Raw genomic sequence first — 53,842 nt, 5'->3', positions numbered from 1 at the left:
GCGCGCGGCATGAGCGACAACCTCATCCTCGACGAGTTCGCCCACCACAAGGACAACCGCGCGCTGTGGCGGGCGCTGGTGCCGGTGGTCTCCAAGCCCGGCTTGAAGATTCGCGTCATCTCCACCCCGAACGGGGTGGGCGACATGTTCCACGAGATCGTGACCGCCGAGGACGGGCCCCCACGCTTGGGTGCGGAGCACCCTGCGCTGCCCCCCAAGGGGGCCGCGCCAGAGCTTGGGGCGGCCCGGCGCTCTGGCGACGGCCTGTGGAGCCGCCACGTGGTCACGATCCACGACGCGGTGATGGATGGCCTGCCGCGCGACATCGCCGAGTTGCGACGCGCCGCGCGCGACCCGGACACCTGGGCGCAGGAGTTCGAGTGCGTGTTTCTCGACCGCGCCGGGCGGGAGTGGCTGAGTTACGAGGAGATCCTTGCCGCGCTGGAAGCCCCGCCGCTGCCGCCCTACGACGGGCGGCCGGTCTATGTTGGGATGGACATTGCTGCGCGCGGCGACCTCTCGGTGATCGCCGTGCTCGAGGACGTGGGCGCGGGCGTGCTGGCGCTACGCGAGATGCAGGTGATGCGCGGGGAGAGCTTCGCCGCGCAGCTGGCCCGGCTGGATGCGGTGTTCCGCAGCTATCGCGTGGCCCGCTGCGCCATCGACCAGACCGGCATGGGCGAGATGCCGGTGCAGGAAGCGCAGCGGCGGCATGGGCAATACCGGGTGTCGGGCGTGCTGTTCAACGCCTCGAACAAGCTGGAGATGGCCGTGGCGCTCAAGGATCGGTTGCAGGCGCGGCGGCTGCTCATGCATCACGTGCATGGCGATGCGCGTGATGCATTGATCGACGACCTGCGCGCCGTGCGCATGGAGCCGGGCGCGGGCGGCGTGCCGAAGCTCCTGGCCGACCGCGACGGCGCGGGCCACGCCGACCGCTTCTGGGCGCTGGCGCTGGCCTGCGCCGCCGCCGGCGAGGGTGTGCCGGTGTATGGATACGAGTCTGTCGCGCGCCGCGGCTTCGCGCCGCGCCGGGACGACATTGACGGGCGCGGGCGCGCCCAGGAGTGGGCAGGATGGTGACGCCGAAGAAGCAAGACCTTACGACCGAAATCGCGCGCCCCGCGCAGACGGGGCTGCGCAGCGTCTGGCAGTGGCGGCCGCTGGCCTCGATGACCCCGGCGATGGTGGCCGACGTGCTGCGCCGGGCCGCCATGGGCGACGCGCACGACTTCCTGCTCGCGGCGGACGACATCGCCGAAAAAGACCTGCACTACCGCGCGGTGCTGCAAACGCGCACGCTGGCGGTAGCCGGGCTGCCCATCGACATCCAGCCCTGGGACGACTCGCCCGCGGCGCAAAAGGCCGCCGAGCTGGTGACGGACGCCGTGCGCGAAAGCGACCTGTCCGTGCTCATCACGCATCTCATGGACGCGGTGGCCAAGGGGTATGCCGTGGCCGAGATCGTGTGGGAGACATCCGGCGATGTGTGGTACCCGAAGCAGATCCTCCGTCGCGAGGCGCACTGGTTCACGTGGGATCGCGACACCGGGCGGCTGCTGCGGCTGGTCGATGGCAGCATGGAGGGCGCGGAGATTCCCGCGTATCGCATGATCGTGCACGCCCCGCCGGTGGCATCCGGCATTCCGCTGCTGGGCGGGGTGGCGCGAAGCGCGCTGTGGGCCTGGGTGTTCAAGAGCTACGCCATGCGCGACTGGGCGCGGTTTGCCGAGCTGTTCGGCCAGCCCATCCGGGTGGGCAAATACCACCAGGGCGCCAGCCCCGAGGACGTGGCCGTGCTCAAGCAGGCGGCGTTCTCGCTCGGCAGTGATGCCGCGGCGGTGATCCCGCAGGAGATGGCGCTCGAGCTCATCGAATCCGGCAGCAAGTCGGCATCCGCCGATCTGTACCACCAGCTGATCGATTACCTCGACCGGCAGGTGAGCAAGGCCGTGCTGGGGCAGACCATGACCACCGACGACGGCGCGAGCCTGTCGCAAGCGCGGGTGCACAACGACATTCGCCGCGAGCTGCTGGAGGCCGATGCGCGGGCGATGGCCGCCACGCTCACGCGCGATCTCATCGCGCCCATCGTGCGGCTGAACCTTGGAGACGCCGCGCCGCTGCCGGTGCTCAAGCTGCTGGTCGAAGACCCGAACGACCTCACCGCCCTGGCCGACCACGTGGTCAAGCTCACCGGCGCGGGCATGCCCATCCCGCAGTGGTGGGTGCGCGAGAAGTTCGGCATCCCGGAAGTCAAGGATGGCGAGCCGGTGCTGAATCCGGCGCCATCCGGCCCAACCGGGCCCAACCCGGCTGGCGAACCACTGGCGAACCGAATGGCGAACCGCGCCGAAACTTCCGGTTCGCCAATGGCCGCTACGCCGGATGTAGCTCCCGCCGTGCACGCATTGCATGCGACGCGCTGCGGCTGCGCGGCCCATGCGCAGGCAGCGGCGGACGCCTTCGAAGCGCTGGCAGACGAGGCCGCCGGAGACTGGCAGGCGCAGCTCGCACCGGCGGCGGACGCGGTGCAGACCCTGCTGGATGAGGCCGCCGCGCGCGGCGCGACCGCTGCCGAAATCCTGGACATCATCGCCGCGCACATGCCCGACATCCATATCGACGCGCTGGCCGAGCGGCTGGCACGCGCTCAGTTCGCCGCGCGGCTGGCAGGCGTGCACGGCAGGGAGGCGGGCTGATGGACGAGGCCGACATCGCCGCCGAGTGCCTGGAGCGCGAGATGGAGCGCCTCTTGCGGCTGCGCCGCGCCGCCGGTCCGGCGCCCGACGGCGCATGCCTGTGGTGCGGCGAGCCTGTGGCCGCGCATCTGCGCTGGTGCTCGGTGGACTGCCGCGACGACTGGGAGCGCGAGCATGCCCGTGCGAATCGCCGCTGATCCGGGCGACGCGCCGCTACAGGCGGCGGCCAGCCCGCAGGAGTTCGCCCGCGCCTTTGCCATGCCGCCCGAGGAGGCGGTGCGCTACATGGCCGCGCGCGACGCGGTGCGCGTCAGCTACGACTGGCACGCGCTCTGGCACGATGAGCACGCCCGCGCCTTCACCGTGAGCCGCCTGGCGCGTGCCGACCTGCTGCAAGGGCTCTACGAGATGCTCGCGCGCTCGGTGGCGGGCGATCTGTCGCGGCGCGACTGGATGCGCGATGCCCGCGCGCTGCTCGCCGACGCCGGATGGTGGGGCGAAAAGCAGGTCATCGGCCCGGATGGCGAGGCGCGCACCACCCGCTTCAACCCGGCGCGGCTCAAGCTCATCTACGACGTCAACAGCCGCATGGCGCACGCGGCGGGGCGCTGGGAGCGCATCCAGGCGGCCAAGGCGAGCCACCCGTTCCTGCGCTACGTCACCATGCACGACGAGCGCGTGCGCCAGTCGCACCGCGCCTGGGATGGCGTCACCCTGCCGGTGGACGATCCGTGGTGGCAGACCCACTACCCGCCCAATGGGTGGCGCTGCCGCTGCCGGGCCGTCTCCATGCGCGCTTCCGAGGTCGAGGCGCGGCGCGATGCGCTCAAGACCACGCCGCCCGCCGAGCCGGAAGTGGACTGGAAGAACCCGAAGACCGGCGAGGTCAGGCGCGTGCCCTGGGCCATCGATCCCGGCTTCGGCTACAACGTGGGCGAGGCGGCGGCGCGCTGGCGGGGGGTGATCGATGCCGCGCGCGACAAGGTGGCAGGCTATGCCGCTTCAATCGGCGCGCGGCTGGGCGACGACCTGGCAGCGCTCGTCGAGCGCGACTGGGCGGGCTGGATCGGCGACGCGCTGGCGCGGCGCGAGCGCAACCGGCTCGGCTGGCTGGGCGTGATCTCAGCGCGCGATCTGGCGCACCTGCGAGCTGCCGGCATCGCGCCGCAGACTGCGGAGGTGATGGTAAGGCCCGGCCTGGTGCGCGGCCCCAAGGCCGACCGGCACGAAGATGCGGGCAACGCCATCGCCGCAGACGCATGGCGCGCGCTGCCTGCGCTGTGGCGAAAGCCCGTGGCGTTGCTGCTCGACCTCAAGAGCGGCAAGCCGCTGTGGCTGCTGCCTGGCGCGGATGGCCGCGCGCCGCAGCTGGCGGTGGAGGTGGATTTCGTGGACAAGAAAAGCCGGCGCGGCGTGACCAATGCCGTCAAGTCGGCCTACCTCCAGGACATGGCCATCGTCAGGCGGCGCGTGGCCGCCGGCGAGGTTCGTGTGCTGTGGGGGGCGCTGGAATGAAAGGCGGCGACGCGGGGCGGGAATCGAACCCGCACATTCTCTGCTGGCGCAGTCCCGTTACCTGTCAGGGCGCACCGCGTCGCCGTGCGTCAAGTGTAGCTCAACTACGCCCGCGCATCGAAGCGCGCGGCGTCATTGGCAAGGAGACGCCATGATCAACATCACCATCGACGACCGCGAGCTGCGCGCCGCTCTCGCGCGCCTGGCCCGCCGGGTGGAAGACACGGAGCCTGCGATGCGCTCGATTGCCGCGGAGCTGGAGACGCGCATATCCGACCGCTTCGACGCCCAGCGCGACCCGGCGGGCCAGGCCTGGGCGAGGCTTTCGGCCAAGACGCTGGCGCGCAAGAAGGGGCGCGGGCGCATCCTCTACCACAGCGGCGACCTGCTGGACTCGCTCACCAGCCGCGCCAGCCGCGGCGAGGCCGTGGTGGGCTTCGGCAAGCCCTACGCCGCCTTCCACGAATACGGCACGCAGAAGATGCCGCGCCGCGGCCTGCTCATGGCCGACCCGCAGGCGCGCGCGCTGGGCGACGCCGACCGCACCGCCATCATCGACATCCTCTCGCGCTGGATCGAAGGCCGACCGCTCTGAACCGCCCGCAAACCCGCAAGGCCGTTTTAAGGCCCGTAGATCGATTTTTTGGGGCGGGTGGCTATCTACCCCTTGCCACGTAAAAACAGGGGCCTTTCGAACCGATTCGAACCCCTTGCCGGGCCTGTCCGGATGCCGTCCGCCGACGCCGCCCGCGCCCCCCTGAAAAAACCCGCCGCCGCCCGGCCCGGCTGAACCGTTTCGCGCTGCCGCGCATGCCTCGCCGCCCGGATCATGGCGGCATGACCTACGGCCATCCACTCCTCGATGCCATGCACGCCGCCGCACACGGCGCGCGCGTCTGGCACGCCGTCTCCCTGCCGCTCCTCCAGCCAGGGGCCGATGCGCCCCCTTCGCCGCCGGAATGGGTGATGCTCATTCCGGCGGGCACTTTTTCCGGGCGGGACGGGAGGGGACCCTACACACTGGATATCGAGGCGGTGCTGGCCGCCTTCGAGCAGGGCGGCATCGACCTGCCCATCGACTACGACCACCAGACGCTGGAGGCAGACGGGAAGAGCGGGCCGGTGCCCGCCGCCGGGTGGATCAAGGAACTGCAGGCGCGCGAGGGCGCGCTGTGGGGGCGGGTGGAGTGGACGCCGCGCGCCGCCGGGCTGATCGCCGACAAGGAATACCGCTACCTCTCCCCGGTCTTTCGCCACGACAAGCAGGGCCGCGTGCTGTCGATCGAAGGCGCGGGCCTCACGCATTACCCGAATCTCGACCTTACCCCTGTCGCACACCAGAAAGGAGACCCCATGCCGGAAGACCTGTTCGAGCGGCTGGTCATGATGCTCAACTTGCCTGCGACCACCACGCCCGATGAGCTGGTGGCCGAGTTGCAGAAGGCCATCGACCAGCTCGCCACCCTCAAGACCGAGGCGCAGAGCCGCCAGCCCGACCCCGCCGAGTGGGTGCCGATGAGCCAGCACAAGGCCGTGGCCGACGAGCTGGCCAAGCTCCAGACCCAGATCGCGCAGGAGAAGGCCGAGGCCGCCGTGCGGGCGGCCATGAGCGCGGGCAAGCTCGCCCCGGCGATGAAGGACTGGGCGCTGTCCTACGCCAGCAAAGACCCGGAAGGCTTCGCGCACTGGTGTGAGAAGGCCCCGGCGATCCTGCCGCCGGAAGGCGACAAGAGCGCGCACCGCGTCGCGCCGAATGCGGACACGCTGACCGAGGAGGACCGCATCGCCTGCGCGCTTCTAGGCATGAGCGAGGCGGAGTTCGCCGCGCACAAGAAAACCCTCATCAAGGAGTAACCCGACATGGCCATCATCACCCCCGCACTCATCACCTCGCTGCGCACCGGCTTCTCGAAAGCCTTCCAGGACGCGCTCATCGCCACCCCCACCGACTGGGAGAAGGTCGCCACCCGCGTGCCGTCCTCCAACGCCAGTAACACCTACGGCTGGCTCAACCAGTTCCCCAAGCTGCGCGAATGGGTGGGCGACCGCGTGGTCAAGGACATGGCCGCGCAGGGCTACCAGATCACCAACAAGCTGTTCGAGGCGACCGTCGGTGTCAAACGCACCGACATCGAGGACGACAACGTGGGCATCTACGCCCCGCTGTTCTCCGAGATGGGGCGCGCAGCCAAGGCGCACGGCGACGAGCTGGTGTTCGGCCTCTTGGCCGCTGGCGAATCGACCCTGTGCTACGACGGCCAGAACTTCTTTGACACCGACCACCCGGTCTACCCCAACGTGGACGGCACCGGCACGGCGACCACCGTCGCCAACCTGCAAGCAGGCGCGGGTGCGCCCTGGTATCTGCTCGACACCAGCCGGGCCTTGAAGCCGCTCATCTTCCAGGAGCGCACCACGCCGGAGCTGGAGGCCATGACCGCCACCAACGACGAAGGCGTGTTCGTGCGCGACGAGTACCGCTACGGCATCCGCTACCGCTGCAGCGCCGGTTTCGGCTTCTGGCAGATGGCCTTCAAGTCCAATGCCACGCTGGACGCGGCGAACTTCAACTCGGCGATGGCGGCGATGCAGTCGATCAAGGCCGACGGCGGCCGCCCGCTCGGCGTCAAGCCCACGGTGCTGGTGGTGCCGCCGAGCTTGCGGGCAGCCGCCATCGAGATCGTCAAGAACGAGCGGCTGGCCAGCGGCGCGTCGAACCCGAACTTCGGCGCGGTCGATCTGATCGTATCGCCCTTGGTGGCCTGATAGGAGCGCGTGATGGCGACCAAGGCCGACAAACCAGCAAAGGCCGATGGCGGCATGGTGCGCCTGATGGTGCGCACCGCCGCCAGCCACGGCAGCTATCCGCGCTTCCGCGCCGGGCTTGGCCCCTTCACCCGCGAGCCGCAGGTGGTGGAAGTCCAACCCTGGCAGGCCGCGGACCTCAAGGCAGATCCGGCGCTGGCCGTAGCCGAGGTTGGGTAGGAGTAAGGCATGGCCTACGCGACGGCGGCTGAACTGGCGACGCGCTACGGCGAGGATGAGCTGATCCAGCTCACCGACCGCGCAGGCAGCGGCGTGATGGACACGGCCGTCGTCCAGCGCGCGCTCGACGACGCCGAGGCCGAGATCGACGGCTATCTGGCCAGCCGCTACCTGCTGCCGCTGCCGACCGTGCCGGCGCTCTTGGCCCGCATTGCGTGCGACATCGCGCGCTACCGGCTGTGGGAAGACCGCGCGTCCGACGAGGTGCGCGCACGCTACGAGGACGCCCGCCGCCTGCTGGAGAACCTCTCCAGCGGCCGGGTGAGCCTGGGGCTGCCCGCCGGCCTGCCGCAGGAACAGCAGCCCGCGCAAAGCCTTGCCGCCGCCAAATCCGGCCCGGCGCCGGTGTTCGGCCCTGATCAGATGGGTGGCTACTGATGCTGGACGCCGAAAGCCACATCCGCGCGCGCCTGGCGGACATCACAGGCGTCGCCGGGGTGCATGGTCTGGCCGACTTCGGGCAGGACGGCATCGCCGGCCGCCGCCTGCCGGCCCTCTTCGTCGGCGCGGACGGATACCGCGTGCTCGATGCGTCGAGCGCGCGCTGCCGCGTGGCGGTGCGCTGGCTGGTGGTGGTGGCGGTGTCCAACGCCGCGCGGGTGCGCGAGGGCGATGCGGCGCGCGCCGATGCATCGGCCATCGTGCGCGAAGCCTTCGCGCGGCTCCTGGGCTGGCAGCCCACGCCCGCCTGGCAGCCCATGCAGCCTGTTTCCGCCCCGCGCCCGGACTACGCCGCCGGCACGCTGCTGTGGCCGCTGGCCTTCGAGACCGTCGAGATCATCGAGAGAACGCCATGAAAATCGAACTGCTGAAACCTCACACCCACGCCCAAATGAAGATGCTGCCCGGCGACACCCTCGACCTGCCGGACGATGCCGCGCGCTGGCTGATCGACGCCGGCGTGGCGCGCGAAGCCGATGCAGCGCCACCCGCGCCGAAATCCGACAAACCCAACCGCAAGGAGTAAGACATGGCCATCGACACTAAATATTTCAGCTTCCAGGGCATCGTCTCCCTGGGCTCTGCCGGCAGCAACGCGCTGGAGGAATACGAGGTCGGCAACTGCCCGTCGCTCACCGTCGATCTGGCGGTGGAGACCATCGAGCACACCGAATCGTGGTCCGGCCAGCGCATGACCGATGTGCGGCTCATCAAGGCCAAGAAGGCCAGCATCAAGATGACGCTGGAATCTTTCAGCCTGGACAACCTGGCGCTGGGCTTCTACGGCCAGACCGCCAGCCGCGCCGCCGGCACCGTCACCGACGAGAGCCTGGGCACGGTGGCGGCCGGCATGGTGTATCCACTGGCCAACCCGGTTGGCGTGTCGAGCGTGGTGGTCAGGGACGGCACCAGCGCGACAGTGCCGGCCACGCAATACGAGCTGGATGCCACCTTCGGCGCGATCAAGGTGCTCGACACCACCGGCACCACGATGCCGTGGAAGGTGGACTACGCCTACGGCGCGGCGAAGAACGTGGGCATGTTCCTGGTCAATCCGCCCGCGCGGCGGCTGCGCCTGCGCGGGGTGAACACGGCGCAGTCCAACGCGCCGGTGCTGGTTGAACTCCACAAGGTGCAGTTCGACCCGATCAAGAACCTGGCGCTGATCCAGGACGATCTGGGCAAGCTGGAGTTCGAGGGCTCGGTGCTGGCCGATCCGACCAAGGCCAACGATCCCATGCTCGGCATGTTCGGTCGCGTGATGATGGCGGGGTAAGCCATGGCTAGAGATTACGTCAAGGAGATCGCACTAGAAGACCTCGATGCTTACATCGAGAGCATCGAGTCGGTCGACGTCGACGACCTGCCGACTTTTCTGGATGTGATCCCGCCCATCGTCGTAGATATGGTCCGTGGCGACATCCTGGGCGCGATCATGCGCAATTCAAATGCCGTGATCGAGGCCACCGCCATCGGCGCCAGAGTGGATCGCGCCTGGCTTGGCGCGCAGAAACCGGACGTGCTGGTGGAGCTCGCCTCCCGCGTGCTGGAGGTGAACTGGGATTTTTTCGTCCAGCGCGTGCTGCCCGCGATCAATCAGGCGGCCGAGCGGCTGGCGCGGATCGTCTCTGGTGGCACGAGTGGGTCGCCCGACTCGTCGGCGCAGGATTCGACTACGCAGCCGTGATGAAGATGCCGTGGACGCTGGCGCGCGATTTCGCCGAAGCCGTGGTGCGGATCGAGCGCGAGAAGCTCCTCGCAGCGGCGGTGGCGGCGCGGGCCGCGCAGGCGGATGAAAAGGGGTGGGAGAAGTGGCTGAAGGCGGTCAGCGCATGAACAGGATGCGGCCGAGCATCCTCGGCCAGCGCCAGCCGACGCCTTCGGCGATGCCGAGCACGATGCCCAGGATGAGCACGCAAGCCCACGTCATGACGATCCAGCCAAGGCCGCCTGCCCACAGCAGGAAGGCTGCCGCAGGCATGGCGACGAGCAGCGCGCCCGTGAAAAGACCGGAGAGGATGGACTGACACATGGCGACCGATACTACCATCGCCATCCGCCTCGCGCTAGAGGGCAACCAGCGTGTCAAGGCCGCGCTGCGCGACGTCGAATCGCAGTCCGACCGGCTTGCTCAGGCGCTGCGCCGCATCGGTCATTACGGCGCAGCCGCTTTTGCGTTTTCGGGTCTCAACAACAGCCTGTCCGGCCTTGCGCAACTGGCCGATCAAGTGCAGGCGGTCAATGCGCGGCTCAAGCTTTCCACGGACGGCCTGCGCGAATTCGTCGCCGCGCAGCAGTTGGCCTACCGGGTCGCGGCGCAGACGGGCGCGGGCTACGAGGCGGTGGCCACGCTCTACACGCGGCTCGCGCAGGGCGCGCGCGGCTTCGGTCTCACGCAGGAACAAGTGGCGCGCACCACGGAGGCGACCGCGCTGGCGCTCAAGGTCTCAGGCGCTTCAGCGGCCGAGGCCTCCTCCGTCATCCGCCAGTTTTCCCAGGCGCTGGGCGCGGGCGCGCTGCGTGGCGACGAGTTCAATTCCATCATGGAGAACGGCGGGCGGCTCGCCCAGGCGCTGGCCGATGGCCTTGGCCTGCCGATCGGCCGCCTGCGCGAGCTGGCCGAGCAGGGTCTGCTCACCACGGACATCATCACGCGCGCGCTCGAATCGCAGCGGCAGAAACTAGCCGACGAAGCCGCGCGCATGCCAAATACGATAGGCCAGTCGCTCTCCGAGGTGCGCGACCAGTTTAGCCGCGTGGTCGATGAGTTCAATCGGGCGACGGGCGCGACGGCGGGGCTGGCCAGCGGCTTCTCGGCGCTGGCGCAGCACATGCAGACGGCGCTGGGGGTGGCGGGTGTCGCCGCCGCCGGGGCCATGACGGCCGCCATCGTGCGCGGCGCGCAGGCGGCGCGCACAGCCATCGGCGAGATGCTGGCGAAGATCGCCGCCGACCGGCAGGCGGCGATTTCGGCTCAGGCCGTGACCGCCCACGAGGTGGCCAAGGCACAGGCCATGCTTGCGTCAGCCAATGCAGCGGTCGCCGCATCGAGCGGCATGGCGCGTCTTTCCGTCGTGCAGACGCAACTTGTCCCGGCGCAGCAGCGGCTCGCCGCCGCTCAGGCGGCGCACAATGCGGCGATGGCCGCCGGAACCGGCATCACGCGCGGCCTGTCCGCGGCGCTTGGCCTGGTCGGCGGCCCGCTCGGCCTGATACTCACGCTGCTCACCGCCGGAGCGACGGCCTGGGCCATCTGGGGCGATCGCGCGAAATCGTCGGCTGACAAAGCCAGGGACGCCATCGACGCGGCGCGTGAGGCCGCCGAGCGGCTGCGCAAAGAGGAGCGATTCGGCACGGGCGACGCCGCCATCTTCCGCGAGAGCATCGCCGCGCTGGAGCAAAAGGAGCGGCTGCTCAATGAGTCCGTGGCAAAGGCCGGTTCGAAGGCGGCCGCCGAGGAACTCAAGCGGGTGCGCGCAGAACTCGCCGCGCGCAAGGATGAACTTGCCAAGATCGAAGCGCGCGAAAAAGCGCTCGGCGGCCCTACCGTACTGGGCGCGGAACTGCTCGGCAAGCAGTTCGACCAGTACATCGACCAATATCGCAAGAAGCTCGACCCGCTTTCCGCCGCGCTCAAGGAGCTGCGTGAGCAGGCCGCGAAGGCCGGGATCGCGTTGAATTCCGATAAGTTCAAGCAAGCCGAGGCATTGGTGCGCAAGTCGTTCGAGAAAAGCGAAACCCGGCTGCCCTCCCTCGCCGATGCCTTCGACGCCGAACTCGCCCGCCTCAAGGACGGCTTGAAGACGGCCGAAAGCGTGATAGAAGCGTCCTACAAGGGCCGTTTTATCACCGAAGACCAGTACTGGCAGGCCAGGGCCGAAACCCAGCGCCGCGCGCTCGATCTGGAAGAGCGCGACCTCTCCGACAAGCTCGCCGCGCAGCAAGACCTGATCCGGCGGCTCTCCGCCGTGAAGCCAAAGGACGCCAAAGAGCAGGCCGAGATCGCAGACAAACTGCGCGAGGCGACCGGCAGGGCGGCTGAATTGCAGGCGCAGCTCGATGCCCTGAATGACCGCCGGGTGGCGGTTGATCTGGCGATCCAGGTCGATCGCGCCAGGCTGGACAATGAACTGGCCGACATCAAGGCCAGGCTCGCACAGGAGTTCGCCCAGGCCACCGGCGCCGAGACGCCCGAGATGCGCCTGGCCGCCATCCGCCGCGAGTACGACGAGCTGCTCGCCCGCTTCGGCGACGACCCGGCCTTGCGCGAGCTGGTGGACAAGCTCGTGCCGGTCAAGGCCGCGCAGGCCAATCTCGCCGCGCTGGAAGCGAAGTGGCGCGAGGCCATCGAGCGCATGCGCCAGGCCCAGGACAACGCCAACGTCTTGCAGCAGGCTGGCACGCTGACTCCCGCGCAGGCGCAGGCGCGCATCGAGGCCGCCGCGCGTGAGACCAAGGGCGCGCTGGAGGCGCTATTGCCCGACCTGGAAGCGGCCATGCGCACGCTCTTCCCGCCCGAGGAGGTGGCGCGGCGCATGGAGAACCTGCGCGCCGAGATTCTCAAGACCCAGCCGGTGGCCGATTCGCTGATGACCAAGGTCGCCGGGCAGATGCAGGATGCCTTCTCGACCGCCTTCGGCGACATCGTGACCGGCACGAAGAAGGTGTCGGACGCCTTCCGCTCGATGGCGCAGTCCATCCTGCAGTCGCTGGCGCGCATCTTCGCGCAGCGGGCGGCGGAGCAGATATTTGGCTGGCTGTTCCCTTCCTTCGGCGGCGTGAAGAAAAACGCGCAAGGCGGCGTCTATAAGTCCGCATCGCTGGCGCAGTATGCCAACCGTATCGTCGCCGCGCCGACCTTGTTCACCTTCGCCGCCGGCGGCGTCCCGCGCCTGGGGCTGATGGGCGAGGCCGGGCCGGAGGCCATCATGCCGCTCAAACGCGGGCCGGATGGCAGGCTGGGCGTGGAGGCGCATGGGGCGGGCAATGTCGTGGTCAACGTCGCTGTCGACGCCTCCGGCTCGCGGGTCGAAGGCGATGCGGGCAGCGCGCGGCAACTCGGCGACATGATCGCCGGCGCGGTGCGCGGCATCCTGGTGGCGGAGAAGCGGCCCGGCGGGCTGCTGGCGGGGGCCTGAGATGGCAGCGTGGGGCTGGCCCGTCGTCGCTGGCGAGCGCATGGAGATGAGCCCGCGCGTGCGCGTGACACGCTTCGGCGACGGCTACGAGCAGCGCGCGCCGGATGGCATCAACACCCTGCTGCGCAAGTGGAGCGTGCGCCTGGCGGCGGACGAGGCGACGGTCAAGGCGGCGGATGACTTCCTGCGCGCGCGCGCTGGCGTCGAGGCGTTCGACTGGACGGCGCTGGATCACCTGCCCGGCAAGTGGGTGTGCCGATCCTGGAGCGTGTCATACGGGCCTGGCGGCGGCGCGGAGCTGGCCGCGACCTTCGAGGAGGTGGCGCTGTGAGCATCCAGGCCGACATCCAGCAGGCCCAGCTTCCAGCCATCGTCGAGCTCTATGAGCTGGATACGACCGTCGTGGGCGGCATGGATGTGCTGCGCTTCACCCCGCACGGCCCGAACGAGCTGGGCGGCGACATCGTGTTCGGCGGGCTGACCTATACCAGCCTGCCAATCGAGGCCTCCGGCTTCGCGCGTTCCGGCCAAGGCGCGCTGCCGCGCCCGAAGCTGGCGGTCGCCAACGTCAGCGGGCTGGTGGGCGCGGTGGCCGACGATCTGATCGGCGCGAAGCTCATCCGCGAGCGCACGTTCATCAAGTATCTCGACGCGGTCAACTTCGCCGGCGGCAACCCGCAGGCCGACCCGAACCAGGTGATCGACCGCGAAATCTGGTTCGTCGATCGCAAGGCCACCGAGAACAAGCTGCTGGTGGAGTTCGAGCTGGCGGCGGCCTTCGACCTGGCCGGCGTGATGCTGCCGCGCCGCCAGTTCGTGCAGAACGTCTGCCCGTGGCGCTACCGGGGGCCGGAGTGCGGCTACACCGGCGGTGCGGTCGCCGACGAGAAAGACCAGCCGACCGCCGACCCGGCAAAAGACCGCTGCGGCAAGCGGCTCGCTTCCTGCAAGCTGCGCTTCGGGCCATACGCAGAACTCCCGTTCGGCGGCTTCCCTGCCGTGGGGCTGCTGCGATGATCGACTTTTCTCCCATTCTCGATGCCGTGCGCGAGCATGCCGCGCGCGAGGCTCCGCGCGAGTGCTGCGGGCTGGCGGTGGTGGTCAAGGGGCGGCTCAAATACTGGCCCTGCCGCAACATCGCCGGCGAGGCCGAGTTCATGATCCATCCGGAAGACCAGGCCGCCGCCGAGGAGGCTGGCGAGGTGGTGGCGGTGTGCCACAGCCACGTGCATCTGCCGCCCGTGCCATCGGAAGCCGACCTGGTGATGTGCGAGGCGACAAACCTGCCGTGGCTGATCGTCGCGCACCCGGCGGGCGCGCATCAGGTGATGGCGCCATCCGGCTACCGCGCGCCGCTCATCGGACGGCCCTTCGTGCATGGCGTGCTGGACTGCTTCGCGCTGTGCCGCGACTACTACCGCGAGGTCTGCGGCATCGAGCTGCCCGACTACCGGCGCGAGGACGACTGGTGGCTCAAGGGCGGCAATTTGTATCTCGATAACTTCGCCGAGGCCGGGTTTATCGAGATCGCGCCGGATGATCTGCGCCCGCACGACGCGGTGCTGATGCAGGTGGCCAGCCCCGTGCCCAACCATGCCGGGGTGATCGATGCCGATGGGTATCTAATCCACCACTGTCACGGCAGGCTCTCCAGCCGAGATGTCTATGGCGGCTATTGGCGCAAGGTCACCACGCACGTACTGCGCCATCGGAGCATCTTGCCATGAGGACCGTGCTGCTCTATGGCCATCTCGGCAAGCGCTTCGGACGCCGTCACCGATATGAGGTGCGCTCGCCCGCCGAGGCCGTGCGCGCATTGTGCGCGACGCTGCCCGGCTTCCGGCAGCACGTGATCGAGCGCTCCAGGCCAGGCTACCGCGTGCTCGATGGCAAGGCGGCGCGCGACCTTGACACGCTGGCGATGCCTGCCGAGGACGACATCCGCATCGTGCCGGTCACGGCTGGCGCCGGGCGCGGGCTGGGCAGCGTGATCCTGGGCGCGGCGCTGCTTGGCGCGGCGTTTTTCACGCTCGGCGGAGCTGGCGCGTTCTTCGATCTGACGGCCAAGGCTGCGTTCGCGGCCGGCGGCTCGACGATGGCGGCCTTCATCGCCGGAAACATCGGCATGTCGCTGATTCTCGGCGGTGTCGCCCAGATGCTCGCGCCGCAGCCGAAGACGCCCGGCGCGCCGGAGCGACCGGAAAACCGCCCGTCCTACGCCTTCGATGGGCCGGTTAATACCGCCGCGCAGGGCAATCCGGTGCCGGTGTGCTACGGGCGACTCATCGTCGGCTCGCAAGTAGTCTCTGCCGGCATGGCCGCCGAGGAGTACGCGACATGAACGATCTGATCGTGCGCGGCGCGGGCGGCGGTGGCGGCGGCAAGGGCGGCGGTGGCGGCTCTTCCCATGTGCCGACCGAAGCGCCGAACACGCTACGGAGCCGCGCCTACGCGCGCGTGATCGATGTGCTCTCCGAGGGCGAGATCGAGGGCCTGGTCGATGGCCTCAAGAGCATCTATCTGGACAATACGCCGATCCAGAACGCCGACGGCACGCTGAACTTTTCCGGGGTGTCGGTCGCCTGGAGGAACGGCTTGCCGACTCAGGCCTACGTCCCTGGATTTGCGGCGGTCGAGAACGAAATCGCCGTGGCGACCGAGGTCAAGGCCGCCGCGCCGGTGGTGCGCGCCATCACCAACCCGAATCTTTCCGCCGTGCGCGTCACCGTCTCGGTGCCGCAGCTCTCGTACCAGAACCAATCGACCGGCGACCTGTCTGGCACGTCCGTCGAGATCGCCATCGACATCGACAACAACGGCGGCGGCTGGCAGGAAGTCAAGCGCGACACGATCTCCGGCAAGACGATGAGCCGCTACCAGCGCAGCTACCGTATCGACCTGCCAGCCCCTGGGCCGTGGCAGGTGCGCGTGCGGCGCATCACGGCGGATGCGACCCAGGCCAATGTCCAGAACAAGACCTTTTGGGACAGCACCACCGAGATTATCGACGCCAAGCTCCGGTATCCGCATTCCGCGCTGGTGGCGATCCAGATCGATTCGGCGCAGTTCAACCGCATCCCGCGCCGAGGCTACGACATCCGGGGCCTGCGCGTGCGCGTGCCGGTCAACTACGACCCCATCGCGCGCAGCTATAGCGGCGTCTGGGACGGCAGCTTTAAGATCGCCTGGACGGACAACCCGGCATGGTGCTTCTACGACTTGCTCACGAACGAACGCTATGGCCTCGGCCAGTATCTGGACGCAAGCCAGATCGACAAGTGGGCGCTCTACGAGATCGCGCGATATTGCGACGAGCTGGTGCCGGACGGCTTCGGCGGCATGGAGCCGCGCTTTACATGTAACCTCTATTTGCAGACGCGGCAAGAAGCCTATACGGTCATCCAGCAAATGGCGGCGATTTTCCGTGGCATGGCATGGTGGGCGAACGGCACGCTCACCTGCTCGCAGGATGCGCCCGCCGACCCGGTGGCGCTGTTCAACGCCGCCAACGTGGTCGATGGGATGTTCACCTATTCCGGGTCGTCGGCGCGGCAGCGTCACACCGTCGCGCTGGTGACCTGGAACGACCCGGCGGACATGTATCGCCAGAAAATCGAATACGTCGAGGACGAGGAAGGCATCGCCAGGTTCGGCGTGCGCGAAACCGAGATCGTCGCGGTGGGCTGCACCTCGCGCGGCCAGGCGCACCGTGTCGGACGGTGGCTACTCTATACCGAGCGCTCGGAGACCGAGACGGTCACCTTCCGCGCCGGTCTCGAAGGGGCGCTGGTGTGGCCGGGCGCGGTGATCGCGGTGCAGGACGCCGCCCGCGCCGGTGTGCGCTTCGGCGGCCGCGTGCTCGACGCGACCACGACCGCCGTGACGCTCGATGCGCCGGTGACCATCGAATACGGCAAGAGCCACACGCTCTCCGTCATGCTGACCGACGGCGTGGTGGCCAGCCGCGCGGTGACCAACGCGCCCGGTCAGGCGTCTGTGCTCGCGCTCGATTCTGCCCTGCCTGCCGCGCCGGTCGCGGGCGCGGTGTGGGTGCTGGCCGCCTCCGATCTTGCGCCGACGCTCTGGCGTGTGGTGGCATTGCGCGAAGTGGATTGGCATCAGGTTGAGGTGACGGCGCTGGCGCACCAGCCCGGCAAATACGACGCCATTGAGCGCGACATCGTGCTCGATCCTGTGCGCACCACGCTGCTGGGAGAGCGGCCGCAGCCGCCGACCGGGCTGGCGGTGACGGAATCGCTCTACCTGCTCAATCCGGCCGTGGTGGCAGGGCGCGCTACGCTCTCATGGACTGGCTCCGGCGCACGATACGAAGTGCGCTGGACACGCACGGACGGCCTGACGGGATCTGCCGTGACGGATGGCGCGTCCATCGACATCGCGCCCGTTGAACCTGGTATCTACGATTTCTCTGTCGTGGCAGTGGACGCGCTGGGCCGGCGCTCTGCGCCCGCGACCATCCGGCGCGAGATTTACGGCATCACCGCCGCCCCTCAGGATGTAACCGGCTTTACCGTCCGGCCGCTGTCCGGCATGGCGTTCGCCGCATGGGATCGCGCCACCGATCTGGACGTGCTGGTCGGCGGCGACATCGAGATCCGCTGGTCGCCACTCATCAGCGGCGCGATCTGGGATGCCGCCGTCGTGCTGCCGGACGGCGCCCACAACGGCGGCGCGAGCAATGCCGTCGTCTCGCTCGCCCAGGGCACCTATTTCGCCAAGTTCGTCGATTCCGGCGGCCACTACAGCGCCAATGCCGCAAGCTTCGTGATGACCGAGGCGATCCTGACGGGCTTTCAGACCGTGGCGGCCAGCGTGCAGCATCCGGCATTCGCCGGGCAGATGAGCGGCATCTATCGCGACGGCGGCGCGATCCGGCTCGCCAACGCGACCGCCATCGACGACTACGGCGACATCGACGATCAACAGGACATCGACACCGTTGGTGGCATCGTATCCAGCGGCGAATACGCCTTCGATGCCGTGCTCGATCTCGGCACGTCGGCCGCGCGGCGCTTCCAGGCGCACGTTCAGGCGCTGTCCTACGATGCCGCCAACATGATCGACGCGCGCACGCAGCCGGTGGACGACTGGCTCAACGTGCATGGCGACATCAACGACTGCAGCGCGACGGTATTCGCGTCCATGTCTGACGACGGCGCGGTCTGGGGGCCGTGGACGCCCTTCATCACCGCCGATTTCGCAGGGCGCTACGCGCGCTTCAAGGCCGCGCTCACGTCCGGCGACCAGCAACACAATATCGCCGTCTCGGAACTATCCGTGGCGGCCAAGATACCCGCATAAGGAGATCGCATGGCGCAACATGACTACCTGATCGACAACCAGCCGGGCGCGGCCTTCCGCGCCGACCTCAACGCGGCACTCGCTGCCATCGTCAGCAACAACAGCGGCGCGACCGAGCCGGCCACCACGTATCCATTTCAGTGGTGGGCTGACACCACGAGCGGCAAGCTCAAGCTGCGCAACGCTGCGAACGCCGCATGGATCGAGATCGGCAGTCTGTCCGATCCGAACCTTGGGCTGGCGCTCAAGGGCGCGATCGCGGCGTCCGGCCTCACGATGTCGAGCGGCAAGCTGTTGGGGCGCACGACGGCTGGCTCTGGGGCGGTGGAGGAAATCATTATAGGCAGCGGGCTGGTGCTTTCCGGCGGCGCGCTGGCCATCAACCAGTCAGCCGCTCTCATCTACGATCCGGTTGGCCTGGTACAAGTTCAGACTGGCGGCGGCGCAGGTTTCTACCAGCGCGTGGACGAAAATTTCAACCCGCTCACGTATGGGAAAGAGGCGTTCGTGTCGCATGCGACATATCGCGGCATCGTCGAGCAAATCATCGACGGCCAGTGGATGGTCAAGATTCCGAAGTTCTGGTTCAAGGCCGGAACGGTGCCATCCGGGGCTTACGCTGGCAAGGAATACTGGATGATTTCGCCGGTGGCGAAGACCGGTTTTACTGTCCACCCGGCTTTTATCGGCGCGGGCGGCGTCGAGCTGGATCAAATCTGGGTCGGGAAATACAAGGCAGGTTACGACGGATCGAGCAAGGCGACGTCCGTGCCGGGCGTTGCGCCGATGGTGTCGATTGACTTTCCGACTGCGCGCGCCCGTGCCTACGCACGCAATACCGGCGGCGTGTCTGGATTCCGGCTGTGGTCGGTCTACGACCTTGCCGCCATCCAGATGCTCGCATCGATCGAAATGGGTGGTCTTGATATACAGTCGCTCATCGGGGCTGGTCATACCGCTGGATCATCCGCAGTCAATACCGATCACGCGCTGGAGCTGCAAGCCTCATGGCGCGGTCTGTTTGGTCTGTGGGGCAACGTCTGGCAGATGTGCGATGGTCTCAAGCGTAATGGCGGCACATGGTGGCGCTGGCAATACAACGTGCCAGGCAACACCACGACCAATGATTTTTCCACCGGCTACACCAACACCGGGCGACCGGCGCTCACGACTAGCGGCTATCCGGCCACGTTCGACACCACGCTTCTTGGCGCTGGCGTGATCGTACCTGCAACGGTCAATGGCACGCAGTCCGACGGCTCGACAGGCGATTATCTCTATAGCAACACCAGCACCGATGATCGCATCGCCTACTACGGCGGCAGCTGGGTTAACGGCGCGGACGCCGGGCTGTTCTGCCTGTACGTGAGCAACGCGCCGTCGAACGCGTACGGCAACTTCGGTGCCCGCCTGGCGAAGGTGTGATGAGTCACGGCATGACGGGTCACGACGCAAGCGACGCGCCGACGCGCGTCGCGTCAGAGGCTTACGAAGACCGTCTGCCGCAGGCGTATGTAGAGCTTTTAACACTGCTGGAAGATATGGACGTGTACGTGCACCAGATCACGCAACACTGGCCCAAAGTCGAGCGCCACGGTCTGGCCGCCGATGTTCGCGCGCAGATGACCGTGCTGCACCGCCTGGTGGCGGTGGCGTGGAAGCGGCGCAGCAAGGCGGGCGCGCTGTTCGACTTGGACGTCGAGGTGCACGTGCTCAAGACATTGATCCGCAAGGCGTACAGGCTGGGCTACATCAATGCGCACCGCATGGAAGTATGGAGCCGTCACGCTGCGGAACTCGGTCGTCGTGTCGGCGCGTGGCTGCGCCACGAGTCGGCCAAGACGAAGGGGAGCGGCCTGTGAACGGCGGCAACTGGGATAACGGCGCGTACGCCGGGCTGTTCTGCCTGAACGTGAACAACGCGCCGTCGAACGCGAACAGCAACATCGGTGCCCGCCTGGCGATGGACACTCTGGCCAGAAGCGGCGTGGCCACGGCTGCGCCGACCGCGCCATATCCTTCGGGGCCGCTCTCCTGCCCAGCGCTGCCGGGCGAACATGAACAGGGCGCAGCGGGCCGCATGCTGGCTGCGTCCGCCCTATTCGAGCGCATCACTGCCTGGGAAAACATTCTTGCCGCTTGGCATGATGCTCGCAGAGGCAAGCGAGGATCGGAGGAGGTGCGCCGCCTCGAACTCGACATCGAGGCAAACCTGATCAGTCTGCACGAGCATCTGTTGCGCGGCACATGGCAGCCGGGCAATCCGCGCCGGTTTTGGGTGCGCGACCCAAAGTGGCGCGAGATCACCGCGCCACCATTCGCTGATCGCATCGTGCATCACGCCATCGTGCGCGTGATCGAGCCGCTGTTCGAGCGCCGGTTTATTGCAGACAGTTATGCCTGCCGTAAAGGGCGCGGAACCCATGCCGCTGTGATGCGAACGCAAGCCTTCCTTCGGCGAGCGAAGCGCCGCTGGGGCGGTGGCGCATACGTGGTCAAGTGCGACGTCAAAAGCTATTTCGCCAGTATCCAGCACGACATCCTGATGCGCCAGATCGAGCGCGTAGTCGAGTGCCAGCGGACGCTCGCGCTGCTGCGGCGCGTCTTTGGCGGCTACGGCTTCGATGGCGTCGGCCTGCCGGTAGGGGCGCTGACCAGCCAGCTCGCGGCCAACATCCTGCTCGATGCGCTGGATCACCGCATCAAAGACGACTGGGGCGTGCGCGAGTATGTCCGCTACATGGACGACTTCATCCTGATCGCGCCTGACCGCGAAACGGCGCGCGCTTGGCTGGACGCCATCGGTGACGAACTCGCCGCGCTTGGTCTGCGGCTCAATCCAAATAGCGGCTACTGGCCGCTCAAGAGGGGCGTCGATTTTTGCGGCTATCGCATCTGGACGACGCACATCCGCCCGCGCCAGCGCGCCATCCGCGCCTGGAAGCGGCGGTTGCACGCGCTGTCTGTCAAGTGGCGAATGGGCGCTGTCTCGCTTGCCCGGTGCCGCGCCGCTGTGATGTCCATGCTGGCTGTCATGCGCTGGGCAAACGCCAGTAAGACGACAGCGGCACTTCTCGACCGTTTTATCCTTACCAAGGAGACACGCTATGCAATTTGACTCTGAAACCTGGACCGTCAAAGACGGCGAAGTAGCTATTCCCGTGCCGCAGCGCCCGCACCCCGCCACCCTGCGTGTCTGGCGCGTGCCGACGAACTACCGTCCAGACGGGTTTTTTGTTACCGTGCAAGGCCCCGGCGAGCCGCAGGAACTGCCGGCGTGCGACCTGCGCGCGTGCGAACTCGCGCTAGAGGAACAGATCGACGCGCATCCGGCCGCAGGCCTGGATGCGGCTAAAGCAGCCAAGCGGGAACGGATCAATGCCGAGCGCGATGCGAAGTGCGTTGCAGACGTGACCGTGCATGACCGCCGGTGGCAAGCCGATAAGCGCAGTCAAGAGCTGCTGGCGCAGGCCGTTTCTCTTGCCCAAGCCGGGCTGCCGCTTCCTGCTGTCTGGCGCGATGCCGACAACAACGACATGCCCGTCACCAGCATCGCCGATCTGCTCGCCATCGCGGGTGCTATCGCGCAACAGGTGCAGGCTGCCTACGCAGAGTCATGGGCGCGCAAGGCTGCGGTCGATGCGGCGACGACCATCGAGGAGGTCGAGGCAGCGTGAAAAAGCGCCTGCTCAACCTGCTGATCGCCATCGATCAGTTCTTGTGGGTGGTATTCACGCTCGGCAACGGCTCGCCGGACGAGACGATCAGCGCGGCGGCGTACCGCATGGAAAGTCAAGGCAAGCTAGCCGGCCGCATCCTGCGCCCTGTCATCGATGCTATTTTCCTGGCGCTTGAGCGTGACCACTGCCGCCTGAGCTACGAGAGCGAGGTATCCGGATCGCAACTGCCGTCCGCCTACCGTGCACGCATTCCGTGAGACAAGTTTTGTCGCATACAATGCGTGCACGTCGCAAATAATGTGAGCCAGCGTCTCAAATAATTTGTGCACGCCTACCGCCAGGGCTGGTGGCTGCAAATGGCGGTCAACCTGCCGGTGACGGTGCTGCTCGAGCCCCGCTTCCTGGCCTCGCTCAGGGCGATCCTGGCCCGCCATGACGGCGCCGGCAGCCTCACCTTCGAGATCACCGAAAGCCTGTTCCTGAGCGATTACGAACGCCTGAGCGCGGTGCTCGGCGAGATTCGCCAGATGGGCGTCGGCTTTTCCATCGACGACTTCGGCACCGGCCATTCCTCCTTGAGCCGCCTGCGCAAATTGCCGGTGAGCGAGCTGAAGATCGATCGCTCCTTCGTCATGGACATGGAAAAGAACAAAGACGATCTGGTCATCGTCGAATCCACCATCGAGCTGGCCCACAACCTGGGCCTGGAGGTGGTCGCCGAGGGGGTCGAAAGCGAGCAGGCCCTCGCCCAGCTCATGCACCTGGGCTGCGACCTGGTCCAGGGCTTCCACGTCGGCCGGCCGATGCCGGCGGACGCGGCCGAGACCTTCATCCGCACCGCGGGCTACAAGATCCCGTCGGCGCGCAGCGAGGCGGCCTGCACCGGCAACAGCGCGGCCTGAAGCCAGGTCCGGCTCACGCCCGCCCGCCCAGGCGCCGGATGGTTGCCCGCAGCCACCAGACCATGACCAGGCCCGGCACTGCGGCCAGGGTGGAGAAGACGAAGAACATGGGCCAGCCGATCGCTTCCGAGAGCACGCCCGAAACGGGACTGACGTAGATGCGGCCGACCGCCGCCAGGGCCGAAAGCAGGGCGTAGTGGGTGGCGGTGAAGCGGTGGTTGCACAGGCCCATCAGGAGCGCGACGAAGGCCGCGGTGCCCATGCCGCTGGACACATTTTCAAAGGCGATGGCCGCCAGCAGCAGGCCGTCGATCTCGCTTGCGCTATCCAGTGCGACGAAACCCAGATCGAACGGCGGCAGGGTGAAGCTGCCCCAGGCCCCCTTGCCCGACACCGCCAGCAGCCAAAAGCCGAGGTTGGATATCAGCTGCAAGAGGCCGAAGGCGAGCAGGGCCTGGTACAGGTTGATCCGCAGCATCAAGGCGCCGGCGGCGAGCGCGCCGAAGATGGTGAGCCAGAGGCCGATCACCTTGTTGACGATGCCAACCTCGGCCTGGCTGAAGGCCATGCCCTTGATCAGGAAGGGCGTGGTCAGGGTGCCGGCGAAGGCATCGCCCAGCTTGTAGAGCACGATCAGGAGCAGGAAGGCCCAGGCGGCCGGCTGTCTGAAGAAGCTTTCGAGCGAGCGGTTCAGGGTCTCGAAGCCGACCCGGCGCGCCGCCCAATACGCCAGGGGCAGGGCACCGGCGATGCCGGCCAGGATGAACAGGAGCTGGATCCATTTGTTCGGGTCGTGCGGATCGAGCCCGAGCAGAGTGAGCAGGCCGCGCGCGAGGAACCAGCCGACGGCGACGCCGGCGACCATGGCGCCAAAGCCGGCCAGCTCCTTCTTCGGGTCGGAGGCGAGCGGCTTCGACGCGCCACTCACCCGCGGCAGGGTGAGCAGGGAGAGGCCGGCCGCCGCCAGCATGATGCCGGCCATCACCATATAGACCTTGGACCAGCTGCCCCATTGCTCGGCCCAGATCAGGGCGACACCGCCGGCCAGGATCATGGCCAGGCGATAGCCGAACACCGAGAGCGAGCCGCCCAGGCCGCGCTCGTGCGGATCGAGCACGTCGGTGCGGTAGGCATCACACACCACGTCCTGCGAGGCGGAGAGGAAGGCGATGAGCAGCGCCGCCAGGGCGAACAGGCCGGGCGTGGCGCTGGGCGACAGCCCGGCCATCCAGGCCAGGGCCGCGGCCAGGCCGAGCTGGGTCAGCACCAGCCAGCCGCGCCGGCGGCCCAGGAACGGCGGCTCGAACCGGTCCATCAGCGGTGCCCAGAGGAACTTGAAGGTGTAAGGCACGCCGACCAGGCCGAGAAAACCGATGGTGGCGAGGTCCACCCCATCCACCGAGAGCCAGGCCTGCATGGCCTGGCCGGTGAGCGAGAGAGGCAGGCCGGAGGCGAAACCGAGAAACAGCACGGCGGCCAGGCGGTGGAAGGCGGCGAAGGACTGGGGCATCAGAGCTCGGCGGCGTAGTCCACGATCAGGGGCGCGTGGTCGGAAAAGCGCTCGGCCTTGTAGACCGAGGCGTCGCGCGCCGCCGCCGCGATGCCTGGCGTGGCGATCTGGTAGTCGATGCGCCAACCCACGTTCTTGGCCCAGGCCTGGCCGCGGTTGCTCCACCAGGTGTAGGCCTCGCCCTCGGCCTCGGGATAGAGCCGGCGGTAGGTGTCGACATAGCCCAGCTCATCGAGCAGCCGGGTCATCCAGGCCCGCTCCTCGGGCAGGAAGCCGGAATTCTTCAGGTTGCCCTTCCAGTTCTTGAGGTCGATCTCCTTGTGGGCGATGTTCCAGTCGCCGCAGAGGATCACCTCGCGCCCGGATTGCCGGAGTTTTTCCAGGTGCGGCCAGAAGCGGTCCATGAAGCTGAACTTTACCGCCTGGCGCTCCTCCGAACTGGAACCCGAAGGCAGGTAGACCGAGACGATGGAGGTATTGCCGAACCGCGCTTCGATGTAGCGGCCTTCCATGTCGATGTCGGCGATGCCCAAACCTTCGACGATCTCATCCGGCTGGCGCCGGCAATAGAGGCCGACCCCGCTGTAGCCCTTCTTCTCGGCGTAGTGGAAATAGCCGAAATAGCCTTCCGGGTTGAGCATATGGCGGGTCATGTCGCCGACCTGGGCCTTGAGTTCCTGCACGCACACCACGTCGGCGTTCTGGCCGGGCAGCCAGTCGAAAAAGCCCTTGCGCGCGGCGGAGCGGATGCCGTTGAGATTGGCGGTTACAATTCGCATCGTTATTGCTTCGAGTGCCCGAAATGCAGGACTACAAAAAGGATTTCATCGAGTTCGCCATCGAGCAAAAGGTGTTGCTGTTCGGCGAGTTCAAGACCAAGGCCGGCCGGATGAGCCCCTATTTCTTCAACGCCGGCCTGTTCAACGACGGCGCGGCCCTGAAGCGTCTGGGCGAATTCTACGCGAAAGCCATCCTCGATTCCGGCGTCGCCTTCGACGGCCTGTTCGGCCCGGCCTACAAGGGCATCCCGCTGGTCGCCACCATCGCCGTGGCCCTGGTCGGGCTGGGCCGCAACGTGCCGTTCTCGTTCAACCGGAAAGAGGCCAAGGACCACGGCGAGGGTGGCCACATCGTCGGCGCGCCGCTGGCGGGCCGCATGCTGATCGTCGATGACGTGATCTCGGCCGGCACCTCGGTGCGCGAATCGGTGCAGCTGATCCAGGCGGCGGGCGCCATGCCCTGCGGCGTCGCCATCGCGCTCGACCGCATGGAGCGCGGCCAGGGCGAGCTGTCGGCGGTGCAGGAGGTCGAGCGGCAGCATGGCCTGCCGGTGATCAGCATCGTCAACCTCGACGACCTGACCGCCTATCTGGAGGGCAGGCCGGAGTGGCAGTCGACCCTGGCCGCGATCCGCGGCTATCGGGCGCAGTACGGGGTGAAGTAAGGCCGGGCTAGGAGCCTGTCGGACTTAACACCCCTTGCGCGCCGGCCCGCTGCGGGCCGGCCCTTCGGGTTGCCCCGACAAAGCGCGTCTGCGGCGTTGCGAAGCTTGCGAAGGGAACGACCATTCGCCACGCTTCGCGCCTTGCATCCATCGCTTTGTCGGGACAACGCGCATGGGGGATTAAGTCCGACAGGCTCCTAGGCGCAGTTGCCCATGGGTTCGGGCCGGTGCAGGCCATAGCCCTGGGCGTAGTCGACGCCGATCTCGCTCAGTCGGTCGCGGATGGCCTCGTTCTCGACGAACTCGGCGATGGTCTCCAGACCCACCACATGGCCGACCCGGTTGATCGATTCGACGATGGCATGGTCGAGCGGGTCGTCGACGATGTCGCGGACGAAGGCACCGTCGATCTTCAGGTAGTCGGCCGGGATGGCCTTGAGATAGGAGAATGAGCTCAGGCCGGCGCCGAAATCGTCGAGGGCGAAGCGGCAGCCCTCTTCGCGCACCCCCTGCATGAAGCTGATGGCGCGGCTCAGGTTGCCGATGGCCGCCGTCTCGGTCACCTCGAAGCAGAGCATCTCCGGCGGCACGCCGGTCGCCCGTAGCCGCTGGCGCAGAAAATCGTAGAAGTCGTCGTCGTTCAGGGTGACGCCGGACAGGTTGATGAAAAAGCCATGCCGACGTTTCATCAGCTCGCGATTCCGGGTCAGAAACTCCAGCAGGTGGCGCACCACCCAGCGGTCCACCGCCGGCGACAGGTTGTAGCGCTCGGCCGCGGGCAGAAAGACGCCGGGGCTGATCAGCTGGTCCTGCTCGTCCCGCATGCGGATCAGGAGCTCACAGCAAGTGTTTTGATTGCGGCCTTTTTGCAACGGGACGATGCTCTGTCGGTAGAGGGCGAAGCGGTCGTTTTCCAGCGCCCACTGGATGCGCGATACCCAGTGCATCTCGCCGCGCCGGCGCTGCAGTTCGGCATCCTCCGCCCGGTAGACGTGCAGCCGGTTGCGGCCGTGGTCCTTCGCCGTGTAGCAGGCGATGTCGGCGTTGCGCATCAGGTCGTCGACGCTGACGTCGTGCGCGGTGATCGGCGCCAGGCCGATGCTGCCGCCCACGCTGAAGGTCTTGCCGCCCCAGCTGAAGCGGAACTCATTGATCGCCTGCAGCAGTTTTTCCGCCACCTGCACCGCCTGGTCGATCGGGCAGTTTTCCAGCAGCAGGCCGAATTCGTCGCCGCCCAGGCGGGCCAGGGTATCGCTCTCGCGTACGTGTTCCTGCAGAACCAGGGCCAGCTGTTTTAACAGCTCGTCGCCGGCGACGTGACCGCAGGTGTCATTCACCACCTTGAACTGGTCGAGATCGAGATAGAGCAGAGCGTGCTCGGTGTTCCAATCCTTGGCGGTGCGCAGGGCCATGGTCAGGCGCTGCTCGAAGCGGTGGCGGTTGATCAGGCCGGTGAGGGAATCATGGAAGGCCAGATGGTGGATGGTCTCCTCGGCCTTGCGGTGCTGGTGGCGGACCTCGGCCTCGCGCAGCTCCCGTTCGATCGCCGGGGCCAGCCGCGCCAGATTGTCCTTCATGATGTAATCGCTGGCCCCGGCCTTCATGGCGCTGACCGCGGCATCCTCGCCGATGGTGCCGGAGACGATGATGACCGGGATGTCCAGCTGCGCCTCGCGCACCCGCTGCAGCACGGTGTCGGAGCCGAAACCTTGCAGGTTGTGGTCGGTGATGATGACGTCCCAGCTCGGCGACTGCAAAGCCATGTCGAGCTGCTCGGTAGTGTCGACGCGGTGGATGGTCGGGTTGTAGCCGCTGCGCTTGAGCTGGCGCTGCAGGAGCAGGGCGTCGTCTTCCGAGTCCTCCACCAGAAGGACATGCAAGGTCTTGTCCATGGTCAGTTCGTCTGCAAAGTCGGTGGCGGCTCGTTCAGTTGCAGCCAGTAATGGGCCACGGAGCGCAGGGTTTCGGTGAATTCGTTGAAATCGACCGGCTTGCGGATATAGCTGTTGGCGTGCAGGGTATAGCTGGCGCGCAGATCGCTGTGCTCGTTCGAGGTGGTCAGGATCACCACCGGTTGGGCTCGGGTGCGCGGGTCGGCGCGCAGGCGGCGGAGCACTTCCAGGCCGTCGATCTTCGGCAGCTTCAGATCGAGCAGGACCACCGGCGGCTGTTCGCGGATATCGCGGCCGGCGTGGCTGCCGGTGCCGAACAGGTAGTCCAGCGCCTCCAACCCATCGCGCGCCACCACCACCTCGTTCATGATGCGGTTCTTCTTCAGGGCGCGCAGGGTCAGGGCCTCGTCGTCCGGGTTGTCCTCAACCAGGAGAATGCTTTTGTGCGCTGGGATCAATCCGCCTCCTTGCTTATTGTGGCGGCCATTGCCGCCCGCCCCGATCACTCGGGATCATTGATTTTAATCATAAAGTAAATCGCGCCCGCCTGCGGCCGAAAATGCTGCCCACCCGGCCGGATCGTCAGTTCCGCGCCAGGCCGATGGTGAAATAGAATGTGGCACCCTGTCCCGGTGCGCTCTCGGCCCAGATGCGCCCGCCGTGGCGCTGGACGATGCGGCGCACCGTGGCCAGGCCGATGCCGGTGCCCTCGAATTCATCCCGATGATGCAGGCGCTGGAAGGCGCCGAACAGCTTGCCGGCGTGGGCCATGTCGAAGCCGACGCCGTTGTCGCGGACGAAGTAGACGGTTTCGCCATCCTGCCTGCGGGCGCCGAATTCGATACGCGGCGCCTGGGCCTTGGCGCTGAATTTCCAGGCGTTGCCCAGCAGGTTTTCCAGTGCGGCGCGCAGCAGGCCGGGATCGCCCTGGGCGGTCAGGCCGGCCTGGATCTGGACCTCGACCGTGCGCCCGGGCGTGGCTTCGCGCAGCTGGTCGACGATCTCCCCGGCCAGGGCCGAAAGATCGACCGGGGCCGGCTCCAGTTTGGCGCGGGTGAGGCGCGAGAGCCTGAGCAGGTCATCGATCAGGGCGTTCATGCGCTGAGCACCCTTGTGGATGCGGTCGAGCAGGTCGCGCCCCTCGGCATCCAGTCGGTCGGCGTAGTCCTCGCGCAGGGCATTGGCGAAACCGTCGACCGCCCGCAAGGGTGCGCGCAGATCGTGCGAGACCGAATAGGAAAAAGATTCCAGTTCCTGGTTCAGGGTGAGCAGTTCCGCAGTGCGCTCGGCCACCAGGGTTTCCAGGTGGTCCCGATAATGCTGGAGCGCGGCTTCGGCCTGCTTGCGTGCGCTGATGTCGCTGACGCGACCGAGGAAGATCACCCGATCGCGGTCGGGCACCTCGGCCACCGCCAGGTCGATGGGGAAGCGGCGGCCATCCTTGCGCAGGCCCTCGAGTTCGCGGCTGGAGCCGATGATATGGGGAATGCCGGTCTGCCGGTAGCGCGCAAGATAGTCGGCGTGTTCGCTGCGATAGGGCTCGGGCATGAGCAGGGCGAGGTTCTGGCCGATCACCTCCGCCGCCTCATAGCCGAACATGCGCTCGGCCGCCCGGTTGAAGGACAGGATGCGGCCCTCCTCGTCGATGCTGATGATGCCGTCGGCGGCGTTGTCCAGGATGGCCTGGGTGCGTCGGGACTGGCGCACCAGATGGTTGATGGTATCGGCCAGCCGGCGCCGCATCGCCTCGAAGGCGCTGCCCAGCTCGGCGATTTCGGCGAAGCCGTCCTCGGGCAGGGGCATGTCCCAGCGACCTTGGCGCAGGGCGCGGGCGGCCTGCTCGAGCTGGACCAGGGGGCGGATCACATAGCGGTTCAGAAACCAGCCCGTGAGCAGCACCAGCAGCAGCAGCGCCGCCATCTCCGGCAGCCGGCTGAGCAAAATCGCCCGGCGCACCTCCGCCCGACCGCGGCTAAGATCGTAGACCACATAGACCAGGCCGCGCTGCGAGCTGCGCACCTCATCCGGCCCGGCCGGCAGGTCGAACGGCAGCAGCACGTCCATGCGCAGGCCGTCCGGGCTGACGCGGTAGTCGGGCAGGCGGCCCGCCGCCACGCGGCGCGCCCGGGCCGGATCGAATTCCCCGAGCAGCCCGGCCGCCTGGCGGCCGCGCCAGTCATGGCGCTGGGCAGCCAGGATCTCGCCGCCGGCCGAAAGGATCAGCACGGTCTCGGCATACGGATGGCTGGCCAGTTGGGCCAGGGTGGCCAACACCATGTGCGGGGCGCCGAGCCAGCCCTGTTCCGCCACCCGGGCCAGGTGGGCCGCCTCGCCCAGCAGATGGCGCTTGGCCTCGGTGCTGAGCAGGGCCTGCCGGGTGTGCAGCGCATTGAGCAGACCCAGGCCGCCGATGATCAGCAGCAGACCGGCCAGCAACAAGGGCAGGGCCAGGCGCAGCGACAGGCGGCTCATGGGGCCCCCGGCAGGAAACGGCCGTCGGCCAGCTGTGCCAAATCCGGCATGGCCGAAAGCAGGCGGGCCGAGCGCATGGCGCGGCTGACGGTCTGCGCGGCCGGGAGCAGGCGCGGGTTCGGACCTGCCAGCCAGGCCCGGTTCTCCGCCCGGTCGATCAGGTGGATGCCCTGCAGGGCACGCAGCACCTCGGCCGGTGTCAGCCCCAGATGCGGGGCCATGCGCTGCGCGGCGGCCTCGGGCTGGCGCTGCAACAGGTCCAGGGCCTGGAAATAACCCGCCACCAGTTGGCGGAAGGTCCGAGGCGCGGCCGCCAGGGCGTCGGCCCGGGCGACCAGGACATCGACGATCAGGCCGGGCAGCTGGCGGCTGTCGAACAGGCGCTCGGCGCCCAGGGCCTGCAGCTGCGTGGCGTAAGGCTCGAAGCTGACCACGGCGTCGACCTGTCCTGCCCGGTAGGCCGCCGTTTGCCGGTCGGCGGTGAGCGGCACCTTGACCAGCTCGGCCGGCGCCAGGCCGGTGGCCTCCAGCAGCTTGGCCAGCATCAGGGCGCCGGCGGCGGTCTCCTCGACGCCGATGCGCTTGCCCTTGAGCCCGGCCAAGCGGGTGATGCCGGGTCGCACCATGACCACGTCGGCGCCACGCGAATCGTCGAACACCAGGATCACCCGCACATCCAGGCCGCCGGCGCGGGCCAGCAGGCATTCGTCCAGGGTCAGGGCGGCGGCCTCGACCTGGCCCGTGGCCAGCGCCATCAGGCTGGCGCTGTTGGAGGGGTATTCGACCAGGCGCAGGGCCGTGGCATCGTAGACGCTCTGTTCGCGCGCGAGAAACAGCGGCGCGTAGCCGATCCAGACGATACCGGCCACGCGCACCAGGGGCTCGGGCCGCTGACAGCCGGCCAGGCCGAACGGCCCGGTGGCCAGCAGGCCGGCCGCGCCCAGGTGCGCGAGGAAACGGCGCCGCGGCGGCGGATGCTTGGCACTCATGATTCGGACGCCTCCGCGTTTGCCGTCCCCGGCTGGCCCAGCGTGAAATAGAAGGTGGCGCCCTGGTTCGGCGCCGCTTCGGCCCAGATCCGACCGCCGTGGCGGTGGATGATGCGCTGCACCGTGGCCAGGCCGATGCCGGTGCCCTCGAAGTCATCGCGATGATGCAGGCGCTGGAAGGCTGTGAACAGCTTTTTGGCGTATTGCATGTCGAAGCCGATACCGTTGTCGCGCACGAAGTAGACCGGCTGGCCATCCTGCTCGACGCGGCCGAATTCGATGCGCGCCGCCGGGGTCTTCGAGGAGTATTTCCAGGCGTTGCCCAACAGGTTTTCCAGTGCGGCGCGCAGCAGGCCGGGATCGCCCTGGGCGGTCAGGCCCGGCATCACCTCGGCCTGCATCGAGCGCGCGGGTTCGTCCGCGCGCAGATGCTGCAGGATGTCGCGGGCGAGGGCGCTCAGGTCGACCGGCTGGGACTGCAGCGGCGCGCGGCTCAGGCGCGAGAGCTTGAGCAGGTCGTCGATCAATTCGCCCATGCGCTGGCTGCCGCTGCGCACGCGTTCGAGATAGCCGCGGCCGGTCGCGTCGAGCCGGTCGCCATATTCTTCCAGCAGGGCCAGGGCGAAGCCGTCGATGCCGCGCAGCGGACCGCGCAGATCGTGGGAGACGGAATAGGCGAATGCCTCCAGCTCCTGGTTCAGCCGCTTCAGCTCGGCCGTGCGCGCTTCGACCATCTGTTCCAGGTGGCTGCGGTAGCGCGCCAGCTCGGCCTCGGCCTGTTTGATCTCGGTGATGTCCTGTACCGTGCCCAGCGAGCGGAGCGGCTGGCCGTCTGCGTCATAGTCGGTGCGACAGACCTCGCGTACGTACTTGATCCGGCCATCGGCCATCAGCAGGCGATGGACGATGTCGTAGGGCGTGCGCTGGCGGACCGATTCGGTATAGGCCCGGTTGACGAAATCGCGGTCGTCCGGGTGCACGGTGTCGACAAAGGCTTCGTAGGAGGCGCCGAAGCGCTTGGGATCGATCTCGAAGATGCGGAAGATCTCGTCGGACCAGGTCAGGTGGTTGGCGCTCAAGTCCAGTTCCCAGCTGCCGATCCGGGCCAGCTGCTGGGCCTCGGCCAGGCGCGCCTCGCTTTGGCGCAGCGCGGCCTCCGCCTGCTTGTGCTGGCGGATGTCGCGCATGACCGTGGAGAAGTATTGCACCTGGCCCGCAGCATCGCAGTGGCTGAGGATGAGCTGAAAGACCGGAATCTCCTTGCCGTCGATGCCTAGCAGCGCCGTCTCGCCTGCCCAGTGGCCGTCGCGGCGCGCGGCCGGCAGGCCCTGGTAGAGGATCGCTTCGGCCGCCCATTCGGGATGTAAGGCTGGAATCTTGAGATGGCTCAGGGCATGGTTGCCGACGCCGGTCAGCGTCCGGCCGGCGCGGTTCAGGTAGAGCAGGTTGCCCTCGGGGTCGGCCATGCTGACCAGGTCGGGTGTCGCCTCCATGATCGAGACCAGCCGGTCGCGCTCGCTCTCGGCCAGCTGCTGTCTGGCCAGGGCCTGCTTGAGCTCGGCGTTGGACTGGTCGAGCGCCTCGCTCCGGGCCCGCAGGGTGACGGATTCCCGGTGGTAGAGCAGGACGCTGCGGGTGAGGGCGATCCAGAGCCCGGCCAGAACGAGGTAGGCGGTGCCCAGTTGCAGGATCAGTTGCTGGCGTTCCTCCCGTAGGGGGGTCAGGTCCTTGACCAGGCTGAGCCGCGCCTCGCCGGCATAGGAGTATTGGATGTCGGTCGCCAGGCTCAGCGCCGCCTCGCTGGGCTGGCTGCGTTGATAGGTGCTGATCAGAAAGCCGTTGCTCGTCTGCAGGCGCAGGGCCACGATGTCGGGCCGGCTCTTGCCCCATTCCACCAGGGTATTGGCGATATCCTGGTAGTTGCCATGCAGCAGGTCGCTCTTGACCAGCGAGGCGAGCAGGCCCAGTTCGCGCTCGCCGGCGTTGCGGGCCATGGCCTCGCCTTTCTGCCACTGGCTCTGCACCAGATAGACGGCGCCGCCGAGCAGGAGCAGCAGCAGAGCGGCCAGGATCGGCCAGACGTAGTGGGGGCGGAAATAGAGCATGGCGGGTCTCAGCGCGCGGCGTCGATGTTGCGCACCATGCGGCGCAGGCCGGCGTAATCCTTTTCGCTCGCCGGGATGAAGGCGTCCAGGCCCTTGTGCAGCGAGCCCAGTATCGCCGCGCCGCCCGGCCGCTGCTTGAGTGCCAGAATGGCATTGCGCAATTGCCGGACCATGTCGGCGGGCAGGTCGGCCCGGGTCACCAACAGGTGATCGGGCGTCGGCGGTGTCGTGGCCAAGGCCCTGAGACCCTGCGCGGCATACTCTTCGAATACCTCTTGCTTCATGGCGCCGGCATCGAAATCGCCGGCCAGCAGGGCGAGGGCGACGTTCTTGTGCGAGCCGAGAAACTTGTGTTCGGCCAAGGCGCTCAAGGGCACGCCGGCCTCCTTCAGCATGGCTCGTGGCACGAAATGGCTCATGGTCGATTCCGGGTCGCCGAAGGCGAAGCGCCGGTTTTTCAGTTGTTCGAGCGTACGGATCGGGCTGTCCCGGCGGACGGCGATGACGCCATAGAGGTGGGGGCTATGGTTGACCTCAAAACGCCCAAGCAGGGGTTTGCTGCCGAAGCGCTCGAGCATGCGGACATAGGAGGCCGGCCCCAGGAAGGCGATGTCCACCTGGTTGCGGCCGATGGCCTCGATGTGCTCGTCGTAGCTGCCGCCGACCCGGACGGCTACGGGCTTGCCCAGAGCTTGGCCCAGATAGGCCGCCAAGGGGGCGAAGCGCTGCTCGATTTCCTTGGCGGGAAGATAGGGATGAACGGCTAAGACCAGCGCCATGTCGGCGGCCAGGGGCGCGGATGCCGCGCCGCCGAACAGAAAGCAGGCGAGCAGCCCCAGGCAGGCACGCAGGATTCTCATTCGACTACCTCCGTGGTGTCGGCTGTCATTTGGCCCACCATAGCGTCCTCTGCGGGACGCTTTCCTGGATAGTAGACGAAATCGGGAGGCGGCGTGGGGGTGGCCCTGCTGCAAGCAGGGCTATTGCTCAGCCGGCCAGTTTTTTCTTCAGCAACTCGTTGACCTGGGCCGGGTTGGCCTTGCCCTTGGTGGCCTTCATCACCTGGCCGACCAGGGCGTTGAAGGCCTTGTCCTTGCCGGCGCGGAATTCCTCGACCGATTTCTGGTTGGCGGCCAGCACCTCGTCGATGATCTTCTCGATCTCGCCCGAGTCGGACATCTGCTTCAGGCCCTTGGCCTCGATGATGGCGTCGGCCTCGCCGCCCTCGGTCCACATCGCCTCGAACACCTGCTTGGCCAGCTTGCCCGACAGGGTGCCGTCCTGGATGCGGCCGAGCAGGGCGGCGAGGCTGGCCGCGCCGATCTTGCTGGCGCCGATGTCCAGGCCTTCCTTGTTCAGGGTGCCGGAGAGCTCGCCCATCACCCAGTTGGCGGCGAGCTTGGCATCGAGCTTGGGCATCCTGGCGACCACGGTCTCGTAATACTCGGCCAGGGCGTGGGAGGCGGTGAGGGTGTTGGCATCGTAGGTGGACAGGCCCCAGTCAGCTTGATAGCGGGCCTGCTTGGCCTGCGGCAGCTCGGGCAGCTCGGCCTGCATCTGCGCGATCAACTCGTCGTCGAGCCTGACCGGCAACAGATCAGGGTCGGGGAAGTAGCGGTAGTCGTGCGCCTCCTCCTTGGTCCGCATCATCCGGGTCTCGCCGGTGTCGGGGTCGAACAGCACCGTGGCCTGGACGATCTTGTGGCCGTCCTCGATCTGTTCGATCTGCCAGCGCACTTCATAGTCGATGGCCTGCTCCAGGAAGCGGAAGGAATTGAGGTTCTTGATCTCGCGCCGGGTGCCGAATTCCTTTTGGCCGACCGGGCGCACCGAGACGTTGGCATCCACCCGGAAGGAGCCTTCCTGCATGTTGCCGTCGCAGATGCCGATCCAGGTCACTAGGTTGTGCAGCGCACGGGCATAGGCCACCGCCTCCTTGGCCGAGCGCATGTCCGGCTCGGACACGATCTCCAAGAGCGGCGTGCCGGCGCGATTGAGGTCGATGCCGGTCATGCCGTGGAAGTCCTCGTGCAGCGACTTGCCGGCATCCTCTTCCAGGTGGGCGCGGGTCAGGCGCACGGTCTTGATCTCGTCGCCGACCTGAATGTCGATGCTGCCGCCCTCGACGATGGGCAGCTCGAACTGGCTGATCTGGTAGCCCTTGGGCAGGTCAGGGTAGAAGTAGTTCTTGCGGGCGAAGATGTTCACCCGGTTCAATTTCGCCCCGATGGCCAGGCCGAACTTGATCGCGCGCTCGACCGCGCCCTTGTTCAGCACCGGCAGCACCCCAGGCAGGGCGAGGTCCACCGCGCAGGCCTGGGTGTTGGGCTCGGCGCCGAAGGCAATCGAGGCGCCGGAGAAGATCTTCGACTTCGTGGTGAGCTGGGTGTGGACTTCGAGTCCGATGACGGTTTCCCATTGCATGGCGTGGTTTCCTGGTTCGCTTGCCGTCATTCCTGGTCGAGCTGTCGGTCGCGCCGCTGGCGCAGGCCGGCCGGCATCTCCAGGGTTTCCGGGTCCCAGCCCTCCAGCGCGAGCACGTCGGCCAGGCATTGCTCCATGACGGCATGGGCCTCTCGGGTGGCGGCGGCGATGCGTTCGTGCACCGTCCGCTCGTTGGTACCGGATTGCAGGCATTGTTGCTGGTAGGCGTGCAGGCCGCGCAGCTTGGAGATCTGGTCCGCCACCTGGGCCGGGCAGGCGCAGACATAGATCATGCCCTGGGTCTTGATGCTATGCAGTTGCTCGGCGCTGAAATGCAGCTTGAGTTCGTTCATGGTTCAGGCCGCCACGGCGGGCCGAAGGCGGTGCCAGTCGGTGGCGAGTTGGTATTGGTGGGCGACGTTGAGCATGCGCGCCTCGGCGAAGTAGTTGCCGATGAGTTGCAGGCCGATCGGCCGGCCATCACCGCCGAAGCCGCAGGGCAGCGACATGCCGGGCAGGCCGGCCAGGTTCACCGCAATCGTGTAGATGTCGGACAGATACATCTGAACCGGGTCGGCGTTCTTGGCGCCGAGGTCGAAGGCGGTGGTCGGCGCGGTCGGGCCCAGGATCACGTCGCACTGCTTGAAGGCTTCGATGAAGTCGTTGGCGATCAGGCGGCGCAGCTTCTGGGCCTGGATGTAATAGGCGTCGTAATAGCCGTGCGACAGGACATAGGTGCCGATCAGGATGCGGCGCTTCACCTCGGCGCCGAAGCCCTCGGCCCGGGTCTTCTCATACATGTCGGTCAGGTCTCTGTACTCGGCCGCGCGGTGACCGTAGCGCACGCCGTCGAAGCGCGACAGGTTGCTCGAGGCCTCGGCCGGGGCCAGCACGTAATACACCGGCACCGAAAGATTCATGTTGGGCAGCGAGACCTCGATCGTCTCGGCGCCCAGCTTCTTGTATTCCGCAATCGCTGCCTCGACGGCCTTGGCCACATCGGGTGCCATGCCCTCGCCGAAGAACTCGCGGGGCAGGCCGATCTTCAGGCCCTTGAGCGGCTGTGCGAGGTCGCGGCTGTAGTCCTCTTTCTCGCGCTGCAGCGAAGTGGAGTCGCGGCTGTCGAAGCCGGCCATGACGTTGAGCAGCAGGGCGCAATCCTCGGCGCTGCCGGCCATCGGGCCGGCCTGGTCGAGGCTGGAGGCGAAGGCGATCATGCCATAGCGCGAGCAGACGCCATAGGTCGGCTTCAGCCCGGTGATGTTGCACAGCGCCGCCGGCTGGCGGATCGAGCCGCCGGTGTCGGTGCCGGTGGCGGCCGGCGCCAGGCGCGCGGCGACGCAGGCCGCGGCACCGCCGGAAGAGCCGCCGGGCACCGCCTTCGGGTCCCAGGGGTTCTTCACCGGGCCGAAGTAGGAGGTCTCGTTCGACGAGCCCATGGCGAACTCGTCCATATTGGTCTTGCCCAGGCTGGGCATGCCCGCGGCCTTGAACCGGCTGATGATGTGGGCGTCGTAGGGGGCGACGAAGTTGGCCAGCATCCGCGAGCCGCAGGTGGTCAGCCAGCCCTCGGCGCAGAAGATGTCCTTGTGCGCCACCGGGATGCCGGTGAGCGGACCGGCCTCGCCCCGGGCGCGGCGCGCGTCGGCGGCGCGGGCCTCGGACAGGGTCTTGTCGCGGTCGACCGTGATGAAGGCGTTGAGTTCGGGGTTGAGCGCCTCGATGCGGTTAAGGTACTCGGTGCAAAGCTCGACGCTCGATGTTTTGCCCCCGGCGAGCAGGCTGGAGAGTTCTTTTAGGCTGGCGTTGATCATGAACTTAGTCGACGGTTGGCAGTCCCCAGTCTGCAGATTCAGGCGGGAAATTCCTGCCCACTGCAAACTGCCGGCTGATTACTCGATCACCTTGGGCACCAGATACAGGCCCGCCTCGGTCTGCGGCGCAATGGCCTGGAAGGCGGCGCGCCGGTCGGTCTCGGTCACGACATCCTCGCGCAGGCGCTGATAGACCTCCTGGGCATGGGCCATGGGGGTGACGCCGCGGGTGTCCACCGCCTGCATCTGCTCGATCAGCCGGAAGATGCCGTTGAGCTGCTCGCCGGTCTGGGCGGCCTCGGCCTCGGTCACACGGATGCGGGCCAAGCGGGCGATGCGGAGGATGTCCTGGTGGGAGAGCGACATGACGATATTTGGCGTTGGAAACTATGGCAAAAACCCTTGTAGGGTATCATAATCGGGCAATTTTCTGATTCGCCGGATAGGGCCTGGATAACGTATGTTTGGATTGCTTCGCGGTTACTTCTCCACCGATCTTGCCATCGACCTCGGTACGGCCAACACCCTGATCTATGTTCGGGGCAAGGGCATCGTGCTGGACGAGCCCTCCGTCGTGGCGATTCGCCACGAAGGCCCCTCCGGCAAGAAGACCATCCAGGCGGTGGGCATCGAGGCCAAGCAGATGCTGGGCCGCACGCCGGGCAACATCCAGGCGATCCGGCCGATGAAGGACGGCGTGATCGCCGACTTCAACGTCACCGAGCAGATGTTGAAATACTTCATCAAGAAGGTGCACGACACCCGGCTGTTCCACCCGAGCCCGCGCATCATCATCTGCGTGCCCTCGGGCGCGACCCAGGTCGAGCGCCGCGCCATCCGCGAATCGGCCCTGGGCGCCGGCGCCCGCCAGGTCTATCTGATCGAGGAGCCGATGGCGGCCGCGATCGGCTCCGGCCTGCCGGTGGCCGAGGCGACCGGCTCCATGGTGGTCGACATCGGCGGCGGCACCACCGAGGTGGGCGTCACCTCCCTGGGCGGCCTGGTCTATTCGACCTCGGTCCGGGTCGGCGGCGACAAGTTCGACGAGGCCATCATCAACTACATCCGCCGCAACTACGGCATGCTGATCGGCGAGACCACGGCGGAAACCATCAAGAAAGAAATGGGCTCGGCCTTCCCCGGCTCCGAAGTGCGCGAGATGGAAGTCAAGGGCCGCAACCTGGCCGAGGGCATCCCGCGCAGCTTCACCATCACCTCGAACGAGATCCTGGAGGCGCTGACCGAGCCGCTCAACACCATCGTCTCCGCGGTGAAGTCGGCCCTGGAGCAGACCCCGCCCGAGCTCGGCGCCGACATCGCCGAGAAGGGCATGGTGCTCACCGGTGGCGGCGCCTTGCTGCGCGACATCGACCGCCTGCTGATGGAAGAGACCGGCCTGCCGGTGATCATCGCCGAAGAGCCGCTGGGTTGCGTGGTGCGCGGCTCGGGCCGGGCGCTGGAAGAGATGGATCAGCTGTCCACCGTGTTCACCAACGACTGAGGTGCCACTGAACTTCGCCGGATCAATTCCTGCCCTGCATAACCGACCGGCAACCGGTCGGCAGTGCCGGCGTCTCCCCGAAACCCCCCGCACGCCGTCCCCCGGCGCGGCTTGCTGAGTTAGGCCATGTCCCCCGCTACCCAGGCGCCGATGTTCGTCAGAGAGATGGGCCTGACCGCCCGTTTCGGCATCTACCTCCTGGCCTGTCTCACCCTGATGGCGGCCGACAGCCGCTACGACGCCCTGGGCAAGGTGCGCGCCGGCTTCAATGCCGTCATCCACCCCGCCCAGCAGGCCGTCATCTGGCCCTTCGACTTCCTGGCCAATGCCGGCGGCTTCTTCACGGTGCACAGCGAATTGCTGAACGAGCGCAACCGGCTGCTGCGCGAGCGCGAGCTGTTGCGCGCGCGGCTGCAGGAGTATCAGGCCCTGCAGGCCGAGAACGTGCGTCTGCACACCCTGGCCGGCCTGCCGCCGGCGCCGGGGCTGACCCGGGTGCCGGCCGAGATCATCCGGGCCGAGCAGGACCCCTTCGCGCGCAAGGTCATCGTCAATCGCGGCAGCCTGCACGGCGTGATCGCCGGCCGCCCCGTAATCGACGAAGCCGGTCTGATCGGCCAGGTCACCCAGGTCTTCCCGGCCTCGGCCGAGGTCACCCTGCTCACCGACCGCAACCAGTCGGCGCCGGTGCAGGCCACGCGCAACGGCATGCGCATCCTGGTCTCGGGCATGGGCAACGACAGTCTGCTGGAAGTGCGCTATTTGGATCTGCACGCCGACCTCAAGCCGGGCGACATCCTGGTCACCTCCGGCCTGGACGGCGTCTACCCGGCCGGCCTGCCGGTGGCCAGGGTACTGGGGATCGAGCTGCCCCGGCACAACCCCTTCGCCCGGGCGACCTGCCAGCCGCTCGGCGGCATTGGCCGGCATCGCCACGTGGTGATCTTGTTGCCGGAGGCACGCGCATGAGCGGCCCGGCCAAATCCACCGGCAGCAAGCCGCTGATCCCCCAGGGCGAGCAGCTGGCGCGGCCGCCGACCCGGACCATGGTCTATCTCAGCCTGGCCATCGGTTTTCTGCTCACCGTGCTGCCCTGGCCCCAGGCCGCCTTGTGGCTGGTGCCCGATTTCGCCCTGCTGGTGCTGATCTACTGGAACATCCACGCCCCGCGCCTGGCCCCGCTGGGCGCGGCGTTCGCCCTCGGCCTGATGATGGATGCCGCCCACGGCCTGATGTTCGGCCTGCACGCCCTGTCCTATTGCGTGGCCACCTTCGTGGTGCTGATGCTGCGTCGCCGACTCGACTTCTTCTCCGCCCGGGGCCAGGCCCTGCACCTGGCGCCGATCTTCCCCCTGCAGGAGGCGCTAGTCCTGCTGCTGGGCATGGCATACGGTCAGGCCCAGCCCGACTGGCGTTATCTCGCGGCCGGCGTGGTCGCCGCGGCACTGTGGGTGCCGGCCTCTTTCGTGCTCGACCGCTTGACCGGGCGGCCGGCGCGGCTGGACAAGGTGCGCGGCGGCTGATGGCGACTTCCCTGCGGATGGTCAATCCGGACGAGGAGCTGCGTCGCTACAACTTCCGGATCAAGGTTGCCAGCGGCATCGTCGTGGCCGCCTTCAGCGTCCTGTTCAGCCGCTTCGTCTGGCTGCAACTGGTCGAATACGACCGCTACCACGCCCTGGCCGAGAACAACCGCATCTCGCTCATGCCCAATGCCCCGGCCCGCGGCATCATCTATGACCGCAACGGCACCGTGCTGGCGCACAACTTCGCGGCCTATACCCTGGAGATCACCCCGGCCAAGGCGGGCAAGCTGGAAGACACCATCAATCGCCTGTCCGAGATCGTCAGCATCGACGCCGGCGACCGCAAGCGGTTCAAGAAGCTCATGGCCGAGAGCAAGAACTTCGAGACCTTGCCGATCAAGCTGCGGCTGACCGAAGCGGAGGTCGCTCGCTTCGCCGTCAACAGTTTCCGTTTCCCCGGGGTCGAGGTGAAGGCTCGGCTGTTCCGGCAATATCCCATGGGCGATGCCTTCGCCCATGTCATCGGCTATATCGGCCGGATCAACCAGCGCGACGAGGACCGCCTGCAGGCCTCGGGCCAGGCCGCCAACTACCGCGGCTCCGACCACATCGGCAAGGCCGGGGTGGAGGAGAGCTACGAAACCCTGCTGCACGGCGTCACCGGCATCGCCCAGGTCGAAACCGACTCCGGCGGCCGGGCGGTGCGGGTGCTGGCCCAGACCCCGCCGGTGGCCGGCAACAACGTCTATCTGCATCTGGACGCCAAACTGCAGGAGATCGCGACCAACGTCTTCGGCCCCTATCGCGGTGCCCTGGTCGCGCTCGACCCGCGCAACGGTGGCGTGCTCGCCCTGGTGTCCAAACCCGGCTACGACCCCAACCTGTTCGTCGATGGCATCGACGTGACGAATTGGCGGGCGCTCAACGACTCACCGGACAAACCCCTGGTCAACCGCGCCCTGCGCGGCATCTATCCGCCCGGCTCGACGATCAAGCCGTTCATGGCGCTGGCCGGCCTCGAGCTGGGCTACCGCAAGCCGGGCGACGTCATCTCCGACCCAGGTTACTACTCGCTGCCCGGCAGCAGCCACCGCTATCGCGACTGGAAGAAGGACGGCCATGGCGTGGTCGACCTCAAGAAGTCGGTGGTGATTTCCTGCGACACCTATTACTACCGGTTGGCCAACGAGATGGGCATCGAGAAGATGTCCGGCTTTTTGTCCCAGCTGGGCTTCGGTCACAAGACCGGCATCGACCTCGATGGTGAACTCACCGGTCTGATGCCGACGCCGGAGTGGAAGCAGAAACGATTCAAGCAGCAGTGGTGGGCGGGCGAGACGGTGATCGCCGGCATCGGCCAGGGCTACACCCTGGCCACGCCCTTGCAGCTGGCGGTGGCGACCATGGCGGTGGCCAACAACGGCACGGTCTATCAGCCGCAATTGCTCCGCGGCTGGCGCGACACCATGACCGGCCGCATCACCCAGAACCCGCCCAAGATCGCGGCCCAGCTCAAGCTCGATCCCGAGCACCTGCGCCTGGTCAAAGAGGCCATGGTCGACGTCACCCGGCCGGGCGGCACTGCCGCCGGCGCCGGTGCCGGCGCCGAATACCTGTTCGCCGGCAAGACCGGCACCGCCCAGGTGATCGGCATTAAGCAGGGCGAGCGCTACAACGAAAGCAAGGTGGCGGCGCGGCACCGCGACCACGCCCTGTTCATCTCCTTCGCCCCGGCCGACGATCCCAAGATCGTGGTCGCGGTGATGGTGGAAAACGGCGGCCACGGCGGCTCCACCGCGGCACCGATCGCACGCAAGGTGATCGACTACTGGCTGCTGGGCAAGATTCCCGAGGCCCTGAAGGAAGACGCGGCGGCCGAAAGCGGCGAGAACGAGGATGTGCCGCCGCCGGCTGAACAGGCGACACAAGCGCTACGCACGACGCCAGCGGCGAGGACGACACGATGAATATCCGGCACCTGATGAAACGCCTGTTCGGCCACATCGACCGGCCCCTGGCCGGCCTGCTCGGCCTGCTGCTGCTGCTGAGCATCGTCACCGTGTTCAGCGCCTCCAACACCAGTCTCGACAAGCTGACCGATCACCTGATCAACATCTCGATCGCCCTGACCGCCATGGTCGCCATCTCCCACGTGCCGCCGCAGCGGCTGATGCAGTTCGTGCTGCCGGCCTACATCCTCGGCGTCATCCTGCTGGTCGGCGTCGCCGTGGCCGGCGAGGTGGTCAATGGCGCCCGTCGCTGGCTGCACATCGGCGTCACCCGCATCCAGCCGTCCGAATTGATGCGCCTGGCGGTGCCGATGATGGTCGCCTGGTACCTGCATTACCGGCAGGAGACCCTGAATACCCGCCATTACGCCACGGCCGCCGTGCTGCTCCTGATCCCGGTCGGCCTCATCCTGCGCCAGCCCGACCTCGGCACCGCGCTGATGATCAGCGCCTCCGGCGTCTATGTCCTGTTCCTCGGCGGCCTGTCCTGGCGCATCATCGCGGGCGGCATCGTCATGGCCGGGGCGGCCCTGCCCTTCGCCTGGCATTTCCTGCACGACTACCAGCGCCAGCGGGTGCTGACCCTGCTCGATCCCAGCTCCGATCCGCTCGGCGCCGGCTACCACATCATCCAGTCGACCATCGCCGTCGGCTCCGGCGGCATGGCCGGCAAGGGCTGGCTCAACGGCAGCCAGGCCCACCTCGATTTCCTGCCCGAGCGCACCACCGACTTCATCTTCGCCGTGTTCTCCGAGGAATTCGGCCTGCTCGGCAACCTGATCCTGCTGCTCCTATATGGCGCCATCATCTACCGTGGCCTGGCCCTGGCCGCCGTGGCGCCCAGCCTGTTCGGCCGGCTTTTGGCCGGTTCCATCGTGCTCACTTTCTTCACCTATGCCTTCGTCAACATGGGCATGGTCTCCGGCATCCTGCCCGTGGTCGGCGTACCGCTGCCGCTGGTAAGCTACGGTGGCACGTCCATGCTCTCGGTATTGATCGGCTTCGGCATCGTCATGAGCGCGGCCAGCCACAAGAAACTGGTGAAGACGTGAAACCGGAACGCCTGCTGCTTCCCGTCCTGCTCGCCGCCTATCTGGCCGGCTGCTCCAGTGTCGGCACGCGGCCGCCGGTGGCCGACGCCGGCGCGCCCAAGAAGGGCGGCTACTACCTGGACGACGGCCCGGGCGACAACCCGCCGGCCGATTTGGCCGCGATCCCGGATGCCGTGCCCAAGTGGGAACCTTTGCACCGGCACGCCAACAAACCCTACACGGCGCTGGGTCGGCAGTATGTGCCGCAGACCACCGAAGAGCCCTACAAGGCGCGCGGCCTCGCCTCCTGGTATGGCCGGCGCTACCACGGCAAGGCCACCTCGTCGGGCGAGCTCTACGACATGTACGGCATGACCGCGGCGCACCCGACGCTGCCGATCCCGAGCTATGTCCGGGTGACCAACCTGAAGAACGGCCGCAGCGTGGTGCTGCGGGTGAACGACCGCGGGCCGTTCAAGGACGACCGCCTGATCGACGTCACCTACACCGCGGCCTTCAAGCTCGACATCCTGCGCGGGGTGACCCTGGTCGAGGTCGAGCGGGTGTTTGCCGAGGATGCGCCGGCCAAGGGCGTCCAGATCGCCCGGGTCGAGCAGCCGGTGGTGGAACCGACGCCGCTGCTGGAACCAACGCCGTTGGCCGAGGCCAAACCGCTAGCGGCGGTGCCGGCAGCGGAGGCGGCCAAGGCCGCGGCGCCGGGCCGCTACCTGCAGGTCGGCGCCTTCGGCAATCCGACCGCCGCCGACGACCTGGCCGCCCGGATCGTCCGCAAGCTCGGGCTTGGCGTGCGGCGGGTGCAGGCGGGGAGCCTGCACAAGGTGCAGATCGGACCGTTCCCCAGTGCCGAGGCGCTGGACCAGGCCAGCCGGACGATCCAGGAGGCCTTCGGCATCCGGCCGCTGAAGATCGAGCTTGGCGGCTAAACGACTAGATGGATGAGAGACCGATGAAAAGACTGAAGACGCTGCTCTGCCTGTTCTGCTTCTGCCTGGCCGGCCCGGCCGCCGCCGCGCTGCCGGTGCCGCCGGCCCCCACCATCGAGGCCCGCGCCTGGCTGCTGGTCGATGTCCAGAGTGGCCAGCCCCTGGCGGCGCGCAACCCCGACGCCCGCGTCGAGCCGGCCTCGCTGACCAAGCTGATGACCGCCTACATCGCCTTCAGCGCCATCCGCGACGGCCGTCTGGCGCTGAACCAGCCGCTGGTGGTGTCGGAGAAGGCCTGGCGGGCCGAGGGCTCGCGCATGTTCCTCGACCCGAAAAAGCCGGCCATGGTCGAAGACCTGCTCAAGGGCATGATCGTGCAGTCGGGCAACGACGCCTGTATCGTGCTGGCCGAGGCCATCGCCGGCAGCGAGGAGAGCTTTGCCGCGCTGATGAACCAGACCGCCAAGCGCCTGGGCATGGGCCAGACCCACTTCGTCAATGCCACCGGCCTGCCGCACCCGCAGCACTACAGCACGGCGCGCGACCTGGCCCGGCTGACGGCGCAGCTGATCCGCGAATTTCCCGAGTTCTACAAGCTGTACTCCATGAAGGAATACGCCTACAACGGCATCACCCAACCCAACCGCAACCGCCTGCTCTGGCTCGACCCCAACGTCGACGGCGTCAAGACCGGCCATACCGAAAGCGCCGGTTATTGCCTGATCGCCTCCAGCCAGCGCGACCAGCGCCGCCTGCTCTCGGTGGTGGTCGGCACCAGCTCCGACACGGCGCGGGCCATGGAAAGCCAGAAGCTGCTCAACTACGGTTTCCAGTTCTTCGAGACCGCCCGGCTCTACAACGCCAACCAGGCCGTGGCCCGCATCCGCCTGTACAAGGGCAGCGAGAACGAGGTGCATGCCGGCTTCCTCCACGACTTTTTCATCACCGTGCCGCGCGGCACGGCCAAGCGGGTGAAGGCCGAGCTGCACTTCATCAACCCCATGCTCGCCCCGGTCAGCCGCGGCCAGAAGGTGGCCAACCTGCGCCTCTCGCTGGACGGCCAGACGCTAGGCGACTTCCCGCTGGTCGCCCTGCAGGGCGTCGGCGTCGCTAACGTCATCGGTCGCGGCTGGGACAGCCTGCTGCTGATGTTCAAGTGATCAAGCGGTCGGTCGGCAGTAGGCAGCCGGCAGTAAAAGATTTAGCCTTTGCTGACTGCTGACTGCTGACTGCTGACTGCTGACTGCTGACTGCTGACTGCTGCATACTGCCGACCAAACCTATGTCGATCGTTTATCTGAACGGTGAATATCTCCCGCTGGAAGAAGCCAAGATCCCCGTGCTCGACCGTGGCTTCATCTTCGGCGATGGGGTGTACGAGGTCATCCCGGTCTACGACCGCCGGCCGTTCCGGCTGGCCGAGCACCTGCGTCGTCTGCAGCACAGCCTGGATGGCATCCGCCTGGCCAACCCGCTGACCGAGGCCGAGTGGAGCGAGTGCATTACCCATATCGCCGAGGCCGCCGAGACCGAGGACCAGGGCATCTACCTGCAGGTCACCCGTGGCCCCGCCCCGCGCGACCACGCCTTCCCCAAGGTGGTGCGGCAGACCGTGTTCATCATGAGCACGCCGTTGACCACGCCGCCGCGCGAGCTGGTCGAGCAGGGCGTCAGTGCCGTCACCGCCGTCGACAACCGCTGGCTGCGCTGCGACATCAAGGCGATCGCCTTATTGCCCAACGTGCTGCTGCGTCAGCTCGCGGTCGACGCCGGCTGCGCTGAGACCATTTTGCTGCGCGACGGTTTTCTCACCGAGGGCGCGGCGAGCAACGTCTTCGTGGTGAGGGACGGCGTCATCCTGGCGCCGCCCAAGTCCAACCTCATGCTGCCCGGCATCACCTACGACGTGGTGCTGGAGATCGCCGCCAACCAGGGCTTCGCCCATGCCGTGCGGCAGGTTTCGGAGGCTGAACTGCGCGGCGCCGAGGAGATCTGGCTGACCTCCTCGACCAAGGAGGTCACCGCCGTGACCCGGCTCGACGGCCGCCCGGTCGCCGACGGCCGGCCCGGCCCGCTGTTCTGGAAGATGCACGCGGCCTACCAAGCCTTCAAGCAGACCGTGATGCGGGCGGCATGAGCCCGCTTGTCCTTCCGGTAAAAGCGCTCATATAGACAACATGCCAGAAGACACCCTGCTCGAATTCCCCTGCGACTTCCCGATCAAGATCATGGGAGAGCGCACCGACGACTTCGCCCAGACCGTGGTTGGGATCGTGCTGCGCCACGCCCCCGACTTCGCCGCCGAGACCGTGCAGATGCGGCCATCCAAGGCAGGCAACTACCTGGCCGTGACCTGCACCATCCGCGCCACCTCCAAATCGCAGCTCGACGCGCTGTACCTGGAGCTGACCGCGCACCCGATGGTCAAGGTGGTGCTTTGAGATAGGCTGGGTTTTTCACTCACGGTTCTCCCCACCCCAAGCCTCCCTTTATGCCCTTCAGGGTGCACAAGTGGGGAGGGAGTTCCCCTCCCCATTGATGGGGGAGGTCGGGAGGGGCTCAGACCAGGCTCTACCTCAGACCCCTCCCCCATTTATGGGGGAGGCTGGGAGGGGCTCAGACCAGGCGCTGCCTCAGACCCCTCCCCCATTTATGGGGGAGGCTGGGAGGGGCTCAGACCAGGCGCTGCCTCAGACCCCTCCCCCATTTATGGGGGAGGCTGGGAGGGGGAGCCCGACCAAGGTAGTTTGATTCCCCGTCAACAAGCTGTTTTTCTCAACTCAAAAGCCTGGCCGACGGGCAGCGGGAAGCCTCAGTGAACCCCTAGTCTGCGCTCCAGTACGGCGTGGCGATCGGCTCGCCCAGGTCGGCCTCCACCAGGCGCCGGCGCACTTCCAGCAGACGCTCGATCAGGGGCGGCTCGGCCTGGGCATAGGCCTTTGCGTCGGGCACGCGCCTGACCACCACGCCGAGCAACTCGGTGATGGCGTTGCCGATGGAGTTCTGGCTGATGGTGACGATGAGCTGGCCGCGGTCGTTGCGGTAGATCAGTTGTTTGAAGGCCGGCTGCCAGCGGATGGCGTTGGCGTATTTGGCGTCGTGCATGCAGCGGTCGCGCACCATTTTCGCGGTCTTCAAGAGGTCGTTGTTGAACAGCAGCCGCTCCTCCACCAGCTCGGGAAAATACACGTCGCGCGGCATGGGCGAGTTGCGGGTGGAGACCTGGCCGAAGAAGGTGCGGTAGAAGTCGAGGAAGCCCTTGAGGATGGTGTCGTATTCTTTCCAGAAGCGCGGCTCGCTGAGCGCGGCACAGCCGCCGACCACCTCCCAGCTCGGCAGGCCCTGCGGGTAGCCGGTGAGCGCGATCTTGCACGAGCCGGACTGGCAGGGCCGCAAGACCTCCAGGTCCAGCGCCTCGATGAAGCCTCGGTAGACATCGCGCATGTAGGCCTGGAACAGCGAATGCTGGCCGCCGTCGGTCAGGTTGGGGTTGTTCGGGTCGGCCAGCGGGGCGGCGGCGAGCTGCGCCTTGTCGAACACGATGAAGTGGTTGTGCAGCATGCGGATCGAGGGCACGCCGGGCGAGGTCAGCGGCCAGGTGGCGTCCAGGCTGGCCTCGCCGGCCAGGATCAGGTGCCGCTCGGGGTCGGGGTACTGCTCCAGCATGTAGTCGTAGATCACATGGTTCATCCGGTTCCAGACGTTGCGCACTGGCTGGGGCACCTGGGTGCGCCGCACCGGCCGGCCCAGGGGGTCGAGGATGCTCTGCGAGGTGTTGTAGATGATCGAGGTGTCGAACTCGGTGCTGTGGCCCAGGGCCTTGCGATAGAGCAGCAGCCCCTCGGGGTTCTGCAGCAGGCCGTTGTTGTGCACCAGGTCGTTGAGGTTCTCGGTGCTGTTGAAGAACTCGTTGGGCTTCATGCCCTCCGGCACCTCCAGCGGAATCTCGCGGAAGGGGGTGACGATCTCTCTTGGACCAGTTTGCATGGGGCGGCTCCGGTAATGCAGCTATCACAGGCCCGGCATTGCAGCACGCGGGGGCGGGCCGAGGCAAAGCGGGGGTTTTTATCGGGATATAGGCGTCTTTAATTTCCGCCCGGGGCCGGGCCTTGCCGCTGGCTAGGCCGACGAATCGTTGTCGTTGGCGCAGACCTTGAGCGACAGCAGCACCGCGCTGCCGATGCCGATCAGGATGAGGCCGGCGTAACGCAGCCATTCGGCCTGGATGAAGTGGAACACCGACACCCCGCCCAAAAGCAGCATGAGGCTGAGGCCCACCCAGCGGGTGCGGCGGCTGATGCAGCGGCTGCGCTCCCAGTTGCGCACGGTCGGGCCGAACAGCCGGCTCGACAGCACCCAGGCGTGCATGCGCGGCGAGGAGCGGGCGAAGCAGCCCACCGCCAGCAGCACGAAGGGCGTGGTCGGCAGCAGCGGCAGCACCAGGCCGGCGCTGGCCAGCAGCAGGAACAGCAGGCCGAGCAGGGTCCACAGGTTGAACATGGCGGGCTAGCTTGCTTTGCGTTTTGTGCCCACCTTGGCGTCGAACCGCGCCTTGTCGATGACGAAGCGCTCGTGCCGGCCGCGCGAGATCGTATCGACGCCGTCGTGCGCGGCCACCGCGAACACCAGGCGCCGGCCGTCCACTTCCACCAGTTCCACCGTCGCCGTCACCTCCAGGCCGGGCGGCGTCGCCGCCTCGTGGCTGACGTCGATGTGGGTACCCACCGTCTGCTCACGCGGCCAGTCCAGGTGCGGGTTCACCGCCTTGATGCAGGCCCATTCCAGAAAGCCGACCAGAAAGCCGGTGGCGAACACCTCGGGCATGGCGACGAACTCCGGCGCTTCCGGGTAGAGCGCCGGCACGGTCTTCGAGGGCGGCACCACGAACTTGTGTTCAAAGCGGATGCCGGGTTTGAGGGTGGGTTTCATGGCGGTTTATCGTTTACCAGGCCGTTGAAAAACTACTGCGGTGGGCCATCTGCGGCGTTGCGCGGTGCTCGCTCCCTCGCCTATCTATTTGATATGTCTCGGTCGCTGCGCTCCGTGCGCCTTGCATCTGGCCATCCTCGCTACGTTTTTCAACAGCCTGTTACTGGGTGGCGTGATTGTAGGGCACTCTTCAAAATCGCGTTCCGTCATCCCCGCGAAGGCGGGGATCCAGTTTTATTACTGGGTTCCCGCCTACGCGGGAACGACGATTCCGATACGTCGCGCTACTGCGAGCGTGCCAGCACTTCGTCGATGAACGCCTGCCAGACCACATCCGGCTGCCACACCGCCCGCAGGGGAAAGGCCGCCGCCGCCTCATCCTCGCCCAGCACCAGGCGGCGATAGAGATAGACGAAGGCCGACACCCGCATGTTCTTGGCGCAGTGCAGCCAGATGCGGCGTCCGGCAAGGGCCCGCATCACGCCGAGGAACTGCTCGAACTGCGCAAGTTCGGGTCGCCCCCACGCCACCGGAATCTGCACATAAGTCAGCCCTTGCCCGGTCACCCGCTCCGCCTCGCCGGCCAGGGCGTTGGACGAGGTCGGCAGGGCGAGGTTGATCACCACTTCGATGCCCAGGTCGGGCAGGTGCCGGATGTCGCGCTCGGAGAGCTGGCCCGAGGTCCAGAGCCAGTCGAAGACCTGGTGGGTGTTTTCGGCGTCCATGCGATGCGGGGACGGGCAGACCCTGTCTTCAACCGGATTGCCTGGCCGGCCATGCCGGGCATCCCGGCCAGCCTTTCATGCGGCCTGTGCGGTATCGGTTTCGCATATCATTACGTCCCTCCCTTGTTTTCTGATTGGCCGCCTTTCGTGCATTTAATGCCTGCTTCCTGTCCTTGGCAATCCCCGTCACGATCATGATGGCTGATGCCGCCCTCTCCCCTAGCCCCTCTCCCAAAGGGAGAGGGGAATTGTTGGTGCGCGTGCTGGGCCGGGTGGCCTATGAGCCGACCTGGCGGCGGATGCAGGCCTTCACCGCCGGGCGCGGGCCAGACACCGTGGACGAGATCTGGTTCGTCGAGCATCCGCCGGTGTTCACCCTGGGCCAGGCCGGCAGGCGCGAACATCTGCTGCGCGATATCGGCATCCCCGTGGTGCCGATCGACCGCGGCGGCCAGGTGACCTATCACGGGCCGGGCCAGCTGGTGGTCTATCTGCTGATCGATCTCAAGCGCCGCGGCATCGGGGTGAAGGAGCTGGTGCGGCGCATGGAGCAGGCGATCATCGACCTGTTGGCCGAGTACGGCATCCGTGCCCAGCGCAAGGCGGGGGCGCCGGGGGTGTATGTGAACGACGCCAAGATCGCGGCGCTGGGCCTGCGGATCAAGAACGGCTGCAGCTACCACGGCCTCGCGCTCAACCTGGACATGGACCTGACGCCGTTCTCGGCGATCAACCCCTGCGGCTACGAGGGCATGGCGGTGACCCAGTTGCGCGACCTGGGGGTAAAGGCCGAATACGGCGCGGTACTGGATGGCCTGCTGCGCAATCTGGAGTTTCAGTTTGCGCGGGATGAGGCGGTAGGGAGCAAGGGGCAGGAACTAGGGGCGTGAGTGTGCGGTAGGCAGTTGGCCGGGGGTAGCCCGGCGGCTAGTCACTTTTCTTGCTCGGCCAAGAAAAGTAACCAAAAGAAGGTCGCCCCGCTTCCGCCGAAATCCCCGGTGCCACTGCCGTCATGCAGGCGGCTCGCCAACTCGCCCTTCGGGCTCAGACAAACTCGCCGGCCTTCGGCTTCCCTGCATGACGCCAGCGTCACCGGCGGCGTCAGAGGGGATGGGCAATTCAACTAACGTGCTGAATTCCCGCAAGCGGGGATACTGTTTGTTTGAGAGAGGGTCGGCGCAGTGCGCCGACCCTCTGGGTTTGGCCTTTGGATATTGAGTCCCCTCTGAGCCGCCGAGTTTGAGCAAAACGATTGGGGGATTTCGGCGAGTACTGTCTGAGCCCCGAAGGGGCGAGTTACGCAGCCGCCCAATCGTTTTGTTCAAACTCGGGGAGCCGAAGGCCAGCGAAGTGGGGCGTGCTTTCTTTGGTTACCTTTCTTTGCACGAGCAAAGAAAGTAACGCGCTGCCGGGCGCCCCCGGCTGAAAGCCTTCCGCGCACAAATGCCTTACCAAATTCCTAAGCCCTTAGCGCATCTCTGGATTCCCGCCTTCGCGGGAATGACGGCTTTATTTCTTCTTCGCCCGTGGGTGCGCCTGGTCATACACCTTGGCCAGGTGCTGGAAATCCAGATGCGTATACACCTGCGTCGTCGACAGGCTGGCATGGCCCAGCATTTCCTGCACCGCGCGCAAATCGCCCGAGGATTGCAGCACGTGCGAGGCGAAGGAGTGGCGCAGGGCGTGCGGGTGCACCCGTCGGTTGACGCCGTGCTGCAGCGCCAGGCGCTTGAGCCGCTGGTTGACCATGCTGGGCGAGATGCGCGCGCCGCGGGCGCCGACGAACAGGGCCTGCGGATCTTTACTCAAGGCGTGCCGCTCGGGTAGCCAGGCGCGCAGGGCGGCCAGCGCCTGCCGGCCGACCGGCACGATGCGGTCTTTCGAGCCCTTGCCGCGCACCCGTACCTCGCCGCTGTCCAGGTCCACGCTGTCCAGGTTCAGCCCCACCAGCTCGGCCAGGCGCAGGCCGGAGGAATACATCAGCTCGAACATGGCGCGATCGCGCAGGGCGAGCGGGGTCGCCTCGTCCGCGCTCAGCAGTTGCGCCATCTCGTCCGGCGACAGGGCGTTGGGCAGGCGCTTCTCGCCCTTGGGCGGGCGCAGGCCGACGCAGGGGTTGGCCGCGGCCTGGTTGTTGCGGGCGAGGAAGAGATAGAAATTGCGCCAGGCCGACAGGGTGCGGGCCAGGCTCCTGGCGGCGACGCCGCGGCCGTTCAAGGTGGCGAGAAAGCGGCGGATGTCGTGGCTCACAAGCTCGCCGGGCGCGCGGCCGGCGGCCAGCTCGGCCAGCCGGGCGAGGTCGCGGGCGTAGAGGTCGAGGGTGCGCGGGCTGTAGTGGCGCGTTTTGAGATGCGTCAGGAAAGCGTCGATGGATTGCGCGAAGCCGTTGCTCATCACCGTGACCTCATGTGCCCTCCCCACATGTGGGGAGGGTTAGGGTGGGGAGATCGCGGCGGTTTCGTTCACCACAATGCTCCCCCTCCCAACCTCCCCCGCTCGCGGGGGAGGGGTGCACCTGGTCGAATGTCCGGCGCACCATGATTTTCAAGGTGTCAGACGAAGCGCGACAGGGCGGCGCCGGTCAGCTCCGCCAGCCACTGCAGATAGAGCGTGCCCATCTCCGGGTAGAAGCGGCGGGCGTCTTCCGAGGACAGCACCAGGAGACCCTTCATGTTGGCCTCTTTCAGCGGGGCCAGGGCGAAGGACTGCTGATGGGGACCGGCCTCGCCCAGCCAGGCGCGCACCTCCTCCGGCACGCTGTGGCCGCACTGGGGCGCGGTCAGGCCCTCGGCCATGACGCGGATGTCCTCGCTGACCGGGCCGAACTCGGGCAGGTCCTGCGGCTGCCCGGTCCACAGGCGCACGGCGACGTGGGGCACGGCGAAGCTCTCGCCCAGGTTGAGGTAGAGCGCCTGCAGCGCCGACTCCAGGTCGCGCGCCCGCATCAGATCCAGCGACAGCCGGTGCAGCTTCTCGCCGATGGCGTCGTTCTCCTCGGCGAACTGGATGAACTCCTTCAGCCGGTTTTCCAGGCCGCGCGCCTTGTCGCGCAGCATCAGCACCTGGCGCTCGCCGATGGAGATGGCCTGGCCGCTGTGCGGGTGCGGCACGTTGATCTGCGACAGGAGCTCGGTGTAGTGGGCGAAGAACTCGGGGTTGTCCTGCAGGAAGCGGGCGACTTGCTCGTGCGTGATGATGTCGGTGCTCATAGTGTGATTTCGCCTTCGAAAACGGTCACGGCCGGGCCGGTCAGGTAGACGGGGGCGTCGCCGCCCGCCCAGCGAATGGTAAGCGCTCCGCCGCGGGTTTGCACCTCCACGACGGGGTCGAGCAGGCCGCGCTGAATGCCGGCCACCACGGCGGCGCAGGCGCCGGTGCCGCAGGCCAGGGTTTCGCCCGAGCCGCGTTCGAACACGCGCAGCTTGATCGCGCGCCGATGCACGAGTTGCATGAAGCCGACGTTGACCCGCTGCGGGAAGCGCGGATGGCGCTCGATCTCGGGGCCCCAGGTGGCGACCGGCGCGGTCTCGATGTTGCAGGTCTCCAGCACCGCGTGCGGGTTGCCCATGGACAGTGCGACGATCTCGACCGGGCCATCGGCAATGTCCAGGACATAGGTGGTCGCCCGCGCCTCGGCGACGAAGGGGATGTCGGCCGGCTCGAACCGGGGCGGGCCCATGTCCACCGTGACCTGGCCGTCGGCTTCCAGCCGGGGCACGATGATGCCGGCGGCGGTTTCGACCCGGATCTCACGCTTGTTCGTGAGCCCCTTGTCGTGGACG

The 53,842-nt window shown here is 67.2% G+C and carries 57 protein-coding genes and 1 tRNA gene (2 of these 58 only partly in view); 37 read left to right on the top strand and 21 right to left on the bottom strand.

The window, feature by feature from the left end:
- The 4 genes in view from EL388_RS13540 to EL388_RS13525 are tightly spaced (each overlapping or abutting the next) and all read left to right on the top strand, a layout consistent with a single transcriptional unit that may run on beyond the window.
- On the top strand, positions 1 to 1,083 hold the 3' portion of the coding sequence (locus EL388_RS13540) for a phage terminase large subunit family protein (RefSeq protein ID WP_126463907.1). 354 nt of this gene lie to the left of the window's left edge; 1,083 of the gene's 1,437 nt are visible here — the last part of the coding sequence; its start codon lies beyond the left edge, outside the window; it ends in the stop codon at positions 1,081 to 1,083.
- Positions 1,077 to 2,702: a DUF935 domain-containing protein gene (locus EL388_RS13535; RefSeq protein WP_126463906.1), complete on the top strand. Its 1,626-nt coding sequence runs from the start codon at positions 1,077 to 1,079 to the stop codon at positions 2,700 to 2,702. The genes EL388_RS13540 and EL388_RS13535 overlap by 7 nt, the downstream gene beginning before the upstream one ends.
- Complete coding sequence (locus EL388_RS13530; RefSeq protein WP_126463905.1) at positions 2,702 to 2,899, top strand: hypothetical protein; 198 nt, start codon at positions 2,702 to 2,704, stop codon at positions 2,897 to 2,899. Before EL388_RS13535 ends, EL388_RS13530 begins: the two co-directional genes overlap by 1 nt.
- The gene (locus EL388_RS13525) at positions 2,877 to 4,217 is read left to right on the top strand and encodes a phage head morphogenesis protein (RefSeq protein ID WP_126463904.1); all 1,341 of its coding nucleotides are present in this window, start codon (positions 2,877 to 2,879) and stop codon (positions 4,215 to 4,217) included. The genes EL388_RS13530 and EL388_RS13525 overlap by 23 nt, the downstream gene beginning before the upstream one ends.
- 7 nt (positions 4,218 to 4,224) lie before the next feature.
- On the opposite strand, the gene EL388_RS14010 is transcribed toward EL388_RS13525, so the two are convergent.
- Positions 4,225 to 4,298 (bottom strand) — tRNA-Cys (locus EL388_RS14010).
- Between the two features lie 70 nt (positions 4,299 to 4,368).
- Here EL388_RS14010 and EL388_RS13520 point away from each other — a divergent pair.
- The 10 genes from EL388_RS13520 to EL388_RS14000 all read left to right on the top strand — a co-directional run bounded on the left by EL388_RS13520 (position 4,369) and on the right by EL388_RS14000 (position 9,539).
- Complete coding sequence (locus EL388_RS13520) at positions 4,369 to 4,812, top strand: phage virion morphogenesis protein (RefSeq protein ID WP_126463903.1); 444 nt, start codon at positions 4,369 to 4,371, stop codon at positions 4,810 to 4,812.
- A gap of 242 nt (positions 4,813 to 5,054) precedes the next feature.
- Positions 5,055 to 6,071, top strand: coding sequence for a phage protease (locus EL388_RS13515; RefSeq protein WP_172599408.1), 1,017 nt, complete (start codon positions 5,055 to 5,057; stop codon positions 6,069 to 6,071).
- A 6-nt stretch (positions 6,072 to 6,077) separates the two neighbouring features.
- On the top strand, positions 6,078 to 6,983 hold the full coding sequence (locus tag EL388_RS13510) for a Mu-like prophage major head subunit gpT family protein (RefSeq protein WP_126463901.1): 906 nt from the start codon (positions 6,078 to 6,080) through the stop codon (positions 6,981 to 6,983).
- A 12-nt stretch (positions 6,984 to 6,995) separates the two neighbouring features.
- Complete coding sequence (locus EL388_RS13505; RefSeq protein ID WP_126463900.1) at positions 6,996 to 7,202, top strand: hypothetical protein; 207 nt, start codon at positions 6,996 to 6,998, stop codon at positions 7,200 to 7,202.
- 9 nt (positions 7,203 to 7,211) lie between these two features.
- Entirely contained in the window at positions 7,212 to 7,640 is a 429-nt protein-coding gene (locus EL388_RS13500) for a gp436 family protein (protein ID WP_126463899.1), read from the top strand.
- Positions 7,640 to 8,059: a phage tail terminator protein gene (locus EL388_RS13495; RefSeq protein ID WP_126463898.1), complete on the top strand. Its 420-nt coding sequence runs from the start codon at positions 7,640 to 7,642 to the stop codon at positions 8,057 to 8,059. Before EL388_RS13500 ends, EL388_RS13495 begins: the two co-directional genes overlap by 1 nt.
- Positions 8,056 to 8,229, top strand: coding sequence for a DUF7210 family protein (locus EL388_RS14005; protein WP_165919185.1), 174 nt, complete (start codon positions 8,056 to 8,058; stop codon positions 8,227 to 8,229). The genes EL388_RS13495 and EL388_RS14005 overlap by 4 nt, the downstream gene beginning before the upstream one ends.
- A 3-nt stretch (positions 8,230 to 8,232) precedes the next feature.
- Positions 8,233 to 8,979: a phage tail tube protein gene (locus EL388_RS13490; protein WP_126463897.1), complete on the top strand. Its 747-nt coding sequence runs from the start codon at positions 8,233 to 8,235 to the stop codon at positions 8,977 to 8,979.
- A 3-nt stretch (positions 8,980 to 8,982) separates the two neighbouring features.
- Entirely contained in the window at positions 8,983 to 9,390 is a 408-nt protein-coding gene (locus EL388_RS13485) for a hypothetical protein (protein WP_126463896.1), read from the top strand.
- Complete coding sequence (locus EL388_RS14000) at positions 9,390 to 9,539, top strand: hypothetical protein (RefSeq protein ID WP_165919219.1); 150 nt, start codon at positions 9,390 to 9,392, stop codon at positions 9,537 to 9,539. The genes EL388_RS13485 and EL388_RS14000 overlap by 1 nt, the downstream gene beginning before the upstream one ends.
- Here EL388_RS14000 and EL388_RS13480 read toward each other — a convergent pair.
- Positions 9,529 to 9,735, bottom strand: a complete 207-nt coding sequence (locus tag EL388_RS13480; protein WP_126457885.1) for a hypothetical protein — start codon at positions 9,733 to 9,735, stop codon at positions 9,529 to 9,531. The two genes, EL388_RS14000 and EL388_RS13480, sit on opposite strands and share 11 nt — an antisense overlap.
- Here EL388_RS13480 and EL388_RS13475 point away from each other — a divergent pair.
- The 12 genes from EL388_RS13475 to EL388_RS13420 all read left to right on the top strand — a co-directional run bounded on the left by EL388_RS13475 (position 9,734) and on the right by EL388_RS13420 (position 22,745).
- Positions 9,734 to 12,841: a tape measure protein gene (locus EL388_RS13475; protein ID WP_126457888.1), complete on the top strand. Its 3,108-nt coding sequence runs from the start codon at positions 9,734 to 9,736 to the stop codon at positions 12,839 to 12,841. The genes EL388_RS13480 and EL388_RS13475 overlap by 2 nt on opposite strands.
- A gap of 1 nt (position 12,842) precedes the next feature.
- On the top strand, positions 12,843 to 13,172 hold the full coding sequence (locus EL388_RS13470) for a phage tail protein (protein ID WP_126457891.1): 330 nt from the start codon (positions 12,843 to 12,845) through the stop codon (positions 13,170 to 13,172).
- On the top strand, positions 13,169 to 13,858 hold the full coding sequence (locus EL388_RS13465; protein ID WP_126457894.1) for a phage minor tail protein L: 690 nt from the start codon (positions 13,169 to 13,171) through the stop codon (positions 13,856 to 13,858). The genes EL388_RS13470 and EL388_RS13465 overlap by 4 nt, the downstream gene beginning before the upstream one ends.
- A complete protein-coding gene (locus tag EL388_RS13460; protein ID WP_126463895.1) occupies positions 13,855 to 14,568 on the top strand; it encodes a C40 family peptidase in 714 nt (237 codons plus the stop codon). The genes EL388_RS13465 and EL388_RS13460 overlap by 4 nt, the downstream gene beginning before the upstream one ends.
- Complete coding sequence (locus EL388_RS13455) at positions 14,565 to 15,182, top strand: tail assembly protein (RefSeq protein ID WP_126463894.1); 618 nt, start codon at positions 14,565 to 14,567, stop codon at positions 15,180 to 15,182. Before EL388_RS13460 ends, EL388_RS13455 begins: the two co-directional genes overlap by 4 nt.
- Positions 15,179 to 18,163 carry a TipJ family phage tail tip protein gene (locus EL388_RS13450; protein ID WP_126463893.1) on the top strand — a complete coding sequence of 995 codons (2,985 nt, stop codon included), beginning with the start codon at positions 15,179 to 15,181 and terminating at the stop codon, positions 18,161 to 18,163. Before EL388_RS13455 ends, EL388_RS13450 begins: the two co-directional genes overlap by 4 nt.
- 9 nt (positions 18,164 to 18,172) lie before the next feature.
- Positions 18,173 to 19,588: a hypothetical protein gene (locus EL388_RS13445; RefSeq protein WP_126463892.1), complete on the top strand. Its 1,416-nt coding sequence runs from the start codon at positions 18,173 to 18,175 to the stop codon at positions 19,586 to 19,588.
- A gap of 11 nt (positions 19,589 to 19,599) precedes the next feature.
- A complete protein-coding gene (locus EL388_RS13440; RefSeq protein ID WP_165919136.1) occupies positions 19,600 to 20,025 on the top strand; it encodes a four helix bundle protein in 426 nt (141 codons plus the stop codon).
- A complete protein-coding gene (locus EL388_RS13435) occupies positions 20,022 to 21,281 on the top strand; it encodes a reverse transcriptase/maturase family protein (protein ID WP_197721792.1) in 1,260 nt (419 codons plus the stop codon). The genes EL388_RS13440 and EL388_RS13435 overlap by 4 nt, the downstream gene beginning before the upstream one ends.
- Positions 21,271 to 21,840 (top strand): DUF4376 domain-containing protein, encoded by a 570-nt coding sequence (locus EL388_RS13430; protein ID WP_126463890.1) that lies wholly within the window; start codon positions 21,271 to 21,273, stop codon positions 21,838 to 21,840. The genes EL388_RS13435 and EL388_RS13430 overlap by 11 nt, the downstream gene beginning before the upstream one ends.
- A complete protein-coding gene (locus EL388_RS13425; protein ID WP_126463889.1) occupies positions 21,837 to 22,100 on the top strand; it encodes a hypothetical protein in 264 nt (87 codons plus the stop codon). Before EL388_RS13430 ends, EL388_RS13425 begins: the two co-directional genes overlap by 4 nt.
- A 66-nt stretch (positions 22,101 to 22,166) precedes the next feature.
- A complete protein-coding gene (locus tag EL388_RS13420) occupies positions 22,167 to 22,745 on the top strand; it encodes an EAL domain-containing protein (RefSeq protein WP_232019138.1) in 579 nt (192 codons plus the stop codon).
- A 13-nt stretch (positions 22,746 to 22,758) separates the two neighbouring features.
- Here the strand turns inward: EL388_RS13420 and EL388_RS13415 are convergent, their stop codons facing one another.
- Together EL388_RS13415 and EL388_RS13410 are read right to left on the bottom strand one after the other, a co-directional pair.
- On the bottom strand, positions 22,759 to 24,255 hold the full coding sequence (locus EL388_RS13415) for an AmpG family muropeptide MFS transporter (RefSeq protein ID WP_126463888.1): 1,497 nt from the start codon (positions 24,253 to 24,255) through the stop codon (positions 22,759 to 22,761).
- Entirely contained in the window at positions 24,255 to 25,034 is a 780-nt protein-coding gene (locus EL388_RS13410; RefSeq protein ID WP_126463887.1) for an exodeoxyribonuclease III, read from the bottom strand. The genes EL388_RS13415 and EL388_RS13410 overlap by 1 nt, the downstream gene beginning before the upstream one ends.
- A gap of 23 nt (positions 25,035 to 25,057) precedes the next feature.
- Between EL388_RS13410 and pyrE the strand changes: the two genes are divergently transcribed.
- Complete coding sequence (gene pyrE, locus EL388_RS13405) at positions 25,058 to 25,699, top strand: orotate phosphoribosyltransferase (protein WP_126463886.1); 642 nt, start codon at positions 25,058 to 25,060, stop codon at positions 25,697 to 25,699.
- Between the two features lie 197 nt (positions 25,700 to 25,896).
- Here pyrE and EL388_RS13400 read toward each other — a convergent pair whose 3' ends face one another.
- The 10 genes from EL388_RS13400 to gatC form a co-directional block, all read right to left on the bottom strand.
- On the bottom strand, positions 25,897 to 27,591 hold the full coding sequence (locus EL388_RS13400; RefSeq protein ID WP_126463885.1) for an EAL domain-containing protein: 1,695 nt from the start codon (positions 27,589 to 27,591) through the stop codon (positions 25,897 to 25,899).
- A gap of 2 nt (positions 27,592 to 27,593) precedes the next feature.
- Complete coding sequence (locus EL388_RS13395; protein WP_126464117.1) at positions 27,594 to 28,046, bottom strand: response regulator; 453 nt, start codon at positions 28,044 to 28,046, stop codon at positions 27,594 to 27,596.
- A gap of 127 nt (positions 28,047 to 28,173) precedes the next feature.
- On the bottom strand, positions 28,174 to 30,063 hold the full coding sequence (locus EL388_RS13390) for a PAS domain S-box protein (RefSeq protein WP_126463884.1): 1,890 nt from the start codon (positions 30,061 to 30,063) through the stop codon (positions 28,174 to 28,176).
- On the bottom strand, positions 30,060 to 31,052 hold the full coding sequence (locus EL388_RS13385) for an ABC transporter substrate-binding protein (protein WP_126463883.1): 993 nt from the start codon (positions 31,050 to 31,052) through the stop codon (positions 30,060 to 30,062). Before EL388_RS13385 ends, EL388_RS13390 begins: the two co-directional genes overlap by 4 nt.
- A complete protein-coding gene (locus EL388_RS13380; protein ID WP_126463882.1) occupies positions 31,049 to 33,157 on the bottom strand; it encodes a sensor histidine kinase in 2,109 nt (702 codons plus the stop codon). Before EL388_RS13380 ends, EL388_RS13385 begins: the two co-directional genes overlap by 4 nt.
- A gap of 8 nt (positions 33,158 to 33,165) precedes the next feature.
- Positions 33,166 to 34,017 carry a phosphate/phosphite/phosphonate ABC transporter substrate-binding protein gene (gene phnD, locus EL388_RS13375; RefSeq protein WP_126463881.1) on the bottom strand — a complete coding sequence of 284 codons (852 nt, stop codon included), beginning with the start codon at positions 34,015 to 34,017 and terminating at the stop codon, positions 33,166 to 33,168.
- A gap of 127 nt (positions 34,018 to 34,144) precedes the next feature.
- The gene (gene gatB, locus EL388_RS13370) at positions 34,145 to 35,581 is read right to left on the bottom strand and encodes an Asp-tRNA(Asn)/Glu-tRNA(Gln) amidotransferase subunit GatB (protein WP_126463880.1); all 1,437 of its coding nucleotides are present in this window, start codon (positions 35,579 to 35,581) and stop codon (positions 34,145 to 34,147) included.
- A 26-nt stretch (positions 35,582 to 35,607) separates the two neighbouring features.
- Positions 35,608 to 35,934, bottom strand: coding sequence for a hypothetical protein (locus EL388_RS13365; RefSeq protein WP_126463879.1), 327 nt, complete (start codon positions 35,932 to 35,934; stop codon positions 35,608 to 35,610).
- Between the two features lie 3 nt (positions 35,935 to 35,937).
- On the bottom strand, positions 35,938 to 37,395 hold the full coding sequence (gene gatA, locus EL388_RS13360) for an Asp-tRNA(Asn)/Glu-tRNA(Gln) amidotransferase subunit GatA (RefSeq protein WP_126463878.1): 1,458 nt from the start codon (positions 37,393 to 37,395) through the stop codon (positions 35,938 to 35,940).
- A 78-nt stretch (positions 37,396 to 37,473) separates the two neighbouring features.
- Positions 37,474 to 37,761 carry an Asp-tRNA(Asn)/Glu-tRNA(Gln) amidotransferase subunit GatC gene (gatC, locus tag EL388_RS13355; RefSeq protein ID WP_126463877.1) on the bottom strand — a complete coding sequence of 96 codons (288 nt, stop codon included), beginning with the start codon at positions 37,759 to 37,761 and terminating at the stop codon, positions 37,474 to 37,476.
- 94 nt (positions 37,762 to 37,855) lie between these two features.
- Between gatC and EL388_RS13350 the strand changes: the two genes are divergently transcribed.
- The 9 genes from EL388_RS13350 to EL388_RS13310 all read left to right on the top strand — a co-directional run bounded on the left by EL388_RS13350 (position 37,856) and on the right by EL388_RS13310 (position 46,847).
- The gene (locus tag EL388_RS13350) at positions 37,856 to 38,896 is read left to right on the top strand and encodes a rod shape-determining protein (protein WP_126463876.1); all 1,041 of its coding nucleotides are present in this window, start codon (positions 37,856 to 37,858) and stop codon (positions 38,894 to 38,896) included.
- A 126-nt stretch (positions 38,897 to 39,022) separates the two neighbouring features.
- Positions 39,023 to 39,865: a rod shape-determining protein MreC gene (gene mreC / locus EL388_RS13345; protein WP_126463875.1), complete on the top strand. Its 843-nt coding sequence runs from the start codon at positions 39,023 to 39,025 to the stop codon at positions 39,863 to 39,865.
- A complete protein-coding gene (gene mreD, locus EL388_RS13340) occupies positions 39,862 to 40,419 on the top strand; it encodes a rod shape-determining protein MreD (protein ID WP_126463874.1) in 558 nt (185 codons plus the stop codon). Before mreC ends, mreD begins: the two co-directional genes overlap by 4 nt.
- Positions 40,419 to 42,389: a penicillin-binding protein 2 gene (mrdA, locus tag EL388_RS13335; RefSeq protein WP_126463873.1), complete on the top strand. Its 1,971-nt coding sequence runs from the start codon at positions 40,419 to 40,421 to the stop codon at positions 42,387 to 42,389. Before mreD ends, mrdA begins: the two co-directional genes overlap by 1 nt.
- Positions 42,386 to 43,483, top strand: coding sequence for a rod shape-determining protein RodA (gene rodA, locus EL388_RS13330; RefSeq protein ID WP_232019137.1), 1,098 nt, complete (start codon positions 42,386 to 42,388; stop codon positions 43,481 to 43,483). The genes mrdA and rodA overlap by 4 nt, the downstream gene beginning before the upstream one ends.
- Entirely contained in the window at positions 43,480 to 44,406 is a 927-nt protein-coding gene (locus EL388_RS13325; RefSeq protein WP_165919137.1) for a septal ring lytic transglycosylase RlpA family protein, read from the top strand. The genes rodA and EL388_RS13325 overlap by 4 nt, the downstream gene beginning before the upstream one ends.
- 23 nt (positions 44,407 to 44,429) lie before the next feature.
- Entirely contained in the window at positions 44,430 to 45,566 is a 1,137-nt protein-coding gene (locus EL388_RS13320; RefSeq protein WP_126463872.1) for a D-alanyl-D-alanine carboxypeptidase family protein, read from the top strand.
- Between the two features lie 128 nt (positions 45,567 to 45,694).
- The gene (locus EL388_RS13315; protein WP_126464114.1) at positions 45,695 to 46,543 is read left to right on the top strand and encodes a D-amino acid aminotransferase; all 849 of its coding nucleotides are present in this window, start codon (positions 45,695 to 45,697) and stop codon (positions 46,541 to 46,543) included.
- A gap of 40 nt (positions 46,544 to 46,583) precedes the next feature.
- Positions 46,584 to 46,847, top strand: a complete 264-nt coding sequence (locus tag EL388_RS13310) for a YbeD family protein (RefSeq protein ID WP_126463871.1) — start codon at positions 46,584 to 46,586, stop codon at positions 46,845 to 46,847.
- Between the two features lie 382 nt (positions 46,848 to 47,229).
- Here the strand turns inward: EL388_RS13310 and EL388_RS13305 are convergent, their stop codons facing one another.
- From EL388_RS13305 to EL388_RS13290, 4 genes are all read right to left on the bottom strand, one after another.
- Positions 47,230 to 48,393 carry a hypothetical protein gene (locus tag EL388_RS13305; RefSeq protein WP_126463870.1) on the bottom strand — a complete coding sequence of 388 codons (1,164 nt, stop codon included), beginning with the start codon at positions 48,391 to 48,393 and terminating at the stop codon, positions 47,230 to 47,232.
- Between the two features lie 132 nt (positions 48,394 to 48,525).
- A complete protein-coding gene (locus EL388_RS13300; RefSeq protein ID WP_126463869.1) occupies positions 48,526 to 48,906 on the bottom strand; it encodes a YbaN family protein in 381 nt (126 codons plus the stop codon).
- A gap of 6 nt (positions 48,907 to 48,912) precedes the next feature.
- The gene (locus tag EL388_RS13295) at positions 48,913 to 49,335 is read right to left on the bottom strand and encodes a thioesterase family protein (RefSeq protein ID WP_126463868.1); all 423 of its coding nucleotides are present in this window, start codon (positions 49,333 to 49,335) and stop codon (positions 48,913 to 48,915) included.
- Between the two features lie 284 nt (positions 49,336 to 49,619).
- Entirely contained in the window at positions 49,620 to 50,060 is a 441-nt protein-coding gene (locus EL388_RS13290) for a protein tyrosine phosphatase family protein (protein WP_126463867.1), read from the bottom strand.
- Between the two features lie 194 nt (positions 50,061 to 50,254).
- Between EL388_RS13290 and lipB the strand changes: the two genes are divergently transcribed.
- Entirely contained in the window at positions 50,255 to 50,950 is a 696-nt protein-coding gene (gene lipB / locus EL388_RS13285) for a lipoyl(octanoyl) transferase LipB (protein ID WP_126463866.1), read from the top strand.
- A 619-nt stretch (positions 50,951 to 51,569) separates the two neighbouring features.
- On the opposite strand, the gene xerC is transcribed toward lipB, so the two are convergent.
- The 3 genes from xerC to dapF all read right to left on the bottom strand — a co-directional run.
- Positions 51,570 to 52,454, bottom strand: coding sequence for a tyrosine recombinase XerC (gene xerC, locus EL388_RS13280; protein WP_126463865.1), 885 nt, complete (start codon positions 52,452 to 52,454; stop codon positions 51,570 to 51,572).
- Between the two features lie 158 nt (positions 52,455 to 52,612).
- Complete coding sequence (locus EL388_RS13275) at positions 52,613 to 53,269, bottom strand: DUF484 family protein (RefSeq protein ID WP_126463864.1); 657 nt, start codon at positions 53,267 to 53,269, stop codon at positions 52,613 to 52,615.
- Positions 53,266 to 53,842: the 3' portion of a diaminopimelate epimerase gene (dapF, locus tag EL388_RS13270; protein ID WP_126463863.1), read on the bottom strand. The gene runs 260 nt beyond the window's last position; the window shows 577 of its 837 coding nt (coding positions 261-837); its start codon lies off the right edge, out of view — the gene reads right to left on this strand; it ends in the stop codon at positions 53,266 to 53,268. The genes EL388_RS13275 and dapF overlap by 4 nt, the downstream gene beginning before the upstream one ends.

This window comes from Sulfuritortus calidifontis, assembly GCF_003967275.1.
Classification (GTDB): Bacteria; Pseudomonadota; Gammaproteobacteria; order Burkholderiales; family Thiobacillaceae; genus Sulfuritortus; species Sulfuritortus calidifontis.
Note: the sequence above shows the minus strand (reverse complement) of the source record. Positions and strands in the feature narration are given on the sequence as shown.

Coding starts and splice junctions, on each gene's coding strand:
- EL388_RS13535 (WP_126463906.1), top strand. CDS start 1,077: ATGGTGACGCCGAAGAAGCAAGACCTTACGACCGAAATCGCGCGCCCC.
- EL388_RS13530 (WP_126463905.1), top strand. CDS start 2,702: ATGGACGAGGCCGACATCGCCGCCGAGTGCCTGGAGCGCGAGATGGAG.
- EL388_RS13525 (WP_126463904.1), top strand. CDS start 2,877: ATGCCCGTGCGAATCGCCGCTGATCCGGGCGACGCGCCGCTACAGGCG.
- EL388_RS13520 (WP_126463903.1), top strand. CDS start 4,369: ATGATCAACATCACCATCGACGACCGCGAGCTGCGCGCCGCTCTCGCG.
- EL388_RS13515 (WP_172599408.1), top strand. CDS start 5,055: ATGACCTACGGCCATCCACTCCTCGATGCCATGCACGCCGCCGCACAC.
- EL388_RS13510 (WP_126463901.1), top strand. CDS start 6,078: ATGGCCATCATCACCCCCGCACTCATCACCTCGCTGCGCACCGGCTTC.
- EL388_RS13505 (WP_126463900.1), top strand. CDS start 6,996: ATGGCGACCAAGGCCGACAAACCAGCAAAGGCCGATGGCGGCATGGTG.
- EL388_RS13500 (WP_126463899.1), top strand. CDS start 7,212: ATGGCCTACGCGACGGCGGCTGAACTGGCGACGCGCTACGGCGAGGAT.
- EL388_RS13495 (WP_126463898.1), top strand. CDS start 7,640: ATGCTGGACGCCGAAAGCCACATCCGCGCGCGCCTGGCGGACATCACA.
- EL388_RS14005 (WP_165919185.1), top strand. CDS start 8,056: ATGAAAATCGAACTGCTGAAACCTCACACCCACGCCCAAATGAAGATG.
- EL388_RS13490 (WP_126463897.1), top strand. CDS start 8,233: ATGGCCATCGACACTAAATATTTCAGCTTCCAGGGCATCGTCTCCCTG.
- EL388_RS13485 (WP_126463896.1), top strand. CDS start 8,983: ATGGCTAGAGATTACGTCAAGGAGATCGCACTAGAAGACCTCGATGCT.
- EL388_RS14000 (WP_165919219.1), top strand. CDS start 9,390: ATGAAGATGCCGTGGACGCTGGCGCGCGATTTCGCCGAAGCCGTGGTG.
- EL388_RS13475 (WP_126457888.1), top strand. CDS start 9,734: ATGGCGACCGATACTACCATCGCCATCCGCCTCGCGCTAGAGGGCAAC.
- EL388_RS13480 (WP_126457885.1), bottom strand. CDS start 9,735: ATGTGTCAGTCCATCCTCTCCGGTCTTTTCACGGGCGCGCTGCTCGTC.
- EL388_RS13470 (WP_126457891.1), top strand. CDS start 12,843: ATGGCAGCGTGGGGCTGGCCCGTCGTCGCTGGCGAGCGCATGGAGATG.
- EL388_RS13460 (WP_126463895.1), top strand. CDS start 13,855: ATGATCGACTTTTCTCCCATTCTCGATGCCGTGCGCGAGCATGCCGCG.
- EL388_RS13455 (WP_126463894.1), top strand. CDS start 14,565: ATGAGGACCGTGCTGCTCTATGGCCATCTCGGCAAGCGCTTCGGACGC.
- EL388_RS13450 (WP_126463893.1), top strand. CDS start 15,179: ATGAACGATCTGATCGTGCGCGGCGCGGGCGGCGGTGGCGGCGGCAAG.
- EL388_RS13445 (WP_126463892.1), top strand. CDS start 18,173: ATGGCGCAACATGACTACCTGATCGACAACCAGCCGGGCGCGGCCTTC.
- EL388_RS13440 (WP_165919136.1), top strand. CDS start 19,600: ATGACGGGTCACGACGCAAGCGACGCGCCGACGCGCGTCGCGTCAGAG.
- EL388_RS13430 (WP_126463890.1), top strand. CDS start 21,271: ATGCAATTTGACTCTGAAACCTGGACCGTCAAAGACGGCGAAGTAGCT.
- EL388_RS13415 (WP_126463888.1), bottom strand. CDS start 24,255: ATGCCCCAGTCCTTCGCCGCCTTCCACCGCCTGGCCGCCGTGCTGTTT.
- EL388_RS13410 (WP_126463887.1), bottom strand. CDS start 25,034: ATGCGAATTGTAACCGCCAATCTCAACGGCATCCGCTCCGCCGCGCGC.
- pyrE (WP_126463886.1), top strand. CDS start 25,058: ATGCAGGACTACAAAAAGGATTTCATCGAGTTCGCCATCGAGCAAAAG.
- EL388_RS13400 (WP_126463885.1), bottom strand. CDS start 27,591: ATGGACAAGACCTTGCATGTCCTTCTGGTGGAGGACTCGGAAGACGAC.
- EL388_RS13390 (WP_126463884.1), bottom strand. CDS start 30,063: ATGAGCCGCCTGTCGCTGCGCCTGGCCCTGCCCTTGTTGCTGGCCGGT.
- EL388_RS13385 (WP_126463883.1), bottom strand. CDS start 31,052: ATGAGTGCCAAGCATCCGCCGCCGCGGCGCCGTTTCCTCGCGCACCTG.
- EL388_RS13380 (WP_126463882.1), bottom strand. CDS start 33,157: ATGCTCTATTTCCGCCCCCACTACGTCTGGCCGATCCTGGCCGCTCTG.
- phnD (WP_126463881.1), bottom strand. CDS start 34,017: ATGAGAATCCTGCGTGCCTGCCTGGGGCTGCTCGCCTGCTTTCTGTTC.
- gatB (WP_126463880.1), bottom strand. CDS start 35,581: ATGCAATGGGAAACCGTCATCGGACTCGAAGTCCACACCCAGCTCACC.
- EL388_RS13365 (WP_126463879.1), bottom strand. CDS start 35,934: ATGAACGAACTCAAGCTGCATTTCAGCGCCGAGCAACTGCATAGCATC.
- gatA (WP_126463878.1), bottom strand. CDS start 37,395: ATGATCAACGCCAGCCTAAAAGAACTCTCCAGCCTGCTCGCCGGGGGC.
- gatC (WP_126463877.1), bottom strand. CDS start 37,761: ATGTCGCTCTCCCACCAGGACATCCTCCGCATCGCCCGCTTGGCCCGC.
- EL388_RS13350 (WP_126463876.1), top strand. CDS start 37,856: ATGTTTGGATTGCTTCGCGGTTACTTCTCCACCGATCTTGCCATCGAC.
- mreC (WP_126463875.1), top strand. CDS start 39,023: ATGTCCCCCGCTACCCAGGCGCCGATGTTCGTCAGAGAGATGGGCCTG.
- mreD (WP_126463874.1), top strand. CDS start 39,862: ATGAGCGGCCCGGCCAAATCCACCGGCAGCAAGCCGCTGATCCCCCAG.
- mrdA (WP_126463873.1), top strand. CDS start 40,419: ATGGCGACTTCCCTGCGGATGGTCAATCCGGACGAGGAGCTGCGTCGC.
- rodA (WP_232019137.1), top strand. CDS start 42,386: ATGAATATCCGGCACCTGATGAAACGCCTGTTCGGCCACATCGACCGG.
- EL388_RS13320 (WP_126463872.1), top strand. CDS start 44,430: ATGAAAAGACTGAAGACGCTGCTCTGCCTGTTCTGCTTCTGCCTGGCC.
- EL388_RS13310 (WP_126463871.1), top strand. CDS start 46,584: ATGCCAGAAGACACCCTGCTCGAATTCCCCTGCGACTTCCCGATCAAG.
- EL388_RS13305 (WP_126463870.1), bottom strand. CDS start 48,393: ATGCAAACTGGTCCAAGAGAGATCGTCACCCCCTTCCGCGAGATTCCG.
- EL388_RS13300 (WP_126463869.1), bottom strand. CDS start 48,906: ATGTTCAACCTGTGGACCCTGCTCGGCCTGCTGTTCCTGCTGCTGGCC.
- EL388_RS13295 (WP_126463868.1), bottom strand. CDS start 49,335: ATGAAACCCACCCTCAAACCCGGCATCCGCTTTGAACACAAGTTCGTG.
- EL388_RS13290 (WP_126463867.1), bottom strand. CDS start 50,060: ATGGACGCCGAAAACACCCACCAGGTCTTCGACTGGCTCTGGACCTCG.
- lipB (WP_126463866.1), top strand. CDS start 50,255: ATGATGGCTGATGCCGCCCTCTCCCCTAGCCCCTCTCCCAAAGGGAGA.
- xerC (WP_126463865.1), bottom strand. CDS start 52,454: ATGAGCAACGGCTTCGCGCAATCCATCGACGCTTTCCTGACGCATCTC.
- EL388_RS13275 (WP_126463864.1), bottom strand. CDS start 53,269: ATGAGCACCGACATCATCACGCACGAGCAAGTCGCCCGCTTCCTGCAG.